This window comes from Rhizobium mayense, from assembly GCF_030272705.1.
Taxonomy (GTDB): domain Bacteria; phylum Pseudomonadota; class Alphaproteobacteria; order Rhizobiales; family Rhizobiaceae; genus Rhizobium; species Rhizobium mayense.
In genome coordinates this window covers 57,672-111,005 of sequence record NZ_JARFYM010000021.1, presented here as the reverse complement: position 1 = coordinate 111,005, position 53,334 = coordinate 57,672, and the positions used below count along the sequence as shown (strand labels likewise).

The following is a 53,334-nucleotide window of genomic DNA, read 5'->3' as shown; positions in this document are numbered from 1 at the left end:
CTGAACGTCAGAGCTGATGGCGATGACCTTTGTGCCGCGACGCTCATATTCAGGGATCAGCGATTCCAGCTCGCGCAGATATTTGAGGCAAACCGGGCAATGGAGTCCGCGATAAAAGCATACCAACGTAAATAGCTCCGGTGCGTCGGCAGCAAGATCAAAGTCGCCATGGGCAAGGGTCGGCACGCGCAGTTCGGGCACCGGTCGACGAGGTAGCAGCATTCTCTTCTCCGTGGTCATCTGAGGCGACACTACGTCGGTGCCCTTTCACTGGGAAATGTCCGACAGCTATGGTTTCCATTCCCGTGTGTTACGGTGTCAATGATGCCGCCGCGACGAGCCTTCTTTCGCAAGGGAACGCTGCATGATCTCGATATGCTCATGGGATGGCAATCGAACCCGCATGTCCATGAATGGTGGGATTCAAATGAGCCATACGATGAACCGGGCTTAGCTGATCCTCGGTTACCGAGTTGTGGGCGAACGTTCGCTGGCCTCCTCGTTTCCGGTAACGTCAACGGCCGATCCTTCAGCCCAACGATATTGCGCCAAGCATTGACGCACACCCAAATCGGCTTGCATCTGCGTTCGGCCACCATCGTGGCAGCCCTTGGGGCGTTATGAATCGGATGGATGCTTAGACGGCCCTCGCTGGTCTGGCCCGAGGGCCTCACCTCAGATTTGGGCCGGAAACTATCTTCATGCGTAGTCGTGCCGGCGAGTCGGCTGCGAGGCGCCCGTGAGCATATCCGCCGCCTTTTCGGCGATCATGATCGTTGCCGCGTTTGTATTCGAGGAAATCAGCCTGGGCATGATGGAACTGTCGCAGACGCGCAGGCGGTCGATGCCGCGGACGCGCAGCTCAGGATCGACGACGGCATCTTCCCCGCCACCCATCCGGCAGGTGCCAACCGGATGATAGGCGGAGCGGCCATATTGGCGGGCGAACTCGCGGTATTCTGCATCGGTGCGGACATTTCCATCCGGGAGATGAAGCCGCCTGACGAAGGGGCGGAAGGCAGATTGCGAGAGGATTTCCTGGCTGATCTTGATGCCGTCGACGGCGCGATCGAGATCGTAGGCTTCGGCAAAGGCATTGGGGTCGATCGCGGGGGGAACGGCCGGGTCCTTGGAGCGCAGTGTCACCGTTCCGCGCGAGCGCGGGCGCACGTGATAAGAATTGAGTGTACAGCCATTGCCGCCGGGCACGCTGCCAATCCCTTCCTCGACACCGGCGCCTGGCAGGAAGTGGAATTGGATGTCCGGCGTCTTTTCCGCTTTGTCTCCCCACCAGAAGCCGCCACCTTCGACGATGTTTGAAGCAACCGGTCCCTTGCCGAATAGGGCATATTCGATGCCAGCGGCGACTTGCCAGCGGCGCTTCTTGTAGCGATCGATTCCATATGGGCCGGTAAGCTCGGCCAGGACGTCGACATCCATGTGATCCTGTAGGTTCCGGCCGACTTCAGGCAAGTCCCTGACGACGTCGATATCGAGCGCTCGCAATTGGTCCGCGGGGCCGAGACCCGATAGCATGAGCATCTTCGGAGAACCAATGGCGCCTGCCGTCAGGATCACCTCGCGCTCAGCCCTCAACAGAACGGGGCGGCCATTCTCGACGATCTCAATACCGACGGCGCAGCCGTTTTCGACGATGATGCGATTGACGGCAGTATCCGTGCGCACCGTCAGGTTTTTGCGGCTCATGGCCGGCCTCAAATAGCCGACTGCCGTGCTGCTACGCCGGCCGTTCTTCGTCGTCGTCTGATAAAAACCGGCGCCAGCCTGCGATCCGGCGTTGAAGTCGGGATTAAATGGCAGCCCTGCCTCCTGCGCGGCACGCACGAAAACGCGCGTCAATGTGTGCGGGGTCTGCGAGCTGACGCCAAGCGGCCCCCCAGTGCCGTGATGGGCGCCGCCAAATGTATCGTTGCCCTCGGATTTTCGGAAATATTGGCGCACATCCTCATAGCCCCAGCCTGCACAGCCTTCGAGATCGCGCCAGCCGTCATAGTCTTCGGGGCAGCCGCGGGTGAAGACCTGCGCATTGATCGAGCTGCCGCCGCCGAGTACGCGCGCCTGCGGATAGACCATCTTGCGCCCGGCGATCTCTCGCCCGGCGACGGTCTCGTAGCCCCAGATCAGTGGACCGGCGGTCATCTTGAAAAAACCTACCGGCAGATGGATGTACATGTTGCTGTCGCGCGGGCCCGCCTCCAGCAAGGTCACGGAAACGTCAGGGTCTTCGCTCAGGCGCGCCGCAAGAACGCATCCAGCCGAGCCACCGCCGACGATGATGTAATCGGGCATTCTCTCCTCCGCATGATCTGCAAATATCGGGTTTCCTCATTGTCCCGACATGATTTCGCCATCACAATCTCAAGTCTCTTGCCCGTCGTCAAGAGAAAGGGTACGGTTATAGTCTTGAAGGGTTGTCGTACAAATGCTACGAACAAGCCGCTTGAGATCTGGGTGTCGCGGGAACAAGGACGGCATCCGATTTTGTCATTCAATGGGAGGTTTTCGAATGACCGTAAGGTTGAATTCCGCTTTCGGCGCCATGAATCGCCGTTCCTTTCTTGCGACCGTAGCCGCTGGCGCGACCGTGGCCGCACTGCCCAGGCAGTTGTTTGCGGCTGACAAGCCCACGCTCGTCACCTCGATCCGTTCGCTGTCCAACCCCTACCATGCGGTTTGGAAGACGGGCGCGGAAGCCTTCGCCCAATCTGTCGGCCTCGACCACGTGACGCTCGTCTCGGAAGGCAACAGCGAGAAGGGGATAGCCGACATCAAGGCAATGCTTGCCAAGACCGGCGGCAACATGGTGCTCAACTCCGATCCAAACGATACGCCGGATGCACGCCCGATCGTCGAGGCCTGTGCCAAAGCGGGCGCCTATGTCGTCACCCAGTGGAACAAGCCGGACGACCTGCACCCGAAGGATTTCAATCCCTATTACGTCTCGCATATCGAGTTCGACGGGATCTCCAGCGGCAAGCAGATCTCCGACATCCTGTTCAAGACGATGGGCGGCAAGGGCGGCATCATCGCGCTCGGCGGCCAGATTTCGAACACGGCGGCAATCGAACGCAAGAAAGGTCTCGAAGACGCGCTCGCCGCCAATTCCGACATCAAGCTTCTCGACTTCCAGGTTGCCAACTGGAAGTCCTCCGAAGCCTATGACCTTACCAGCAATCTTCTCACCCGCTTCGGCGATGACGTGAAGGGCATCTGGGCTGCCAATGATGACATGGGCACCGGCGCTCTTGAAGCGTTGCGCGCCGAAAACCTCGCCGGCCAGGTTCCGGTCGTCGGCGTCGATGGCATCAAGGCTGCCGTCGATGCCGTTCGCAAGGGCGAGTTCGCCTGCACCGTGACCTCCGATCCGTTCTGGCAGGGCGGCATGGGTCTCGCCATCGGGCTTGCAGCCCTTCAGAAGAAATTCGATCCCGCCAAGGAGCCGGGCGATCACCGCGAGTTCTACGGCAAGGCCGTCCTTATCGCCAAGGACAATGTCGAGGAGTACTACAAGAACAACATCGACTCGCATCCGACGCTCGACTGGAGCGATCTGTGGGGTCGCGTGACGGGCGCCATCCGGACCTGATTCATTCCCTCGAGCGGCCTCGGCTCCCCCCTTTTTTTGGCCGCATCGTCGCTGGCGGGCGTTGCAATCGTCCGCCAGCTCCTCTGATGACGCAGCGAGGTGTAGTCTGTTGACCGTCAATGCCGAAAACATCAAATCCACTCAGAACAGCGAGCGCGCTGACGCCATGCCGAAGATTGGAAACCGCCTGTTCAGCGGTGCGAACGCAAAACGTCTGCGCGCCTATGCCCCGGTCCTCGTACTGATCGCCCTTTGCATCCTCATCACCATCGCGAACCCCAATTTCATCGAGCTTCGCAATCTCGTGCGGATCGCGAATTCCGCCTCGGTGCCGCTGACGCTGGCGATGGGATTGACCTTCATCATCCTGCTCGGCAGCATCGATCTGTCGGTCGAAGGCTCGCTGTCCGTGGCGGCGATGGTCACCGTATTGCTGGCCGCCAACGACGCCAACGCAAATTCCTATGGCTGGTTTGCCGTCATCGCCGCGGTGGCCGCAAGCACGGCAATGGGTTTTGCCACTGGCATCATTCAGACATTTCTCAGGATCCCGTCCTTCATGGCGACGCTCGGCGTCTGGTTCATCGGGCTCGGCATCTCGGTCTATATGCTCGGCGGATCGGCTGTCCGTCTCATGGATCCTTCGATCCGTGACCTCGCTCTCGGCCGCCTGCTCGGCCTGCCGGTTGCGGTGTGGGTCGCGCTCGCCGCCTTCCTGCTCGCTTGCACCGTTCAATATTACACACGCCTCGGCCGACACATCATGGCGATCGGCGGCGGCGAGGATGTCGCCGAGCTCTCCGGCATCAATCTGCGGCGCGTGCGTATCACGGCGTTCGGCCTCGCGGGTTTCTTTTTTGGCGTTGCCGGCGTGCTGGCAGCCGCCCAGCTTGGTCGTTCGGACGCCGTCATCGCTGATGGTCGGCTGTTTGCGGCCGTTACCGCCGTCGTCGTCGGTGGGACGGCACTGACGGGCGGTGAAGGCGGCGTCGTCAACACGCTGGTCGGCGTGCTGATCGTCACCGTGCTCAGCAACGGCATGATCCTGCTCGGGGTTTCTCCCTACGTGCAGCAAACCGTGCAGGGGCTGATGATCATCGCTGCCGTTGCTCTTTCGCTCGACCGCCTGCGTCTCCAGATCGTGAAGTGACCGCCATGTTGTCAGCCAACCAGATCAGCAAATCCTTCGCCGGCGTTCCTGCATTGAAGAACGTTTCCCTGGAGGTCAGACCGAACGAGGTCGTCGGGCTCATCGGCGAGAACGGCGCCGGCAAATCGACCCTCATGCGCATCCTTGCCGGGACTCACCAGCCGGATAGCGGCACACTCATGCTCGACGGCCAACCGCTGAGACTGCGCAACGCACGCGATGGAGCAATTCATGGTATCGGCATGGTGTTTCAGGAGCAGTCGTTGCTGCTCAATCTCTCGGTTGCCGAGAACATCTATCTCGGCCAGGAGAATCAATTCGTCCGCTTCGGCATCATGAATTGGAATGCCATGCGCGCAGCGGCCAAGCGCCAGCTCGCCAAGATCGGCGTCGACATCGATGTGACCGCGCGCACTTCGGAATTGACATTCGCAGCCCGTCAAATGGTCGAACTTGCCAAAGCGCTCACGTTGGAAGAGACGGTCGCACGGCCGCTGGTCATCCTGCTCGACGAACCGACTTCAGTGCTCAGCGGCAGCGACATCGACGTATTGTTCAAACGTGTGCGGTCGCTGAAGTCGCGTGCAAGCTTCGTCTTCGTCTCGCATCGGCTGGATGAGGTCCTTCGCATTTCGGACCGCGTCTACACCATGAAGGATGGACAGGTCGTTGCCGAGCACCAGGCCGTAGACGTCACGGGTCCGGAGCTGCACGAGATCATGGTCGGGCGAGGATTGCAGGCGACCTATTACAAGGAAGACAGGCAGCTTCCGCCTCGCAGCGAAATCGTCGTCGATGCAAAGCGGCTCTCGGTCGACGGTGCGTTTCGGGACGTGGACCTGCAGATTCGTTCCGGCGAGATTGTCGGCATCGCTGGTGTTGTCGGCTCGGGCCGAGAAGAGGTCACCCGTGCCATCGGCGGCTTTCTTACCCATACCGGCGGCACGCTTAAAATCAACGACGAGCCCGTCCAGTTTCGTTCGCCCGAACAGGCCGTCCGCAAAAGCATAGGCTATGTTCCGCGCGAGCGACGGATCGAGGGTCTCGTCATGTTTCTTTCGATCGCGGAGAACATCACGCTCGCGGACCTCTCATCGGTCATGGCAAACGGCGCCATCAGCTATGGGCGTGAGCGTCGGCTTGCCAGCGACTGGATCAAGCGGCTCAAGATCAAGGCGCCCGGTCCCGATATAGCCTGCCGCAAGCTGTCCGGCGGCAACCAGCAAAAAGTGGTGCTGGCGCGCTGGATGACGGCCGGCTCGCGGATACTGATCCTGGACCACCCGACCCGCGGCCTCGACGTCGGCGCGAAGGAAGAAGTCTACGAGCTTGTCCGCGAACTCTCCTCCCAGGGTGTGGCGATCCTGTTGATCTCCGACACACTCGAAGAAACGATCGGCCTTTCGCATCGCGTTCTCGTCATGCGCGACGGCGCGGTGACCGCCCATTTCGACGCCGCCCCGGGCAGCAAGCCGGACCAGGTCGACCTCGTCCGGGCGATGGTTTGAGGAGGATGTCATGGAAAACCTCAAGAATATGAAATCTCTCCTTGCTTCAGGCTGGCTCCAGGGCGCTATCCCGCCCGCACTGCTGATCGTGCTGGTACTGATCATCGAAGTTGCGGCGCCGGGCTTCCTCACTGGCGATACGCTCGTCCTGCTATTATCCAACACGGCCGTCCTTTTCATCCTCGCCGCCGGCGTGACCTTCGTCATTCTCATTGGTGGCATCGATCTGTCGATCCAGTCGGTGGCGTCGCTGTCGAGCGTCATTCTCGCGCAGCTCTTGCCGCAGATCGGCTTTCTCGCTTTCCCCGCAGCCATCCTGTCCGGTCTCGTGTTCGGCATTCTGAGCGGCTATGTGCATGTCCGGCTCAAGGTGCCGTCCTTCGTTGCGACGCTCGCAACGGGCGGTGTCGTCGCCGGCATCGCGCTGTGGGCGGCGGCTGGGCGTGCGATCACCATCGAAGAAGGCGGTCGCGCCAATACGGCCTGGATCAACGGGACCGTCGCAGGGCTTCCAACCGTCATCTGGATTGCGGCGGTCATTGGCGTCATGGCGTATGTCGGGCTCAGATATACGCGTTTTGGCCGCCACAGCCTTGCGGTCGGGGCGGGTGAACCGGCCGCGATCGCAGCCGGCATCAATGTCGAGCGCACGAAGATCGTCGCCTTTGCCATCTCCGGCGTGCTCGCAGCCATCGCCGGGACCATCCTGGCTGCGCGCCTGTCGAGCGGCTCGCCCAACCTTGCCAATCAATTGCTGCTGCCTGCAATCGCGGCCGTCATCGTTGGTGGCACGGCGATTACGGGCGGTCTCGGCGGTGTCGCGCGAACCGCTGTCGGCGCACTGATCATCTCGATCGTGAGAATCGGCATGACCTTTGTCGGAATCAACATCTTCGCGGAAAACGTGGTGTTCGGAGCGGTGCTTATTCTCGCAGTCGCCATCACCATCGACCGCAGCAAGATCGCGATCATAAAATGAACGCGCGGCCGATGAGAGCAGCTCTAAAAGAAAAAGGCCGCATGCTTCGATGCGGCCTCCAGAGACGGGAAGGACAGTTACATCGTGTCGAGACCGATGAGCTCGATCTTGTAGCCATCCGGGTCTTCGATGAAGGCGATGTGCGTAGTGCCATGCAGCATCGGACCTGGCGGCCGCGGGATCTTGGCTCCCTGCTTTTCGAGGGCTGCGCAAACGGCGTAAATGTCATTGACGCCGAGCGCCAGGTGGCCGAAGCCGGTACCGAGCTCGTAGGGTTCTTCTCGGCCCCAGTTGTATGTCAGTTCGACGACCGTATCGGTCTCCTCCGGGCCGTAACCGACAAAGGCATTGGTGAACTTTCCGCCAGGATAGTCGTCCTTGCGCAGAAGCTTCATCCCGAGCAGTTCCGTGTAGAACTTGATCGACCGGTCGAGGTCGAACACGCGGATCATTGTGTGCATCATGCGAAATTGGCCGGACGCTGCGGTCATAATACGGATCCTCCTGCAAGTTATCGTTTTCACACTGGTTTTTAGGGAAAGAGAAGCAGCGGAACAGGTCCCTGCACTTGATGTTCAAAACCAGTGTTGTATGATAACCATGTAACCGACCTAATTGTCCAGAACGTTTTCAAGAGATCGAACCGGAGCAAGTGAATGAACGCCCAGCCGCCCTTCCAGGAAAGAGCGCTCGCAGCCCTTTCCGCCGCGATGCCGGCAGACATGCTCCTGTCTGATCCTGATAGTCTGGAACGCTATAGCCGCGACTGGTCCGGCGACCACTATGGCCGGCCGCTGCTGGTCGCCCGGCCCCGGTCAACTGAAGAGCTCAGCCTTCTCATGAAGACCTGTCATGAGCTGCGGATCCATGTCGTTCCGCAAGGCGGTTTGACAGGCCTGGTGGGTGCGGCTGTTCCGAGTTATCCGGGTGGCGAGGTGGTCATCTCGCTGGAACGAATGAACAGGGTCCGTTCCGTCAATCCGATCGATTTCGCGATGGTTGTCGAAGCCGGCTGCATCCTGGAGGATGCCAAACGTCATGCAGAGGACGCCGATTGCATCCTGCCCATTACCTTTGGCGCGCAAGGAAGCTGCCGGATCGGCGGTAACGTCTCGACCAATGCGGGTGGCTTTAATGTCTTGCGATACGGGATGACGCGCGATCTCGTGCTCGGCCTGGAGGTCGTTCTTGCCGACGGGCGCGTCTGGAATGGGCTGAAGACGCTTCGAAAGGACAATCGCGGCTACGATCTGAAGCAGCTGTTCATTGGAGCCGAGGGCACGCTCGGCATCGTGACGGCAGTTGCGTTGAAGATATTTCCCAAACCGGAGCAGGTCGAGACGGCGCTGGTCGGCGTCAGTTCGGTGGACGCAGCCATGCAGCTATACGCGCGCGCCCGCCGTCAATGCAGCGACCTGCTGACCGCCTTCGAGCTCATTCTGCGCGGCGGGATCGAGATTGCGATCAATGCCAGTGATCTCACGGACCCATTGGCGGCGTCCTATCCGGTCTATGTGCTGATCGAGGCCTCGGCAGCCGGCCGCGTCGACCTCAGGGCTCTGCTCGAGGGTTTTCTCGCCGATTCCTCGGACCTTGTTCTCGACGGCGTGCTTGCCGGCAGCAAAGCGCAGGCCGAGCGTCTCTGGCTGCTGCGCGAGATGATGGTTGAGGCGCAGGGCCGTGGCGGACGATATCTGAGGACCGACGTGTCTGTCTCGATATCGAGTCTTGCGGCTTTTGTCGCCGAAACGCTCGAGGCGCTTGCGCAAAAACACCCCGAAGCGCTGGCGGTGACCTATGGCCATGTCGGCGACGGGAACATTCACCTCAACATCGTGCCGCCTGAAGAGATGCCGGCCGAAAAATACGATGCGCTGTTCCATGCGACCGAGGAGGTGATCTTCGATGTCGTCGATCGGCATGGCGGCTCGATCAGCGCCGAGCACGGTATTGGCCGTGTGAAGCAGGCGGCCTTCCTGAAACGGGCCGATCCCTTGACGCTCACCTTGTCCCGCCGGATCAAAGACGCTTTTGATCCACAACATCTTCTGAGCGAAGGTCGTATATTGAATGGCGGAGAGCCTGGGCAGGGGGGCAGCGAATGATGCTGAAGCTCGACAAGGTCAATCGAGGACCTCATCTCTCGACGCTGGTCGCAAGTTCGATTTCGCGTGAGATCGCGCAAGGCCGTCTCAGGCCGGGCGATCAGTTGCCAACGGAGCAACAGCTGGCGCAGACATTCGGCGTCAGCCGCAACGTCGTTCGCGAGGCGATCGCCAGGCTACGCTCTGAAGGAAGGATCTGGTCCCAGCAGGGCCGTGGCGCGTTCGTTGCGGATCAGCCGAACACCACCGTTTTGACCATCGACATCGATGCACTTCAGACATCGAATGCGTTCGAGTCGCTGTTCGAACTGCGGGGCATCCTCGAAGTACAGGCAGCGGCCTTTGCCGCCAAACGGCGGACCGAGGATGACCTGAAGGCGATGAAGGACGCGCTTTCGACCATGCGGATGGCACCCTATGGCAGCGTGATGTGGTTGAAGACCGATCTCGAGTTTCACAAGACCGTCGCCGCGGCGACCGGCAACCCCTACATGATCCAATTTCTCACATTTGTCTCCGAGAAAGTGCGCGAAAGCATTCTCGCCTCCGGTAATCAGCAAGGATCGGAAGACCTCGCGGCTGTGACGCTCGGAGAACATCAGCGCATCCTCGATGCCGTCGAGGCCAGGGATGCGGAGCAGGCGCAAGAGGCGATGCGAGCTCACCTCCATGGTGCTGCAAGCCGTGTCGGCCTCGCCGAGCAGCAATCCGAATAATCTGTTGAGGATTTTCAAATGACAGGAAGACTTGAGGGAAAAACGGCTGTCGTCACGGCGGCCGGGCAGGGGATGGGGCGCGCCACGGTTTTGGCCTTCCTGCGCGAGGGCGCGCGTGTCTGGGCAACGGATATCGATGCCGCCAAACTCGACAGTTTGCACGATCACGCCGGCGTTACCTTGCGGAAGCTTGACGTACTGAATGCACAGGAGATCCAGAGCTTTTCGAGCGAAATCGATGCGCCTGATATTCTTTTCAACTGCGCCGGTTTCGTGCACAACGGTTCCATTCTTGAATGCGACGAGGATGCGTTCGATTTCTCGGTCAATCTGAACATCCGGGCGATGTACCGGATGATCCGCGCCTTCCTGCCCGGCATGATTGCCCGCGGCGGCGGTTCGATCGTCAATATGGCGTCGGTCGCCTCAACCGTGATCGCCGCGCCGAACCGCTTCATCTACGGCACCACGAAGGCGGCCGTTGTCGGCCTGACGAAGTCGGTGGCGCTCGATTACGTGACCAAGGGCATCCGCGCCAACGCCATTTGCCCTGGGACGGTGGAAAGTCCTTCCTTGCAGGATCGCATGCGGGCGCTTGGGGACTATGATGAGGCGCGCGCCAGCTTTGTTGCCCGCCAGCCCATGGGGCGGCTCGGGACCGCGGAAGAAGTGGCAGACCTCGTCGTTTACCTTGCCAGCAACGAATCTGCTTTCATGACCGGCAACGCTATCGTCATCGACGGCGGCTGGGCAAACGCCTGAAGAAAACCCGAAGATACGGACAAAGCTATGAAACTTCTGAGATACGGTCCACGCGGCGCCGAAAAGCCCGGCATTCTGGACAGCAATGGCAAGGTGAGGGATTTGAGCGGCCACATCGACGATATCGGCGGAGACACCCTGACCTCGGCCGGGCTCGCCAAGCTGTCGGCAATCGACATCGACAGCCTGCCTGTCGTCACCGAACCCGGCCGTCTTGGCCCCTGCGTGACGCGCACCGGCAAGTTCATCTGCGTTGGCCTCAACTATGCGGACCATGCGGCGGAAACGGGTGCGGCGATCCCGGAGGAGCCGATCCTGTTCATGAAGGCGACGAGCGCCATCACTGGGCCGAACGACAACGTCATCATTCCTCGGAAATCGAAGAAGACCGACTGGGAGGTCGAACTCGGTGTCGTGATCGGAGATGAGGCGCGCTATGTCAGCGAGGCAGATGCGATGAAGCATGTTGCCGGCTATTGCCTGATCAACGACGTCTCCGAGCGCGAATTCCAGGCCGAACGCGGCGGCCAGTGGACCAAGGGCAAGTCGGCCGACAGCTTCGGACCGATCGGGCCATGGATGGTCGCCCGCGACGAGATCGCAGATCCGCAGAACCTCAAGATGTGGCTGTCGGTCGACGGCACCATGCGCCAGAATGGTTCGACCAGGACGATGATCTTCGGCGTCGCCTTCCTCGTCCACTACATTTCCCAATTCATGAGCCTGCAGCCGGGAGATATCATTTCGACCGGCACGCCGCCCGGCGTCGGCCTCGGCATGAAGCCGCCGGTCTTCCTGACGGCGGGCCAGACGATCAAGCTCGGCATCGAAGGGCTTGGTGAGCAGACGCAGCTGACGGTCGACGCGGCTTGACAACAACAGAGGAGGTGCGATTTGCGCCTCCCCTGTCATGGCTTATCCATTGTTGCCAACACCCGGAGCTCGGCGCAAGCCGGGGATGCGCGCCCACCTTATTTCGCGCCGGTTGCGGCAGTCAGCGAAACGCCGTTCAAGGCGGCGACGACATCGGACAAGGCTGGTACGAAGGCATCACCTTTTCCGGAAGCGACTGCCGCAGCGAAGCTGTTGCGCACGACCGCACCAACCGGATTGGCCGCCTGCACCGATTGAGCGAAGGAGGCGAGATAGGACATGTCCTTCAGGGCGTTCACCATCGCAAATCTCTGGGCGTTCTCATTGCGGTTCAGCACAAATTCGAAGAAGGCCTGGTAGAAACCGCAATCCATGCGACTGCCGCGCAGCACGCTGTCGAACACCTGCGGCGTCAAGCCTGCCTTGGCGGCGAGCATCAAGGCCTCCGAATAGATCGCCGAATATCCCATCGAGATGAAATTATTGAGGAGTTTCATCGTATGGGCCGTCCCGACGTCACCGGTCGCGACTATGCGCGCCGAGAACGCTTCAAGGATCGGACGTGCGCGTGCAACCGCATCCGCGGCACCTCCGACCATGACATCGAGCTTGCCCTCGGCCGCCTCTTTCGGTGTCCGCGCCAAGGGGGCGTCGACAAGAGTGATTCCGGAAATCGCCAGCTCTTCCGCAAGCCTAACTGTCACGGCAGGATTGGATGTCGAGCAATCGATCAGCAGGAGCGGCTTTCCTGCCGATACAATGCCATTACGGCCGGACACAATCTCCTGCACTTGCTCTGAACCGGTCACGCAAAGCAGGATGACATCCGTCGCCTCGGCGAGTTCTCTTGCCGTCGCCACCTCGGCGGCACCAAGCGTCTTCAGCCTCTCCACAGCCTCCCGTTTCCTATGGGGGACGACCGTCACCGGCCATCCTTTCTCAAGCAGGTTGGTTACCATCCCAGAACCCATGGCTCCGAGCCCGATGAAACCGATTTTCTCTTTCATTTTTCCTCCTGGTTAAATAAATTTCTCAGTTCGTTCGGTCTTTTGCTTTTTTCAAGGGTATCGGGTAGCTACGGAAGCAGGAGCCTGTCGACGGACAGCGAAATCGGACTTCGAGAAAGCATGAAGGACAGGGACAGCGCCGTCTTCAATACCATCCAGCAGATGCCCAACCTGCGTAGCGGCCTTGCCGACAGCCTGATCGCGCAGATCGAGTCGGGCGACCTGAAGCCAGGTCAGAGGCTCCCGACCGAGCAGGCGATCATGGAGGCGACCGGCGTTAGCCGAACGATCGTCCGGGAAGCACTTGCCACGCTGCGCGCGAAGGGTCTGATCATCACGCGCCAGGGTCTCGGCGCCTTTGTCTCCAATGATCCCAAACCGCGATCCTTTCAGATCATTCCGAATGATCTGGAGTCCATCGACGAGGTTCTCCGCGTCCTCGAACTTCGCCTCGGCATCGAATACGAGGCCGCAGGCCTCGCTGCGCAACGTCGTACGCCGGAGGATATCGCCCGCATGCAAGACCGCCTCGATGCGCTCGACCGCGCGACAGAAGGGGGCGGCTATGGTGCCGAAGAGGACTTTGCCTTTCATCGTGCGATCCTTGTTGCGACGCAGAATTCCTACTACAGCCGGCTGTTTGACACGTTCGGCACCGCCATGGTGCCCCGTCAATGGGCGAGGCTCGACCGGATTACGGCATCTGAACGGGACCGTCACGTCGCACGCATGCGCAGAGAACATCACGCGATCTTCAATGCGATCCGTGACGGCAACGAAGCCGCCGCCCGCAAGGCCCTTCGCAACCATCTGTCGAAAAGCGCGGCCCGCTTCGAAGAACTTCGCGACGCCAGTTCGCCGCACTGATAGCTCAGGCGGCATAACGGGGAACGACATAGGGTCCCTCCTTCGGCTTGGCGTGCGCGGGCATCGTCAACTCAAGATGCCCGCGGCCGTAGGAAATCGAAATTGCATTCATTAGACCTGCTCCGCAACGCCACCGAGATATAGTTCGCGCATCAGCGACATGTCTTTCAGCTGTTCGATCGGTCCTGATGTCGCGATGCGACCGTTCTGCATCAGATAGCCGCGTGTGGCGACCGAGAGAGCCAGTCCGGCGTTCTGTTCGACAAGCAGAACCGATGCGCCGAAGGTCTTGCCGATATCGAGGATGATCGCTTGTATTTCCTTGACGAGAAGCGGCGAGAGACCGAGCGACGGTTCGTCAAGCAGCAGGACCCTCGGTCTCGCCATCAACCCACGGGCAATCGCCAGCATCTGCTGCTGACCGCCGCTCAAGGATCCACCTTTCTGCTGGCGCTTCGTCGCCAGGATCGGGAAGAAACTCTCCATCGTCTTCACGTCGGCGTCGACGGCATCGCTGTCACGCCTTGCATAAGCGCCAAGGCGCAGGTTTTCCTCAACCGTCATGTCGGCAAAGATACGCCGACCTTCCGGCACCAGCACGACGCCGCGCTTAGCCATGATATCGGGCGTGCGGCCGGTCAGTTCCTCGTCGGCGAAGCTGATGCGCCCGGCGCGCGGCCTGACGAGGCCGACGATGGTCCTTAGCAGCGTGGACTTGCCCGCGCCGTTTGGGCCCAAAATGGTGATCACTTCGCTCTCTTCGAGCGTTAGAGAAACGTCGCGGTTGACGACGGTCGCGCCATAGCCCGTCGTGACATTCGATAGGTTCAACAGGCTCACAGCGCGCCTCCCAGATAGACCTCGAGAACCTTCGGATCGGCAAGCACGGCCTGCGTCGGCCCGTCTGCGATCTTCGATCCGAAATCCAGTACGATGAGGCGTTTGCAGAGCATCTGCATGAGCTTCATATCGTGGTCGATGACGCAGACGCTGATGCCATGGGCCGGAAACTGCCGCACCAGACCGACAAGTGTTGCCGTCTCCTTGTCGTTGAGACCGGCGGCCGGTTCGTCCAGCAGGATCAGCGAGGGCCGCGTCGCAAGCGCCAGCGCGATGCCGAGCAGCCGCAGGCTACCGAAGGGCAGGACGCCGGCCCGTTCTTTGGCAAGGGCGGTGATTCCGACGAAATCGAGAAGTGCCGCAGGCGTCGTCCACGGATAGGAACGATCGCTCCGATGCGCATGTTCGCAGGCGATCTGGACATTTTCCCAGACCGAGAGGCCCGGGAAGGCCATGGCCTGCTGGAAGGTATAGCCGATGCCGGCTCCCGAGATCTCGTGGGCGGCAAGGCTGGTGATATCGCGGCCGCGCCAGCTGACACGGCCTTCCGTTGGCTTGTGAACGCCTGTGATGACGTTGAAGAGCGTGGTCTTGCCCGAGCCGTTGGGGCCGACGATCCCAAGGATCTCCCCTTCCTCGATCGACAGGTCGACGCCGGACAGAGCCGTCAGGCCGCCGAACTGCTTTTTGAGCCCGTTGATTTCCAAAATGGCGTTCATCGTCCGGCCTCCGCGGCGTGTTTGGCGTCAGCCGACGCATTGCCAGCACGCTTTTGCGCCGCGTTCCCAAAGAGCTTCTGCCAACCTTCGAGCAGACCGGCGATCAGGCCGTTTGGCAGCAGCAGGATGACTGCGATCAGGCAGACGCCGTAGAGGATGCGAGATTCCACCGGGTCCAGGTTCAGGACTTCCGGAAGGAATGAGACCAGGATTCCACCGGCAAGCGGGCCGAGCAGCAGCCTCGCGCCACCAATCATGACCATCAGCGCCAGATAGATACTGGGGAAGGAAGCGAACTGACTGGGCGAGATGTGTCGCAGGAAATAGGCGAGAAGCACGCCTGAAACGCCGGCAAATACGCCGCTGACCACGAAGGCGCCGATCTTGTGGCGGCCGATATTGATGCCGAGCGATGCCGCGAGCTTCTCGTTTTCGCGGATGGCCCGCAAGGTGCGGCCATAGGGCGAGTTGATGATCGCCCAGCTTGCGACCGCACTCAGCGCTACAAATGCCAGGACGATATAGTAATAAGGCATCAGGTCGTCGACGGGCGTGCCGAAGAAGCTGACCGGCAATTGAAGATCGAGGCCGGTCGCTGCACCCGTATAGTCGCCACCATTGGTCAGGACGATTGTCAGCAGCTGCCCGAAAGCGAAGGTCATGATGACGAAGTGATGGCCGGAGACGCGCAACGAGGGCACGCCGATGACTACGGCGGCTATTCCGGCGAAGACCCCGCCGAGCGGCAGAGCGAGCCAGAAGCCGAACCCGGTGTCCCGTGCGAGAAGCGCGGCGGCGTAGGCGCCGACGCCGACAAGCGCAGCATGCCCCATGGAGAGGATGCCGGTCTGTCCGAAGAGAACGGAAAGGCCATAGAGGGCAACGACATTGATGCCGGCGGAGATCGCCAGCGACAGCAGACGATTGCTGGGACCGAGCGCTGGAACAAGAGCGAGGAGTGCGATCACCACCAGAGCGGGGATGAGCGCGCGGAAAGGCGAGAACGTGTTGTTCATGGATCGTCCTTTCGCCGTCAGGCCATCTTCGGGCCGCTGGTGCCGCCGAAAAGCCCGTTCGGCTTAAAGAGCAGCACAAGGATCATCAGGGCGAAGGAGTAGGCGTCGGTCCAGGCCGAGAAGCCGTAGCCGGCGCTGAAGCCCTCAACGATGCCGAGGATCAGCCCGGCTACCACGGCGCCTGTCAGGTTGCCGAGGCCGCCGATCAGCGCCACCGCGAATCCCTTCATCACCATGGTCCCGCCAGTGAACGGCGTTATCGGAAAGAGGGCAATCAGCAGCGCTCCGCCAAGGCCGGCAAGTGCGCTGCCAAGAACGAAGACGCCTGTGATGTAGCGGCGGACCGGAATGCCCATCAGAGCGGCGGTGTCACGGTCGTCGACCGCGGCGCGAAGCGCGCGGCCGTAGCGGCTGCGGGTGACCATGGCGAAGGTCAGTGCCACGACGGCAATGGTCACGAGAATGACCATGACGCGGACCGAGGCGATGCGAACGCCAGCGACATCCCAGATGCCCGTCAGCGGGCGTGGAATACTCTTCTGGTTCGGATCATAAAAGAAGATGACGATGTGCTGCAGCACCACGATGAGCCCGAGTGAGACGATGAAGCCGTTGGTCGGTCGCGTCAGCGTAAATCGGAACAATCCGCGTTCGAGGACGAAGCCCATCAGGCCGACGGCGAGAACCGCGAGCACCAGAGCAAGGGGAAAGCCCAATCCGCCGCGGACGGCGAGCCAGGTGACGATGCTGCCGACCATCAGGAATTCGCCATGGGCGAAATTGATGATGCCGGTCAGGCCGAAGATCAAAGTGACCCCAACGGCGATCAGCGTGATGACGCTCGCGATCGACAGACCATTGAGGAGTTGCTGAATGAGAATGTCCACAGCCCTGTTCCGCTGTTGCGCAGGCCCTCGGTCATACGGCCTGTCTTTCCTGAGAGGAACCCGCCGGCTGTGGCCGGCGGGTCGGCGTCCTGACAGTTATTCGGCCGGGGCTTCCGCCGGTGGCTGCTGCATCGCGCAGGATATGTTGCCGCCGGGTGCCGCAGCGCAGACTTCGGTGGCGTGGGTCACCTGATGGCTCTTGTTGAAGGAAAGGTCATCGGAAACCACACCCTTGTGGTGAATCGATTCCATGGCCGCGACCGTCTTGTCCGGATCGAGCGAGCCTGCCTTCGTCCAGGCTTCAGCGAGCATGTGGACGTAGTCGTAGTAGAGCAACGACACCGACGAAGTCACGCCCTTCGGAGCGCCGGCGGCGAAGTAATTGTTGAAATAGATCTTCGCATTGGCGTTGGAGGATTCACCCCAACAAATCGGGACGCAGCTCATGGCGACGGGAACGTCGGCGGAAAGACCACGCTCCTTCCAGATGCCAGGATCGACGCCGAACAGGAAATAGCTCGGAGCGACGCCGAGTTCGAGCGCCTGCGGCAGAGCCGTCAGTGTCGAGTCGCCATTGTACCAGAAGTGCACGACATCCGGGTTCAGGCTCTTGGCACGTGTCAGGAACGGCGAGAAGTCGGTGGTATCCGGCGGATAGGAGATGACCTCGGGCACTTCCTGGCCCTCAGCCTTGAGGGCCTTGACGTAGTAGGACGTGAGGAACTGACCGGTCGCATCGTTGCCGACGATGACGACGGACTTCTTCAGCGGGTGGCCGACGAGCGGCGTCAGCAGGCTCAGCACGCCACGGGCGGTCGATCCGGAGCGCTGGAATTCCTGTGGCTCGGACTGGAACAGATAATGGTCCTCGCCGCCCGGAGCGACGGATTGCGGGTTCAGGATCTTCGCGAGCGTGCTGTTGCCAGCAATCTGGATGACCTTGGCCGGCTGCGTGATCTTGGTCATTGCCAGGGTAAAGTCATGCGTTTCGGAGCCGAAGATCGCGGCGACCTTCTGGTCGCGCACGAGCTCCTGTGTGGCGGCGATCGCAGTTGAAACGTCGGTGCGGTCGTCGCGCTTGAGCAGCTCGATCTTGTAGGTCTTGTCTCCGACCTTGACGCCACCGGCGTCATTGATTTCCTTGACCGCCAGGCCGACGCCTGCGGGCAACGTATGCCCGGCCGAAACGAATGCGCCGGATTCAGCGGCGACGACCCCGATCTTGATCGTGTCTTCCGCGGACGCTGAATAGGCAGACGCGCCGAGGCCGAGCGCAAGAGAAATGCCTCCCAATACCAGTGATCGCACGGTCTCATCCTCCCAGTGCAGATTTTGCATTCTTACCGGGTTGTCGTACAACCCTGTTCTCTGATAATAGCCGTGACGGAGAATGTCAAGCAAGCCTACCGCGAGAAGCCGGCCCCGCCGGGATCGCAAACCAGGGAGTGGAACATGCGCATGAAGGAGTTCGGCCGAACCGGCCGCAAGGTCAGCGAGATTGGATTTGGTGCTTGGGCGATCGGCGCCGCATGGGGCGAGGTGAACGACGACGAGGCGCTTGCCGCACTGCATGCAGCGCTCGATACCGGCGTCACCTTCATCGATACAGCCGATGTCTATGGCGACGGTCATTCCGAACGGCTCATCGCAAAAGTAATGAAGGAGCGCGGTGGCGAACGCCCGTTCATCGCCACCAAGGCCGGACGTCGCCTGCCTCAGCAGTTCGTCGAGGGCTATAGCGCCGAGAACCTGAGCGGTTGGATCGAACGAAGCCTGAAGAACCTCGAGACGGATCGCCTGGACCTGGTGCAGCTGCATTGCCCGCCGACGGATCTCTACTATCACCCCGAGATATTTGAACGCCTCGACCGGCTGGTCGAGCAAGGCAAGATCCGCAATTACGGTGTCAGCGTCGAGCGCGTCGAAGAAGCGCTGAAGGCTATCGAATATCCCGGTGTCGTCAGCGTCCAGATCATCTTCAACGCCTTCCGCCAACGTCCGATCGAGCATTTCTTCGCCGAGGCGCAAGACAAGAAGGTCGCCATCATCGCTCGCGTTCCGCTCGCAAGCGGCTTGTTATCCGGCAAGTTCCAGAAGGATACCAAGTTCGAAGCGAACGATCATCGCCTTTTCAATCGCAACGGTGAGGCCTTCGACGTCGGCGAAACCTTCTCGGGCGTTCCTTATGAGGTCGGGCTGGAGGCCGTTGAGCGCGTCAGGCCGCTGGTATCCGGCGATACAACCATGGCGAAATTCGCGCTGCGCTGGATCCTGATGTTCGACGCCGTCACCGTCGCCATCCCGGGAGCCCGCAATCCCGCACAAGCGCGCTCCAACGCGGAAGCCGCTGATCTCCCTCCCATCCCGCAGAGTGCTATGCAGGAAATCAAGGCGATCTATGACACCACCATCAAGCAATATGTCCATCAGCGCTGGTAAGGAGTGAAAGCCATGACGAACCCAATCATCGACTCCCACCATCACTTCTGGGACCCGGCAAGCGGCGGAGACTACGGTTGGCTGAGTGGTCCCTTCGAACCGATCAACCGGAAATTCGAGCCCTCGGATCTCAGGCCGAGCCTCAAAAAGAACAGTGTGACCGGTACCGTGCTCGTACAGACCTGGAACGATCTCGGCGAGACCTGGGATTTCATCCGCACGGCGCAAGCGACCGATTTCGTCGCCGGCGTCGTCGGTTGGGTAGACCTGACCGATCCGAAGGTCGGCGACACGCTGGCGGCATTGAAGGCGGCACCCGAAGGCAAGTGGCTGGTCGGCGTGCGGCACCTGATCCAGACGGAAACCGATCCCAATTGGCTGTCGCGCGATGATGCCAAGCGCGGCCTCAAGGCGGTCGAGGCTGCCGGCCTCGTCTACGACCTGGTGCCGAACCTGCCCCAGCTGCCCTCATGCATCCATACGGTCGGGGCTTTCCCGCAGGCCCGTTTCGTGCTCGACCATATTTCGAAGCCGGAAATCCGCAATCGCGGCTTCGACGAATGGGCCGTCCTGATCCGCCAGTTCCGCTCAGAGCGTGATCATGTCTGGTGCAAGCTCTCAGGCATGGTCACGGAGGCTGACTGGAAGACCTGGACACCCGAGGATCTCAAGCCCTACGTTCGCGAGGTGCTCGAGGTGTTTGGAACCGAACGTTGCATGTTCGGTACCGATTGGCCGGTGTGCCTTGTTGCCGCAAGTTATGACAGGGTCGTCGACGCGTTGCGCGAATGCTTGAAGGACCTCTCCGAAGGCGAGCTCGTACGGATATTCGGCCTCAATGCGATCGAAGCTTATCGGCTGCCGGAATTCCAGGAGCCGAACGTATGACCGGCGGCTCGTCCCAAAGCCGCATTGGCTTTAAATCGCGTCTTGGTTTCGGCGCGAGCGGCATTGGCACGCTCTATCGCAATGTCACCGAAGCGCAGGCGGCCGAGGTGCTTTTAAGGGCCTACGAGGGCGGCATGCGCTATTTCGATAGCGCACCGCTTTATGGGCACGGGCTCAGCGAGCTTCGTCTCGGCACTTTCCTGCGCAGCGTCGATAGGAACACGGTCACGATTTCCACCAAGGTCGGGCGTTATATGGTCCCGCCCTATGGCGAGACCGTGGACTACGGCCTCTGGGCCTCGCCGCTGCGGCTGAAGCCGGTATTCGACTACAGCTATGCCGGTACGATGCGCTCGCTAGAGCAATCGGCGAGCCGCCTCGGGATCGCCGACTTCGATCTGATCTACATTCATGATGTCGATCGCTTCACGCATGGTGATGCCTACGAACGTCATTTCAATGAGGCGATCGAGGGCTGCTACCGGGCGCTCGCCGATCTGCGCAAGGCTGGTCATATCAAGGCGATCGGTGTTGGCGTCAACGAGAGCGACGTGGCGACCCGTTTCATCAAGGCGTGTTCGCTCGATGCGGTGATGATGGCTGGCCGCTACACGCTGCTGGACCGCGCCGCCGAGGTGGATCTTCTTCCCGAGGCGGCTCGTCAGGGCGTCGAGATCGTCGTCGCCGGCGTCTTTAACTCCGGCATCCTCGCCACGGGACCCGGGAGCACGACCACTACGTTCGACTACGGCGCGCCGCCGGAAGATGTCGTCGCCCGCGCCAGGAAGATTGAGGCGATTTGTGTTCGGCATGGAATTCCGTTGCAGGCCGCGGCGATCCAGTTTCCATTCCGCAATGAGCAGGTTGCCGCGGCGGTTCTCGGCATGAGCCGACCCGAGCGCATCGCAGAGAATCTGGTCTGGTCTGAGCTGGCCATTCCCACGGGGCTCTGGGCTGAAATCGACGATCTTTTTTGATCGTCGAAAGCATGAAGTGCTCGTTCAGGGTTAAGAGTTGAGGCCCTGCGTCGCTATTGCGACGCGGAGCTTTTCTGCTCTACCGGATCAGCTTTGGCCGGGTTCACAAAGGCTTCAGGCACAACCGTTCAAGCTGGTAGCTACTGCGCGTCTTCCCGCCCTCGCGGATCTGCCAACCAGGATTAACAGCGTCGGCGAGCGTGCGCCTGGCAAAGTTGATCGGCACCTCGGCGAGAGCGGCAAACGCGCCTAGAAGCTTGTCCTCAAATGCCGAGGCGCCCAGACTAAATCGAGCTCCCGCCCCTTGAAGACGATACTCTCGGCCTGTGGAGCATCGTCGTTCCTGGAGATCAACAAGACTCGGGTCGAGACTATGTCAGGCGGCGCGGGAGGGAAGCGGCGCGGCTTCGTCGACAAGCTTCTCGGCTTTCAGCTCCGACCAGAGCGAGCTTGGTATCGGCCATTGCAGGTACTGGAGGTTCTGCTTCAACTCCTCAACGGAGCGCGCGCCCGGAATCACGCTGACCACGAGTTTATGCGCAAGCGGGAACTGAAGCGCGGCGGCAGCGAGCGGGACGTTGTGGCGCTCGCAGACGGCGCGCAACCGGCCGACGCGGTCAAGTACGTCCGGCGGCGCATTCCTGGTGTTGAATGTTGCGCCCTGGACCGGACCGGTCGCCAGAATGCCCGAATTGTAGGGACCGCCGATGACGATTTTGGTTCCTTTTCGCTCGCAAGCAGGAAACAATGTCGCAATCGGCTCCTGTTCGAGAAGCGTATATCGTCCAGCGAGGAGGAAATAGTCGAACTGTCCGGCCTCGACGAAATCCGAGAGCATCTGCCACTGGTTGATGCCGACGCCGATGGCCTTGATAACCCCCTGTGACCGGAGTTCGTCCAGCACCTGATAGGCTCCCTCCATCGCCTCTTTGAACCGGCTTCTTGCATAGGGATCCTCGCCTCGGGCGAAGTGGATGGCCTCGTCCGGATCATGAATAGCCAGCATGTCGATATAGCCGGTCCCGAGCCGTTTCAGCGAGTTCTCGATCGAACGCAGAACGGCGTCGCGCGAATAGTCGAATTCCGCCCGGAATGGCGGTGCTTCGTCCCACAAGACGGGCTTGACCTCGCTGTCAGGGATCGGCACCAGATCATAGCCGACCTTCGACGAGATGACGATATCCTGTCGTGGCAACGTCCTGATCGCTTCCCCAAGCCGCGTTTCGGCAAGGCCGAAACCATAGACCGGTGCAGTGTCGAAATAGCGCAGACCATTTTCGAATGCCGCATGGACCGTGTCGTGCGCGACTTTCGGATCGGTTGCGCGGTACATGTTGCCGAGACCGGTCCCGCCCAACCCCATGGTGGTGACGCTCAACCCACTCCTGGATACGCTTCTCTTTTCCAAAATCGGCATTGATTTTCCTAACGATTTTTAGATTTCGCCAATTGCGACATGGCCGGAGACAGCTCTCTCACCGCGGCGCGCCGATTGATATTGACATAAAAGTTGTCGTACAACAATGTAACCGTATGACTAAGGATGTGCGAGAGGTGTGGCGATGGTGCAATTTTGCCCGTCGACGGCGGTTGGCTGGCGCGCTAGATCTGTCGTCGGCACCGTCCGGATCCTATCCATCCGGACGGTGCGCACCCTTTGGCTTCCGATGTCCAGAAAATCGGCGCGCAACGAGAGACTCATCGGTGCGGCCTTGATGAGATCGCGGATTCGCTCAAGTGTGCCGGACGTGGGGGCGGAGATGGCACGAGGGACATCGGGCAGTGGATGATTGTTCTGCGCTGCTCGAAGTTCTCGCAGAAAATTGCGCTGGTCTCGGACTAACGCCGTTTGCCGAACTCTATCAGGCCAGCCAGCGCTCACGTATTCGCATCTTCGCGGAAAGCAGTCCGTTCGATATGAAAGACCACCTGAAGGCGCGCGGTTACCGCTGGTCTGACGGCAGCGACGGTCGCCCGAAATGCTGGTGGACCGAGATTGCAGAAGAGGGTCTCGACGACGAACTTCGCTACCTGCGTTCGGAAATCTATCGCTGGGAAGAAGCCTTCGGCTTTTGACCGCTTCAAGGCGTGACGGTGCCTTATGGAGCGTGTGTATTGTGGGGCTGCGATTCGGTCTGAGTTGGCAAATTAAACAACACGGAATCGCCGAATTCATGCGTGCGATAGCGGCCTGCGGCAAGCGCCGCGGAGGTCTTGGCGAGCAGGGCGTCATCAGCAAAGGCTCGCAAAAGCTCGAAATGACTTTCGCCGGGCTGGTGGACGCCTGTCAGGATCGCATCGATAATGCGGAGAGGCGTGTCCCGTGCAATGCGCCCCGTTGCGACACCATTTCCGGCGCGAATGCTGCCATCCGGATTGGCAGCCGCCTCGAGTGCGCGCACGACGCTGGTGCCAATCGCGATGATGCGGCTGCCGCGGCGCTTTGCCTTTGCGATCTGCTCTCGGGTGCCCTCGGGGATGCTATAGGGCTCGTCGAAGGGGAGGCGCTGGTCGAGCCCGGGATCGCCCGTGGAAGAAATGCCCGCGGCATGAGTGAGTGATGCGAATCCGATGTTGCGCCGGCGCCAGGCCTGAAGTGTGCGCCAGTCGAGCGCAAAGCCGGCCGATGGTGCCTCGAACGCGAACGGCCGGACTGCAATCTTCGTCCAGACATCCCACAGCGCCAATGGATTGGGAACATGCGCGTATTGGATCGGCCGACCATGCTGTGCCAGGCCAGCAAACACCGCCGCGGCGTTGCTGGGGAAACGCAATTCCAGAAGTCGAGGATGATCGAGAAGGCGCTCTATGACGGCCTCCAGCGGGCCGAACCGAAGGTGGTCGCCGGGTGACAGCTGAGGCGGTGCCGGCCGGTCTTCCGTGCGCGTGCGATGATCGCCGGAGCCGAAGGCAATCGCCACGAACTGGGTAGGATCGGGAGGCGATAGCCAGCCGGCGAGGCGGATCTCGATCGCCTTCCTGCTTGGCACATGGGTTCCCTGCAAGCTGGCGGGCAGCGTCGCAGCATCATTGGCAACAACCAGGTCGCCGGGATTGAACAGGGTCGCAAGCCTGGTGCGCGGCAGGTCGCACATCATGCCGTCCGCCTCGACAACGAACAGTCTTGCGAGGTGGCTGTCGGAACGGTCGCCAGCAATCATGCTTGTCTCCCAACCGTAAGACCAGCACGGGCTGGCAACGCGTCGAGCATCTTCTCTATGATTTCTGCAGCAGCGAGATCGGGGCTTTTCAAGGTCGACGGATCGGCATCCGGAAGCGCCAGCGCGTGAAGAGGAGTGTCCATGTCGCCGGGGTCGAGCGCGACGAACCTTATGCCGTCGGACTCGGCCTCCGCGTCCCAAATGGCCGTCAGATGGGCGAGAGCGGCCTTGCTCGCACCGTACGCTCCCCAGCCGGGATAGGCGCTAACCGCCGCGTCGCTGGAGATGTTAATCACCAACGCGCCGCAGTCCTCGCGTGCCGACGCGGCAAGCGCGCCAAACAGGGCTTTCGTCAGTCTGAACGCGCCAAGGAGGTTGACCACAAGCGCCGCTTCCAGGTCTTCGCACTCGGTGTCGGCAAGAACCGCCAGAGGGACAGGGCCGAGGCTCGACGCGTTGTTGATCAGGACGTCGAGCCCGCCAAGACTGGCGGTAACCTGCATCGCGATCGGATAGATGTCGTCCTTCTTGCCGACATCGCCGACGATGCCCTCTGTGCCCGTCTCGGCTGTGATGCGTTCGACATTCGCGGCCGTGCGAGCGACGAAGGCGACACGCGCCCCCTTCGCGGCGAGTTGGCGCACAAGCGCCAGGCCCAGCCCGGAAGTGCCGCCCGTGACCACCACGCGAAGTCCCTGAACATCGATATTCTTCTGCATTGCCGGTGCTCCTTCAATCGGTATAAGCAATTGCTACAAGTTCAAGTTAACTTGAAGTCAAGCGGGAATCGTGCTCTTGTTTATGCATGGACCCGATGCTGACCATCACCGACGTATCGCGGCGCAGCGGCGTCGCCTCATCTGCCCTACGCTTCTACGAAGAGCGAGGGCTGATCGTCTCCGAGCGCGCCGGCTCGGGACATAGGCGCTATCATCGGTCCATATTGCGTCGGATCGCCTTCATCATCTTCGCGCAGCGGATCGGGTTGACGCTTGAGGAAATCGGCGTCGAGCTCGCCAAGTTGCCGGCCGATCGTGTGCCATCGCGACGGGATTGGTCGCAGTTGTCGGGCGAGTGGGCAAAACGCATCGATGAGCGCATAGCCGAGTTGCAGCGGCTGCGGTCCGGGCTTACCGAGTGCATCGGTTGCGGCTGCCTCTCGATCGACCGATGTGGCCTGGCGAACCCTGCCGACGTGGCGGGACGCAAAGGGCCGGGGCCGAGATATTGGCTGGGATGAGTATGCCGCCGTCGAAGGCTGACGATCTTAGAACCTTCGACCTGTTTCTATATTCGACAAGCAACACCGGAGCGGCAGCCGTCGCCAAAACGGCTCCTGTCGATTATCGGTAGTCTGTGCCGCGATCAACGATCGGTCGACAAACTTGACGACGACGCTAGGCTTGACCATTCCGGCCAGCTCTTCGACATCCCAGTTCGTCAGCCGGACACATCCATGAGAACCGGCGTTGCCGATGAGTTCTGGATTGGGTGTTCCGTGGATGCCATAGGTGGGGTCGGTCAGATCGATCCAGACAGTGCCAACGGGGTTGTTCGGTCCGCTGGGCAGCTTCAGTATTTTCGTGTTGTTGCCCTGCTGGAAGTTGATTTTCGGATTGTAGGTGTAAGTCGGCATACGCGCGACGCCCTTGACCCTATGCATGCCGGTTGGCGAGGGCGATTCCTTGCTGCCGATCGTGGCCGGGTATACGGCCAGCAACGAACCGTCTTCCGCAAAGGCCATGACCTGGCCCAATTGCCTGTGCGCCTCGATCCTCTTCATCTCACCGGAGCACGGGGCGCCGGGCATGGCCACCGAAATCGTTTCTCCCGCTGCAAAGGCGGCGCCGGGATTGAGAGCCTTCAAGAGGTCGATACCCATGTGAAAACGCTCGGCCAGCTTTTCAGCGATGCTCGTAGTCAAGGTGGGGCATCATCGGCGAGCCTGTCGATGACGTCCGAATCCAGCTTTCCGTCGACCGGAAGACGCTGCATGGCCTCGAACCCGGCAATCGCCTTGCCGAGATTGTCACCGTAACGGCCGTCGATCACTCCGGGAGACGCGCCGCGATAAGCTCGCAGAGGATCGTCGGAAACAGCTTCTCCGCGCGAGCAGCGCCATGCCTCGCCTGCGGCGATCTGGACCTTCCGGCAAGGCCGCGTTGGTACCCAGCCGCTTAGCCTTACAGGTCTCCCCGCCGGATCACGAACTGGACGCGTTCGCCGGCATAACGCGTCTCGTGGTAGACGATAGGCTGGCCATCCGTATCGATATCGAGACTTTCGACGAAGAGAACCGGAGAGGCATCGGATTGCCGGAGATGTTTGACGTCCTCTGGAGACGGCATTCTTGCGCTGCAACGGGTGACATCGCGCTTGTAGTCGCGCACACCATAATCAGCGAGCGCCTTGGTCATCGAATGATATTCGCGATATTTCTCGCCGAAGCCCGGAAATCGCGCAGCGGAAAGATAGGTCTCGGCCACAGAGATCGGGATCTCGTCCGCTTCGCCGATCAGCGAAATGAAGACCACGAGATCGCCTTCCGCCATGTTTAGAGCATCGGCCGCTTTCTTGTGCGCCGGCCGCTCCTCGATGACGAGCAGCGTGTGAGCCGGTGCTCGCCCCTGCGCCGCGACGTTCGTGCTGAAGCGCGTCCGCTCGCCGATCGCATAATCCAGCATACCTGGAACGACATAGGAGCCGCCGCCCTTGCGCTTGAACAGCACGCCACGCTGAACCAGTGCGCCGATCGCCTGGCGGGCCGTGTGCCTGTTAACCCCGAACTCCGAAGCAAGATCGAATTCCGATGGCAGCCGCCCGTTTGACTGGAAACGACCGTCCCTGATCTGCTGCAGCAGGGCCGCCTCGATCTGTTTCCAGAGCGGGCCTTCCTGGCCGTCGTGCAGCATGCGTTCTTCCGCCATTTTCTCTTTCCGTCATCCTTTGATCGACTCGTTACTATACTATTGCGGCTGGCGCAGCCCGAAACCATTCACTTTGCAGCCAGCATTCAGCAGGCCCGTCACGAAGCTGAAATAAAATCTGTCTAGACAGATTTCTGTCGATACGGGTTTTAAATGCATTGGGCGATCGTGACATGGCGCAACTCAGCCTATCCAACTTAACGAAGAGCTACGGGCAGACACTCGTACTGCGCGATGTCTCGCTTGAGATCGCACATGGCGAGTTTCTCACTCTTCTCGGCCCGAGCGGCTGCGGGAAGTCGACGCTGCTGCGCATTATTGCCGGCCTTGAAGTGCAGGACGGAGGGAGCCTCGCGGTCGACGGCAGAAACGTCGATGGCGAACGTCCCCGGGCACGCGATGTGGCCATGGTGTTCCAGTCCTACGCGCTTTATCCACATATGACGGTCGCCGCGAACATGGCCCTGCCGCTGCGGATGCGTCGCTTGTCGGCCTGGCAGCGCCTGCCGATCGTCGGCCGGTTTCTTCCCGGTACGCGACGCGCGGCAGCTGAAGTCGAAGCGGCTGTGGGCGAAACCGCCAATGCCCTCGGCATCGGCCATCTGCTCGATCGCAAGCCGGGGCAACTCTCCGGCGGCCAACGGCAGCGTGTGGCAGTCGGACGCGCCATGGTGCGAAACCCTGCGGTCTTTTTGATGGACGAGCCGCTTTCAAACCTTGACGCAAAGCTGCGCGTCCAGATGCGCAGCGAGATCAAGGAATTGCATCGCCGGCTTGGCGTCACCTTCGTCTACGTCACGCATGACCAGTCGGAAGCCATGACGCTGTCGGACAGGGTCGCCGTCATGCTGGATGGGCAATTGCTGCAGGTGGCACGGCCGCAGGACATCTATGCCGACCCCTCCGATCGCCGCGTCGCCGAATTCGTCGGTTCGCCGAAGATCAACCTATTGAAGGCGACAGCGCGTGATCGCAGCCATGTCGAAATCGCCGGCATGAGGGTGCCGGTTGCCGTCGAACAGCCCCCGGGCACTGCACTGACCCTCGGCGTCCGTCCGGAGGCGTTCCAGCTCGCCGCCCGCGATCGCCCTTGCATCTTCCGCGGCCGTATCCGCCTGATCGAACATCTGGGCTCCGATCTTTTCGCACATCTCGATATCGCCGGCGAGGAGCAGCCGGTGGTTGCCCGTTTGCCGGTCGAGCATCTCGCTGACGCAAACCCCGGCGATCTCCTGGAACTGAGCGTTTCCACCGAGAGGCTCCTTGTGTTCGACGAAGCCGGCCGGCGTCTGAGGACGGGCAACAATGTCGTATCGGTCAGGGAGTTCGTGCGATGACATCCGTGATCGATACGAGGCTGAATGCGCGGCATTCGCCGAAGGACAAGCCGGGCGCTGCCGCTAGAGCCGCCGCATTCGGCGAAACAATGACGGCCCTCTGGTTGGTGGGACCCGCGACAATCGCACTTGTCGCCCTCTTCTTCCTCCCCGTTCTTATGGTGTTCGGCATTGCGCTGACGGACTGGCAGTTCGGTGCAATCAGCCCACAATTTGTCGGCCTCACCAATTTCCGCGAGGTCTTTGCCGATTCTGATTTCCGCAACTCGGTCATCAACACCTTCATCTATGTGCTGATCGTCGTGCCAGTCACCGTTGTGCTCGGCCTTCTGGTCGCGATCCTCATCGAGAGCCGAGAGAGCCTCAGGGCCTTCTATAGGGCAGTGCATTTCTTGCCCTACATGGCGATGCTGGCGGCGATGGCGATTTCCTGGGAGGGGCTTCTTCACCCGACCATCGGCTTCGTCAATCAGGTCTTCGCCTTGGTCAGTCTTCCGACGCCAAACTGGCTGCGCGACGACAATACGGTGCTCGCGACGCTCGCTGTCATCGGCATATGGCAGAATCTCGGCTTTGCCATGGTGCTGTTTCTGGCCGGCCTCAAAGCGATCCCGAAGGATCTCTACGATGCGGCAAGCATCGATGGCGCCGAACTGTGGCTTGACCGGCTGCGGACCGTGACGCTGCCGATGCTCGGCCCAACGACGATGTTCGTCGTCATTGTCGTGGCGCTCAATGCTATCCGGGTGTTCGATACGGTCGAAATCCTCACTCAGGGCGGACCGGGCCATGCTTCCGACGTGCTGCTCTATACGCTCTATCGCGAAAGCTTCGAATATTTGCGCCCGGGTTACGGCGCGGCCGTAACCATTGTCTTTCTGGCGGTGGTCGTCACGCTGACGCTCGTTCAGGCCCGCGTCATGGACAAAAGGGTGCATTACGCATGAGCCTCTCGCCTCTCCGCATCGGCTCCGCTCTTGCCCGTCACGCGGCCCTGTTGCCGACCACGCTCTTTGCGCTTATCCCCTTTATCTGGATGCTCAGTCTCTCGGTAAAGCCGCCGACGGAAATATTCGGCTCACCCTTCGCACTGATCCCGCAGCACTGGGGTGCCTACGAAAATTACAGCAAGGCGCTGCACGCAGCGCCACTTGCCCGCTTCCTGCTCAACGGAGCAGTCGTCTGCCTGGCGATCCTCGTGCTGCAGATCCTGTTCTGCGCGCCATGCGCCTATGCGCTCGCCAAACTAAAATTTCCCGGACGCGGCCTGCTGTTCGGCCTCGTGCTCGTCGGGCTGCTGCTGCCGCATCAGGTGCTTGCCCTGCCGCTGTTCATTCTCTGTTACAAGCTCGGCATTCTCGACAGCTATGCGGCGCTCATCCTGCCCTTCATCGTTTCGCCCTTCGGCATCTTCCTGTTGCGCCAGTCGTTCAAGTCGATCCCGGACGACATCGTCCAGGCGGCAAGGCTCGATGGGCTCTCCGAACTTGCGATCGTCTGGCGCATCATGGTGCCGATGGCGCTGCCGGCCGTCATCGCCTTTTCCATCTTCTCTGTTGTGGCTCACTGGAACGACCTTTTCTGGCCGTCGATCGTCATCAAGAGCCGGGATCTGATGCCGCCATCGCTCGGCGCGGCCGCATTCCGAAATGTCGAGGCTGGGTCCGATTTTGGCCCGCTCATGGCCGGTGCGGTGCTCATCGTCCTGCCGCTGCTTCTCGCTTTTATCCTTGCCCAGCGATGGTTCATCGAAGGGCTCGCATCCTCTTCACTCAAATAGATCAACATGGGGGTTATTTTCATGCAGTCCGTTGCCAGATCCATTGCGCTTGCAGGGCTTCTCGGGCTTTCGGCGGGCTTTGCCCAAGCTGCCGATTCCACCATCAACGTCCTTTATGCGAACGACCGCACAACGGCCGAGGCGCACGAGGAGATCAAGACCCGCTTCGAGGCGGAAAATCCTGGTATCAAGATTAGATTCCTCGCACCCGCCGACAGCTACGAGACGGCAACCCAGAACATACTGCGCGGCGCGCTGATCGGCGATCTGCCGGACGTTCTCTTCCAGGGTCAGAATCTCATCCGCAGCCTGGTCGACCGCAATTTGGCCGTGCCGCTCAACGGCTTCATCGAGGCTGACGGCGGCGCCGACAAGCTCGGATATGACGCCGGCATGTTGCGCATCGGCACGCTGAAGAACAGCTATTATGCCATTCCCTTCGCAGTCTCGACCCCAATCATCTGCGTCAATGTCGACCTGCTGAAAGCCGCCGGCGTCGATCCGGACAAGTTCCCGGACAATTGGAACGATATGGTCGCACTCGGCAAGAAGCTCAACGACCCCGCGAAGGGTGTGACCGGCTTCTATTTCCAATGGGACATCACCGGCAACTGGATGTACCAGAGCCTCGATTTTTCCAATGGCGGCCAGATGTTGAGCGCGGATGAGAAGACCGCCACACTGGATAGTCCGGCCGGCGTCAAGGCGCTGCAGACGTTGGAAAGCTTCGCAAAGGCCGGCATGCCGAACCTCCCGTCGGCGCAGGCGCGGCCTGCTTTTGCGGCGGGCAAGATCGCGATCTTCGCCGATTCCAGCTCCAATCTCGGCAAGGCGACGGCCGCAATCGGCAAGAGCTTCACCTTCCGCACCTATCCCTTCCCATTGCAATCAGTCGATGGCCGCCTGCCCGCCGGTGGCAATGCCGCCATGATGCTGACCAAGGATGCCGAAAAGCAGAAAGCGGTCTGGAAATACATCAAGTTCGCGACCGGTCCGATCGGCCAGACTATCATGGCCCGCCACACCGGCTATTTCCCGAGCAACAGCATCGCCGTCAACACGCCGGATCTGCTTGGCGACTTCTACAAGTCCCAGCCGAACTACCAGACAAGCCTGAAGCAGATCCCGAGCCTGACCGGCTGGTATGCCTTTCCCGGCCCGAACGGCCTGAAGATCATCGACGTGATCAAGGGCCACCTCGAAGCCGTCGTAACCGGTAAGAAGACCGCAGCCGAGACCGCCGGCGCCATCAATCACGACGTACAGGCCCTGCTGCAATGACCACGACAGACACCGTACTCGCCAGCCCCTATGAGGGGCTGGCCTTCCACTACAACGATACCCGCCCAAGCTATCCGGTTGAGGCCATTGCGGATCTCTCCGGCACACGCGGCATCGTCGTCGATGTCGGTGCCGGGACCGGTATCTTCACCCGCCAGCTTGCAGGCCTCCTTCCCGAGGCAGACGTAGTCGGCATCGAGCCGAGCGCCGACATGCGCGGCATGGCGGAGGCGGCGTCCGGTCAGCTCGGCAATATCGCCTTCATGGCAGGTTCGGCCGAAAAGCTACCCTTCGCGGATGCAAGCGTTGCCGTCGTAACGGCCGCCACCGCGGTCCATTGGTTCAAACGGTCGGCCTTCTACGCGGAGGCCTTCCGCTGCCTCGGGGACAGCGGCCGCCTCGTCATTGTCCAAAACATCCGCCGATGGTGGGACAGCGAATGGCTCGGCGCCTATGAGGAACTGCACGAATCCATCGTTAACGGCTACAGGCGCGGCACCTTTCCGGCCTTCGACGGCCAATATCGCGCCCTTGATGTCGCGGCTGAACTTTCGACACATCAGTTGGCCTCCTCGATCGTGTTGCGCGATTTTGAATGGCGCACATTGCTTTCGAAGAAGGATTTCGTCAGCTTCAGCCTGTCTTCCACCATCACCCAGCGCGCGGTCGCGGCGATTGGCAAGGCTGCCTATCTCGATCAACTGGAACGCCTGCTGCAGGCCCACTCCCGAAACGGAACCGTCGAGATCGATTATGTGACCCGAGTGGTCATCGCCATGCGGGCCGAGCGCCCGGACCCCAGACGCTAATCTCTTTCGCTAGCAAAGGCATTCCCAATGCAAGACTCTCCCGATCAGCTTTGCATCATCCAGATTTCAGACCCGCATCTCGGCCGCCGCCGGCCCTTCTTCCAGCACAATTGGGAAGTGCTGGTCGAGCTGCTAAATGCGGCAACCTACGATCTCATCGTCTGCACCGGCGACATGTCGATCGAGGGTGCGGAATTCGAGGAAGAGCTCGCCTTTGCCGCCAAACAGTTCCAGCGGCTGCGCGGTCCGGTCGTCTTCGTGCCCGGCAACCATGATGTCGGCAACAGCAGGCCGGACGTGCGCGGCGGCGAGAGGCTGATCACCGCGGCCCGGCGGCAGGCCTATCTCAAGCATTTCGGGCCGGATTTCTGGTGCCGGGATATCGGCGAGAGCTGGAGGCTGCTCGGCCTCAATTCGATGCTGCCAGGAAGTGCTATCGAAGGCGAAGCCGAGCAGCTGGCCATGATCGAGGAAGCCGCAGCCACCGCCGCCGGGCGCCGCCTGATGGTCTTCAAGCACAAGCCGATCTATCTGGACAAACCGGACGAAGCGGTTGCCACCCAGAGCGCTCTATATCCAGAGCATCGCCAGCGGCTGAAAGGAGCCCTGTCGCCCGCCTGCGGCACAGTGATCTGCAGCGGCCATATCCACGACTACAAGACGGCGATCTGGGACGGACTGGAGCAGATCTGGGCACCTTCGACGGCCTTCGTCATAGATCGCGACGGCCTGCGCCACCCTGTTCGCGGGATAAAACGCACCGGCTATGTCGTTCACACGCTGATCGCAGCCGACCATACCCATGAATTTGTTGAGCCGCCCCATTTTCTGAACATCGATCTCGGAAACTGGATGCGTGCGCCCGAAACCTTTCATCACCTTTATCACACGGAACCGCTGCGCGGCCTCGAACTCGCCGAGAAATGAACCCGCAGCTCGGCGGGCGCAACTGCCCGCTTCACCCGTTTCGCGCTCTCTGAAGCTCAGCGCATCCAACTTGGGACCCGAACCTTCCGATAGCACATAGGAATGGATTCTCGTCCTTCCGCAGTCGCAGAGCCAGCTGATCTGCCCTCGCCACGTGGGGCTTCATTTCGCTAGGCCGGTAGCGGTCGACTGGGCTCCAGTTGGAGGCGATTGCATAGCGCGTCTTGTTTGAGCCGTCCGCCCGGCGAGAGCAAGGACGAGGATCACCACGACTCCCTGCACCATATCCTGAGCGCCGGGGGGCAATCCGAGAATCTGCATGGTCGTCACGATGAGAATGAGGAGCACCGAAGCCGACGCGGTACCAAGCGCCGTCGCCGAGCCACCAAAGATGAGGGTTCCGCCAAGCACGACGGCGGCGATGGACTGAAGCAGGTAGGGTTGTCCCATCTCGAGAAACGAGCCGCCAACATAGGCTCCAAGCAGAAGGCCGGTAAACGACGCGAGTACCGAGGAAATGAGAAATGTGGACGTGATGATCCAGCCGACCCGAATACCGGCAAGATGAGCCGCCGCCCGGCTTTGTCCAACGGCCGAGAGCTTGCGGCCGTAGGCGGCGTAACGAAGGACATAGGCCGCCACGCCCGCGCAAATTATCGCTATGATCGTCATGACGGGCATTCCAGCAATGCGCGCGCTGGCAATGTATTTCAGGGTTGGGCTGACGAGGAAGCCCGGAATTGCCTTGTTGGCGAGCAAGGTGCCCGTCGCCAGAACATAGCCCGTCGCCAGCGTTGCAATGATGGCCGGAATTCGCAGCACCACGACCAGGATCGCATTCACCAATCCGATCGCGAGCCCAAGGATCGCCGCGACCGCCAATCCCCAGACAAGATTTTGGTCCTCGCCGCGGATGACGATGAGGGCGAGATAGGCGTTGAGCGTAATGACCGATGCGACTGACAGGTCGATATTGCCCCTGCCGGTCGTAACGATGAACATCTGACCAAGACCGATTAGGGTCAGGAAGGACGCAGACAACACGATGCCGGACAGGTTGGAAACACTGAATCGACCCGTGGCAGTGGACAGAACGATCCACAGAATAAGAACTGCCAAGGCCGACCAGACCCACCGGTTTTTTTGTATGAACGTGTTCAGCCGGTTCATCTTTCACTCCTGCGATCAGCGACCATGCTTCGAAATGCAAGAAGCAGTATGAGGACGATGCCTTGGGTTGCCGCATTGTAGTCACTCGACACGTTGAGAACGCCGAGCAACGCGCCGATCAGGGATAAGGTCACCGCTCCCGCCACCACTCCGGCCGGCGATATGATACCGCCTATGAGGCTGGATCCCCCCATGACGACGGCGGCGACGCTGAGAAGCGTGTAGGAATTTCCGGAATTGATGTCGCTCGCGGTGTTGATCGCCGTCAGCGAAAGCCCGGCCGCCGCGGCAAACAGCCCGGAAATGAGATAGCGCACCAGTGCATAGTTGACCGATCTCCAACCGGATTTCGCCATCGCGTTGGCATTGGCGCCGAAGCCACGCAGCACGACACCCAGTGGCGTCCGGTCAATCAGGACGGCAATCAGGCCGACGCCGACAATCAATATCACCGATGTCGGCAGGCCCGCGAGCGACCATCCGAAGAGGGAACTCAGCCAATCCGGGCTCGATCCGCCGGGCGTAGGCTGAACGGAATAGCCGATGCCGAGCCAAATGAAAGATGCCCCCAGCGTGACGACGATTGCCGGGATTTTTCGTGCTGTGATGAGAACGCCAAGCGCCGCATAGGCCGCCAGGGCGGCAATGATTGCAAGCGCTCCATAGGCCGGTTGGTCATAGAGTAGTGTTGCGCTCAAGACGCTGATCAAGCCGGCGAAGGTTCCGACCCCAAGGTCGATCTCGCTGCCGCCGACGACGAACATCTGGGCGATCGCGACCAGAACCAGGGAAAGCGCCGGCATCAAGAGAAGATCCAGACCGAAAACCGAGAAAACTGCGGGGTTCATCGCAACCATTACGGAAAGTACCACTGCCAAGCTCACGAAGGATGCGCTCTGAACGGCCCATCGTGCGTAACGGGCGTGCTTGGCTTTTTCCTCGTTTGCTTCGGTTCCCGAAGCGGCCTGATGAACGAATGACGCGGCGACCATTGCTTCCTCGGTGATTTCTTCACCGACAAGCTCCTGGACAATACGGCCTCCAGAGAAGACGAGTACCCTGTCGGCGGTCTGAAGCTCGGCCTCCTCGGTCGAAAGCCAGACAAGAGTTCTGCCTTCGGCAGCGATCTCGCTGCAAATGCGATAGAAGTCTTGCTTGGTTGCGATGTCGACGCCACGCGTTGGATCGTCAAGAAGGATGACGGGCGCATCGTCGACAAGCGCGCGCGCCACAAGTGCCTTTTGCTGATTGCCGCCGCTGAGTTCCAATATGTTGGAATCGAACCGGTTGCGTGCGAGCCGCAGGTCGTCGGCCGGACCTTCCGCGGCCGAGCGTTCCGCGCTTTCGGAAATGAAAGCGAACGAACCGAGTGCGGCAATCCTGCTTATGCTGATGTTAGACAGCACGCTCCATTGGGAGAAGATGCCTTCCCTGGGACGGTCGCCGGCGATGTAGCCGATCTTCTGCTGATGCTCGACACCGGATTTTGCAAAGCGTCGGCTTAAAAAGATCGCTTCCAGCAGTTCCTTTTGACCGCTCCCTTCCAGGCCGGCCAGCCCGACGATCTCTCCGCGACATATGGCAATCTCGTTCTCCCGTCCCGCGGTAAATTTCCCGCCGATCCTTATGATTTCCTCTGCAGTAGAGGCGGTGGCAGACGTGCCATGCGCCGCGAGCGCGTTCACGTTGCCACCCATGAGCTGAACGAGCTTTTCTATCGACGCTTCCGATGCCGCGCCGTTCCAGACCATCTGGCCATTGCGCAGGACCGCGACCTTTGTCGCTATATCAATGACCTCCTGGAGCTTGTGGCTGATGAAGATGAAAGCGACGCCTTCAGCCGACCGTCGACGAATATAGGCCCGCAATTGCCGCGAACGATCCTGATCGAGCGATGAAGTCGGCTCGTCGAGAACCACCAAGCGCACCCCTGGCACTGCTGCGGCCCGAGCGATTTCGACAATCTGCCTTTCGCCGATCGTCAGATTGGCAACGCCGGAATCGACATCGATCGCCGATCCCGGAAAAACCGCATCAAGGGCAGCACGCGCCTGATCGCGATAGCGCGACCGCCATCCCGGAAGGAACTTTGCGCCCTGAGGAAGCTCGAGGAAGAAATTCTCTGCCACGGACAGGTTGCCGCAAAGCGAAAGTTCCTGATGCACCATGCGGATGCCGAGCGCCTGCGCTTCGGCAGGACCGTATTCGGTGGTTCGAATTTCCGCCCCGGAAAAAGCGATCACTCCACTGTCCTGCGATGTCCCTCCGCAGAGAATCTTCATCAGTGTCGACTTGCCCGCGCCATTTCCGCCGACGAGCCCGATAACCTCGCCGGGATCGATGGACAGGCTGATGCCGGAGTTCGCAATGGTCGAACCGTAGGACTTTACGATGTCTTTCAGCGATACAAGGCATGCGACTCCGTCTTCCTTTGTCGCCGCTTCAAATGCATGAGGGTTGAATTTCATGGGAGTGTTTCGCACCCTTCAACTACGATCCGGCGTCTAGGCAATGACCGGGATGGCAAGGCAAAAGGCTTGCCATCCCGGTCGGGGTCTCACTTGCTCAGGAGGTTCGCCTTCACCCATTCCGGCGAATATGTCGGGCTGATGATCTGTCCGCCCGGCAGTTTTGCATATTCTGCGAGGTTTTTTTCATCCACCGTCGCGACCGGCATGATCATCATCTTCGGCGCCTTGGCGCCTTCAGCAAGCGCAAGACCAAGCCAGAATGCCGCGCCGCCAATGCCTGGCGTGGTGTTCATCGAGATTGTTTTGTAACCGTTCTTCTGGCTCTGATTGGCCCACCATTTGACGAAATCGGTACCGCCGCCGCCTTCGATGATCGGCATGTGGTTCGCATATTGACCGCCGAACTGTTCGAAGGCTTGCGCGATGCCGACATCGTCCGAGCCACCCTGACCAAGGACAGCATCAACACGCGGCAAACTGGGAAGAACGTTTGTGATAGCGGCCTGTGCAACAGACGCCGTCGCCTGCCCATAGACGGTCGCAACAACCTTGATGTCCGGATATTTCTTGAGCACCGACATCTGGGAATTGTACATGTCATTGTCGGGAGCGGAGCCCTTTACACCCCGAACCTGGATGATGTTGCCCTTCCCGCCGAGCATCTTGATAACGGCTTCCGCCTGCTGGGCCTTGTAGCCCTTGAAGTCGAAATTCAGCTGATAATTGCACGGAGCCGAAGCGACGGAATCGAACGAGATCACGATGATCCCGGCCTTGCACGCTTTCTCGATGACGCCATTGACCGCCGTTTCCGAGGCAGCATCGACAGCAAGTACCTTCACGCCCTTCAAAATGAGTTCGCCGATCTGACTGCTTTGCTGTGCAACCGAGCCATCGCCGTTGACGACAATATAGTCGGCGATCTTGCCGTCCGCTTTTGCCTGTTTGGCAGCGGCCTCGAAAGCGTCCACCATCTGATGACGCCAGGTATTGCCGTAATAGGCGTTAGAAAGAGCAATAACAGGCTTGTCGGCGGCCTGGGCGGGCGTCGCAAGCCACGAACCCATGACGCTCCCGGCCAGGATCAATGCAATCGATTTCTTCATGATTTCTCTCCTCCAGAGACACGGCGAGCTTCTCCATAGCTAGACACCGTGTGGTTATCACATTATACCAGTATACCAATATAGCAAGTGGAGGCCCTGGACCGGATACGGCTCCTGTGGAAAGTGAGGAGGCCAGTTGGGAGGTCAGCAAGACGACATTGGGTTCGAGGCTCTCGATGAACGCTTCGAGGCTCTCTTTGCCCCGCATATCAAGGTCGAAAGACTGTGGACGGGCGCTCGCTGGTGCGAGGGGCCGGCGTGGTTTGCGGCAGGGCGGTATCTGATCTGGTCGGATATCCCCAACGACCGGATGATGCGCTGGGATGAGACCGACGGCTCCGTGTCGGTTTTCCGCGCCCCGTCCAACAACGCCAACGGTAACACGGTGGATTGGCAGGGCCGTCTCGTCACCTGCGAACACCTGACCCGACGGGTGACACGGACCGAACATGACGGGTCGATCACGGTGCTGGCGGACATGTTCGAGGGCAAGCGTCTGAATTCTCCAAACGATGTGATCGTTCGGTCGGATGGATCGATTTGGTTCAGCGATCCATCCTACGGCATCATCACCGACTATGAGGGGCTCGTCCAGAGCCGCGAACTCGACGGATGCCACGTTTATCGGATTGATCCGCTGACGGGGCGCCTGCAGCAAATGACCGACGACTTTGTCCAGCCGAATGGACTTGCATTTTCTTCTGACGAGAAAACCCTGTTCATCGCCGATACAGGGGCGACGCACCTGCGCAATGGTCCCAGACATATTCGCCGGTTCGCTCTCGGCGACGACGGACGTCTTCATGGGGGAGACGTCTTTGCAACGTCGACGTCCGGAATCCACGACGGGTTCCGGCTCGATCGCGAGGGCAGGGTATGGGCAAGCGCATTTGATGGTGTGCATTGCTACGATCCCGATGGCACGCTGATCGGTAAAATTCGGATCCCCGAAATCGTCGGGAATCTGACTTTCGGTGGGCGCCACAGGAACAGGCTGTTCATCTGCGGAACCAGCTCAATCTATTCCGTCTTCGTCTTCACCTCTGGTCTGGCGATGGGCTAGCGGCACCGTCAGCGTCCGCCACTGTGCTGCCAGCTGCTCGTGACATTTCCGACCGCGCCGGCAGCGGGTTTGCCAGGAACAACAGAGACTGCGAGAGCGCCACGCGCAGTTCCCCCAAATCCTTGGCGCGGGAGCGCCGTTCTGGATCGGCGCGCCCCGGGCGCTCGAGCCGCAGCGGCAGCTCGATGCTGAGCGGCAGCGTTTCGGGGATCGCAGCGAGGTACGAGCAAAGATCGACATTGCCTGAGCCGAGCGGGCAGAAGCTCCATCCCTCCCGGCTCGCGCGAACGTCCTTGAGATGCCCATGAGCGATGACGGACGCGGCAACCCGCCAGTCGGGCTCGGGCTGACGAGCTTCGCGGCTATAGGTGAAGACATTCGCGGTATCGTGGTTGAGCCGCACCATCTCCGTCCCGACCTCGCCGATCAGCGTCTGTCCCTCGGCAGCACTTCCAATCAGGTCATTGCTCCCATGCCCGGGATTTTCAAGCGCGAGCAGACCGCCCCAGCGCTCCAGGCGCGGCAAGAGCGCTCGGATCGTTGCCAGGATCCTGTGGCGGGCGACGATCGACCCGGCGTTTGTGATGAGAACCCGCGCGCCCACATCCTGCGCAAAGCCGATCCGCCGGTCGAGCATGGAGCCGGCGTCATCAGAAGCCAGGTCCATATGAGCGGAGACTGTGTGAACAGCGAGCCCGGACGCCTCGACCGCCGCCCGAAATCTTCGGGCTGAACCGCCGGTGAACGTCGTTTCGTCGAATTCGACATAACCCTTGATGAAGGCAGGCTCGACATAAGCTGCGCCGGAGCGCGCGATCTCCTCGATAGACGTCCCCATCGGATAGCCATCGAAGAGCACCGTCGAAATCGAGACGATCCGCTTGTCTTTTCCCGGTTCAGCTGCCTTTGCCATAGACAATCAGTTCCGAGGCTTCCCTGACCTTTGCCGGAGTAAGCGCTTCGCGCCAGTCGTCTTTGACAACGACCCCCTTGGCGAAGCGCATCAGCCTCAGGGCTGCATCCGACGGCACTTTCGGCGAATAACCGAACCACATGGCAATCTCGACATTCAGGTGGCCGATGAGAAAATCGAGCGCCGCCTTGCGGGGAATGCCGTATTTTCGTTCGCACTCTTCGACGGCCTCCACCATGGTGTCGACGAAGGGCATCGCCACCATCTCCGACAGGCCGGGCTCGAGGATGGCCAATTGCTCCACGGTTACGCGATGGCAGTCGATGATGGGCGACCACATGGCGCGGCAGATTGCCTCGCCACGCGCATAATCTTGTTCCGGCCCCTGCATGAGCGCGCAGACGATTGATTGCTTGGCGATGCCGCCGTGATAATCGCGGCGGGCCGTCCATTCCGTCTCATCACCGAACAGTGGCGGGTGGCAGGGGTGACCGACGAAGTAGGTGAGGTCGGGGCGATCGCCGGGCAGGTCCCCGGCATAAGGTGCTGCTGCATCGAGTATGATCAGCATGCTGCCGGCGCTCAAGCTCGGCGTGATCTGTCGGGCAACCTTGCCGATGATATTGTCGGGAAGCGCCATGACGACGACATTAGCACCCGGTACACCCTTATCCATCCCAACGGGATCTATGCCTGCTTCAGCGAGCCTTTCGCGGCCGAGATCGCCGATTTCGACAGCGCGGACGTCGTAGCCGGCCTCGACCAGCTTCTTCGTCACGCGAAGGCCCATTTTTCCCCCGGCGCCCAGCACCGCAACTGACATTGCCATTCTATTCCTCCCATTTTACGCCGCGCCAGCGGGCGCATCGAAGCGTTACGTCAGCCCCCGAACGATGCGAGGGCTATCTCGAATTCGGGATGCGACCCTGCATATTCGGCAGTCGAATTGCCGGCCGCTGCAGCGTCAAAGGCTTGGCGCAGGCTCTCGAAGCGGCGTTCGACGCCGGCAGGAGGCATGCCGCTCCGGTATTTCGAGATTCGACGACAAATGCACCTGAGCACAGCGGGAGCGCGCTCGGCGCGATGATTTCGGCGGGGATGAGAGCGGCAGAGCTTCCCCATCGACCTCTCCATGGGGTCCGATGCTTTCAACGCGAGCGCCAAATTGAGCGATCAGCGCCGGCGTTTTCATATCGAGCGCTCGGAACGTGCCGCTCGATTGCTCGCGAGCAATAGCCGCCGCAGCGTCCGGAAGCGGACAGCACGTCTCGATCAGATAGGTTGCATGAATGCGGCTCGGCATGACCTGGCCCTACGCTCATTTCGTATAGGGTTAGCATCAAACAGAGATGATGTCATCATATGAGTTTTGGAGACGGCGTAACTATTCCGGCGGATTAGCGATATATTGCGTGTAAAGCTCGCTGGCCCGGCCGATGTGGTCCTCCATGGCCTTGCCCGCCGCCTCAGCGTCGCCGTTTACAATAGCCTTGAAGATCCGCTCGTGTTCTTCGATCGTCAGGCGCTCCGCGCCTTTCACCGACACGAGGTCCCGCTTGAAGCGTGACAGCCAGTCAAGCATTCCCTTGGAGACAGCGGCGATCATCGAGTTGCCGCTCATCTCGGCGATGAGGGCATGAAACTGCATGTCGGCGGCCACGAAGCGGAGATTGTTGCCGCGTGCCTCTCTCAGTTCGCGCAAGGCCTCGGCCAGCCTGTCGAGGTCGCGCGCCGTTGCCCGCCGTGTTGCCACTCTGACAAGGCCAGTTTCCAGCAGAAGCCGGATTTCCTTGAGTTCTTCCAGACCACGCGGGTTGGTCGACAGCATCATGATCATTGCGGCTGAGATCTGGGCCACGATCACGTCCGGCGTCGGATTGATGACACGGGCGCGCTCGCCATGCGAAATCCGGATCAGCCCCATCTGCTGCAGCGCCTGCATCGCCTCGCGAATGGCCGGTCGACCAACACCAATCATCCCCATCAGTTCTTTTTCGGAGGGCAACTGCGAACCAGGCGGAAACTCCGAAGTCGATATCGCGGACATGATGCGTTCCAAGACGTCGATATAAAGCTTCTTCTTTTGTACGGGCTCCATCACACTTCTCCGCCGCGGTCTTACAGTCAACTATCTTATATGATGATGTAATGTGAATATCGAGATCACTCTGATGTGTCGAGAGCTGACCGCCGGTTCCAGTCGCGGACCGGGGCCAGAAGAAGAGGTCGCTACGTCCGATCATGTGATGATTTGCATGCTCCGGCTGGAGGCCCTTCGGCCTCGATTGCTGACCCCAGATGAAAGACGAGGAACAGTTTAGTTGCGAATACTGCTGGATCGGATCAGCAGTTCATGCTCAAGGATCGTGATATCGTTCGGCGTATCTTCCTCGATCAGCGCGCGCAGTTTCCACACTGATTTTTCCGCCATTTCTCGGCGCGGGAGGCGGACGGTTGTGAGCGGTGGGTCGAGAACGGCGGAGAAGCTCAAATCGTCGAAGCCTGCGACCGCTATGTCGTTCGGTACACGCAGACCTCGTTCCTTGAGGCCGGCGATCAAGCCATACGCAGATTCATCGTTGGAGCAGAAGATGGCATCGGGCAACGCGGTGCTTCGACCGAGTTCCGCACCGGCCCGCCGCCCGTCGTTGATCAAAAAGCCAGCCGAAACGTAGAGATCGGACCCTGCGTCCAATCCATGATCTGAAAGCGCCTTTTCCCAGCCACGCTTACGGGCGATCGCAACGATCTCCTTTGGTGGGCCGCCGAGGTGAGCAATCCGCCGGTAGCCTTGTCTGGCAAGATGATCGACCACATCGTAGGCGGCCTTCTCTTCGTCGATCTGCACCCCCGAGATTCCGTCGGGACGCGGCGTCGGGCTCAGTGTCCGCACGATCGGCAATCGCGCACCGGCTGAAATGCGTTCCAGAAGCTTGGGAGGGCAGTAATTTGCCGTAAGCAGGACGCCGTCGAGACCACCTGCCAGAAGCTCGTCGACATAACGGTCGGAGCGATGTGGATCGATGGCGGTGTGGGCGATCATGATATCGTAGCCGCAATCATAGGCGGCGCGATCGATATGCATGAGCAGATCAGGAAAATTTGGGTTTGCAAGGTTGGGTATGAGCACCAGCATCACCTTACTGCGTTTCAGCCGCAGCGATCTCGCATGGCGGTTGACGGCATAACCCGCTTCCTTCGCAGCCTGCGCGACGCGTAGGCGCGTTTCCTCCGTTATGGGCGGCAAGCCAGCCAGCGCACGGCTGACCGTCGCGGCAGAGACGCCGGCGATGCGCGCGATATCCGCCATCGTCGGGCTTCGAGCCAGCCTGTTATCTTCCGCCTTGCGCTTGGGCATAGTTTTTCCACGATCGGGTCTTTCTGATCACATGAATATGCGATGACGGGCTTGCACGCAATCGATTGCGCTGTTAGGTTCGCGCAATCGATTGCGTGAATTGCCAGCCATGCGGGAGTCGTGGTTGGCATAGGGAGGAGCCTCATGCCGCCGATACTTTCGATTCAGCTTTATTCGCTCCGCAATCTCGGTGGGCTTGACGCGCAGCTTGATGCCGCCACCCAGGCTGGTTTCACCGCGGTCGAGACCATTGGCAGCCATCTCAATGATCCCAAGGCTTTGAAGGCAGCGCTGGAGCGCCGTCAGCTCCGCGCACCGAGCGGCCATGTCGGCATGACGATGCTTCGCAGCGAGCTGCAGCGCACAGCCGATGCCGCCATTGAGGCGGGAATCAGCCAGCTTTTCATGCCCGCGCTGCCGCCAGAAGAACGCGGCGGGGATGCGGATGCGTGGCGCCGCGTCGGCGCCGAGCTCGGTGAGATGGCGGTACGGCTGAAGGAGAGAGGTATCGAGCTCGGCTACCACAACCATAATTGGGAGATGACGCCGTTCGAGAATGGCGAGTATCCCCTTGATTGTCTTTTCAAAGGTGCCGACGGCAGTCCGCTCACCTGGCAAGCGGACATCGCCTGGATCGCGCGCGGCGGTGAAGAGCCTAAGACATGGCTTGCAAAATATGCCCCCTTGCTCGTCTCGGCACATGTGAAGGATCAGGCGCCGGCGGGTCAAAATGAAGATGAGGACGGCTGGTGCGATGTCGGCGCTGGCATATTGCCTTGGCGCGAGCTGTGGGAGACGGCTCATTCACATGGCGCCAGGCTGATGGTCGTCGAGCACGACAATCCCAAGGATCCGGCTGGTTTCGCTGCCCGGAGTTTCGCCTATCTCAAGGAGCTTCGATAGCCGCGGCATGGGACAGCCAAGGCAGATCGATTTCGTTCAACAGGGGAGGAGCCGCAAATGAACGAGACATCGGGTAGCATGACAATGAACCGCCGGTCATTCCTTGCGGCCTCTGCCGCGGCCTTCGCGGCCTCTGCCGCAGGCAAGGCTTTTGCCGCTGACGATACGCTGACCTTCTGGGACATGGTCTGGGGAACGGGAGCCGGTTATACGGCGGCCGCCAAAGAACTCACCGGAAAATACACACCTGCCGGCGGCGCGCTCGGCGTTCGCTACCAGTCGATTCCCTGGGCCAACTGGTACCAGACTTTCACCTCGGCTGCTGCCTCCCGCACGACGCCCGCCGTCAGCTCCGGCGCAGCTTTCCTGCCCTTCTATTTCCTCGATCAGGGTGTTGCCGCGCCGGCGGATAATCTGGTGGGCAAGCTGCAGAAGGACGGCAAGAATGATTTCCTGCCCGGACTTCTGGCCGCGATGAAAACCGACGGCGGCTACGCCGCTGTGCCATGGTCCATGGACCTGCGTGTCATCTGGTATCGCAAGTCCCTGCTTGAAAAGGCAGGCGCCGAGCCGCCGACCGATTGGGACAGCTACATCAAGGCTGGCGAAGCGCTGAAAAAGATCGGCCTCGTCGGACTTGGCCTTGCAGCCGGCAGCACGACGACCGATGCCCAGCATACTGTCTCGGCATTGATGATCAACAATGGTGGCGGCTTCTTCGCACCAGACGGCTCGCTGAACTGTGTGACCGACCGCAATATGGAGACGCTCGATTTCATCAACGAGCTGGTCCAGAAGGGAATTATCGACCCCTATGCGGCGAGCTATACCTCCGACAATCTACTGAGCGACTGGAAATCCGGACGCGTCGCCATGGGCTTCGGCCAGACGGGTCTCGACAAGACTGTTCCGAAGGAAATCCAATCCGATGTGGTCGTGGCGCATCCGATCAAGGCGCGACACGGCGATCTGGGCACGGTCTATTACATCAATTCGCTCTGGATGTTCACGACGACGCCCTCGCAGGAATCGTCCGAGGCATTCCTCGAATGGTACCTCGACAATATGCATACTTATTGGACGAGCGGCGTTGCGATCGACTTGCCGGTCAAGAAAAGCATTGCCGACCTGCCGGTTATCCAGAGCAATCCAAACCTTGTCATCTCGATCAACGAATGGCAGCCGGTCGGCAAGACGATCGGTGCGCAGGCGCCACATGCTTTCGCGGCGCTGAACGCCGTGGACGGCGGTGCCGCCAGCGCGGCCTTCGTCCAGCAGATCATCCAGGGCAAGACCAAATCGAAGGATATGCTGGAAACCCTCGAAACCGCGCTGAAGAAAGTCGTGCAATAGCCATGTCGCAGGTTCAGGCATTGTCGGCAGGTAGGCGGGCGGCGACCGCGCCCAAAGGGCGCCGCTCGACCGCCGATAAAGGGCGCAGACTGACAATGACCAGTCTCGCCATGCCTTCGATCCTGCTAATGGCGCTGATCAATGCCTATCCGCTCGGCTTTGCCTTCGCGCAGTCGCTGCACAATGGCGGCTTGCTGCGCTTCGGCAGGTTCATCGGGCTGCAGAACTATATCAATGTGCTGACGGACCCGGCTTTCTGGCAGGCAGCGTCGTTCACGCTGCTCTTCACTGTCTGCGGCGTATTCGGTAGCTGGCTGGTTGGCTTCGGGCTAGCGATCCTGTTGAAGCCGCAGTTTCCCGGGCGAAATCTGTTCAAGGTGTTGCTGCTTCTCCCATGGATCGTGCCGATCGTCGTCACCTCGATGAGCTGGAACTGGCTGGTGGCGACGCCGCGCAGCCTTCTGCCGCAGCTCGCCGAGACCCTGGGCATGGGCCAAGTGCTGTTCCTGGCTGATCCGACGATGGCGATAGTCACCGTCTGCCTCTTCAAGATCTGGATCAGCTATCCCTTCATGATGATGATGGGAGCCGCAGCCCTGGAGAGCATCGACAACAGCGTCTACGAGGCTGCTACGCTGGATGGGGCAATCGCGCGCCAGCAGATCCGCTATATCGTCCTGCCGATGACGGCGCGGTCGACCTATATCAGCTGGATCCTGATGACGATGTTCTCGGTCAACGACTTCGCCACCATCTACCTGATGACCGGTGGCGGCCCCGTGAATGCGACGACGTCGCTGATCGTCCTCGCATATCGATCCGTATTTCAGGATTTCCTTCCCGGCTATGGTGTTGCGATTTCCTTCCTGATGACAATCGTCTTGGTGGCGCTTTCGCTTCTGCTGTTCCGGCAGGTGCGCAAGGCCAATATCTAGGGGGACCGTGATGCCATCGGAGCCCGCGCATAGCCGACCGATAAATCCAAGCCGCGAGCGTGCGGTCTGGACGCGCACCGTCATCCTCGGACTGATTACACTCGTCGTCCTCAGTCCGATCCTCGTCATTTTCGGCCTGGCGCTGAGGCCGCGCCTCTATTCCGATGCGGCCGGTCCGACACTGGATACCTTCGCCTATGTCATCGAACACACCGATATTCTTGTCTGGCTCAAGAACAGCCTGATCGTCTCGGTGAGTGCCTCATGCCTGTCGCTGCTGGTTGCGGCGCCTGCTGGCTATGTCCTGTCGCGCGCTCGTGGCAGCACGGTGTCGCTTTACTCCATGCTGATTTTCGTCATTCAGAGCTTTCCGATCGTCGTCTTCATCATCCCGCTCTTCATTCTCTTGTCGAAGATCGGTCTCGTCGATGCGCTGGCGGGCGTTTCCATCATCTATGTTGCCTCCAGCGTTTCGGTGGCGTGCTGGATGATGGCCGCCTATTTCGACACGATCCCGGCCGATCTCGAAGAGGCTGCCTGGATCGATGGCTGCAGCGTTTTCGGATCATTCCTGCGCATCGTTATCCCGAATTCGCTCCCCGGAATTCTCTCCACGGCAATCTACGGATTCCTGGTCGCCTGGAACGACTATCTCGTTGCCCTGGTCTTTCTGCGCACCGACAGTCGTTTCACGCTCGCGGTCGGTCTTCAGACCTTCTTCCAGCAGAACCAGACCGATTGGGGGCCCGTCATGGCTTGCGCCGTGATCATGCTGGCTCCGCCCGTCCTGATCTTTGCCTTCCTCAATCGATTTTTCAGCATTGGCGGCATCGGCGGCTCGCTGGCCGGCCGGTGACGCAGGACCAAGAGGCGTCAAATGCAGGATCCCAACATCTGTCCCTTCAGGCTCGAGACCTTTCGCGCCATCCTTGATCGCATCATTCCCGCCGACGACTTTCCATCGGCGACGGAAAACGGTGTCGATCGGTTCATCCTGGACCTTTGCAACGTCGGGCTTGTCGCTTACCAGGACGACATCAGTCGGGGTCTCGCGGCGCTGGACGAAAGAACCAACGACCGCTTCGAGCATCTCAGCGCGTCGCAACAGGATGAAATCCTGTCTGGGTTGGATCATGAGGTTTGGTTTCAGGCGCTCTGTGAGCTTGCCGCCGAAGGCTATTATGCCGACCCGGCAAACGGCGCCAATCCGGCCGCCATATCCTGGGAGATGATCGGCTATCAGCCCGGGCTTCCCGAAGGACCGAGCGGGCCTGAGGAAAATCCGCAGGACGCCGTTCGCGGGAGGTTATGGGCATGAAGACCGATTATGACGTTATCATCGTCGGGGCAGGGGCCGCGGGAAATATTGCTGCCTGTGTGCTCGCAGAGGCCGGCAAGCGCGTGCTGCTCGTCGAGCGGGGCAAGTATCGCAACTACGGTGAGGACGGTCATCGCGACCATCTCCGCAATCATCGACTGCAAACCTATGGCTTCAACACCGGCCCAGAAATCGAGGGAAACCCGCGCGTCTTTGTCGGACAGGACGGTGTGCGCCATGTCGTCAGGCCATATCAGGACAGCTATCACGTCAATGCAGCCGGCGTCGGTGGTGGCACATTCGTTTATGGCGGTCTCGCTTGGCGCTTCCACCCGAAAGACTTTCGCATGGCCTCGATCTACGGTCGTCCCGACGGATCTTCGCTAACGGATTGGCCATTTTCTTATGAGGAGCTGGAACCGTGGTACACCCGGGCCGAACAGGAGATCGGCGTTTCCGGCGACGGAGGCGGTGACCGCAATTCCGGGCCGCGCAGCAGCAACTATCCGATGCCTCCCGTGCCGGATAACCCCACCACCAGCCGTTTGCGGGCAGGCGCGCATGCGCTTGGCCTATCGACGTTCACGCCGCCGCTTCTCGTCAACACCATTGCGCGCGCCGGGCGAGGCGCCTGCATCCGTTGCGGCTCCTGCGTCGGCTTTCCCTGTCCGAGCAACGGCAAGAACGGGACGCAGAACACGGCACTGCCGCGGGCGCTGGCGACCGGACGCTGTGACCTGCTCACCGAAACCGTCGTCGACGCAGTTGCGACCGACGATCGCGGCAAGGTGATCGGGGTCGATATCCTGCAGACCGACGTCGATGGACAGACCAACCGCCGCCCGGTTCTATCAGATGTGGTCATTCTCTCGGCCGGAGCCATCGAAACCGCGCGGCTGATGCTGATGACGCGGACAGAGCGGGAGCCCAATGGCCTCGGAAACAACAGCGACCAGGTCGGCCGCCATCTGCAGGGTCACTATTATCCGACCATCTTCGGACTTTTCGACCAAGAGGTGCAGGACAGCAAGGGGCCGGGCGTGTCGATAGCGACGACCGACTATAATCACGGCAATGACGGCGTGATCGGGGGGGCTATGCTGGCCGACGATTTCGTCATGCTGCCGATCATCCTCTGGAAATCCGGCCTGCCTGACGACCTTCCGCGCTACGGACTGAAGGCCAAGCATTTCATGCGGGATAATTTCAGCCGCATCGCCCAGATCAAGGGCCCTGTCCACGAGATACCCAGCCCCGATTGCCGCGTCAGCCTTGCCGACGACGTGCGCGACAAATATGGCCGGCCGGTCGCGCAATTGTCGGGCACTACACATCCAGAAACGGTACGCACCGCCAACCATATACTGGAAAAGGCCGATGCCTGGATGCAGGCAGCGGGTGCTGTCCGCACCTGGAGCAGGAAGCAGACCTTACGCCTGTCGGCTGGTCAGCATCAGGCGGGAACCTGCCGAATGGGTGAAGACGAAAGAAATTCTGTCACAGATCCCTTCGGCAAGGTCTGGGGGCATGACAATCTCTTTGTGTGCGATGCCTCTTTGCACCCCACGAACGGCGGCTACAATCCGGTCCTGACGATCATGGCGATAGCTTTTCGAAACGCGCATCATATTGCCGAAACTCTCTAGTCTAGCTACGCCGGCGGTGCGAAGAGTTGCCGAACCTGCTTTCAAAGTCGGCGGCTAGGGCCCGCTCTCGTAATCTAATATTATTTAGAGCTTTGCAACTTACGTTTGATCGGCTGCAGCGCGAGCTTGGAGGCAATGATGATCGACGTGTTGTTCAAATTTCGCGGTCGGTTGACCAGACTAAACTATTTCCTGACTTTAATGGCTTTCGGCGCCACCGCGTCTGTTCATACAGCAAAGATGACGGCGCCGCCCGCCATGCCTGCACCGGCCGCGGTCATGAGAAGGTGTTCTCCCCGCTTGAACGGTTTCAGGCGATTTTCGACGGAAAGGGACAACGGAATGGTCGCGGCTGAAGAGTTGCCGAATTCCGCAATCGTGCTGACAAGCTTGCTTTCCTCCAGTTCGAGATTGTGGCGAACGGCGTCGCAAAGACGCAGGTTGGCCTGGTGCGGAACGAAACGATCAATGGCGGAGATCGTCAGAAGCGCCTCATCTATCGCCTGGCGCGAGGTGCGTGTCATCAGATCGACAGCGCGCGAGAAGACCTCGCGCCCATCAGGCATCGTCATCAGCACCTGATCCGCCGGCGTCTCTGGAGAAAACGGCTGGTTACTGCCACCGGACGGGATGGTAATCAGATCGTAGCCGCTTCCATCCGAAGCCAGGACGGCTGCCCTGAGGCCACTTTGCTCGCTTCGGCAAGGGGCAAGCACGACCGCGCCGGCGCCGTCGGCAAACAGAACGGCGCTGGCACGTTCTCTAGGGTTGATGCGGCGGCTCAGAATATTGGCCGCGACGACAAGCACCGCCCGTCCATGCGCGCGCACGAAACCGTCCGCCAGCGTCAGCGCATAGAGGAAGCCGGAGCAAGCGCCGGCAAGATCGATAGCTCCGGAATTTTGCAGTCCTAACTTGTGCGCCAGAAGCGGCGCCGAGGGCGGCAAGAGATGATCCGGCGTGGAGGTGGCAAGCAAGGTCATGGCGATCTCGCCCGGCGCAATCCCGGCATCCTCAAGAGCCATTTCTCCGGCCTTGGCTGCAAGACCGCTCAATGTATCCCCTCCGGTTGCCCAGTGACGGGATCGGATGCCGGTGCGCCTTTCGATCCAGCCAGCCTCGACACCGAGCCGGCTTTCGATTTCCAGGTTGTGGACGATGCGGGATGGAACGGCATGACCGAATCCCGCGAGGCGAGACGACAGGGGCATCAAGATGCAGTCTCCTCCAGAACGAGCGAGGCGACTTCGTCGATCGCGTCATAGGCGGCCGCGATATCCCCGGCGCTCGTGCAATAGGGCGGCATCAAGTAGATGACGTTTCCGAGTGGGCGCAGAAGCAGCCCGCGTTCGCGAAACAGCCGGCGCATGCGCGGTCCAGCTTCGGCGAGGTAGCCGCCGGAGGGGACCGCGAGATCGAGGGCGGCGATCGTCCCGCATTGCCTGACGTTTAGAAATCTGGTGTCTTCTTCGAAGCGCCGTAGATGCAGGGCGTGCTGTGCCGTTAGCTCGCCAATCCGGGCCTCGACCGGCTCATCGTGCCAGATCTGCAGGTTGGCAACAGCCGCTGCACAGGCGATTGCGTTGGCGGTGTAGGAACTCGAATGGAAAAAGGTCTTGCGCCGGTCGCGAGACAGATGGGCTTCATAAATCTCGCTTGTGCAAAGGGTTGCCGCCAGTGGCAGGGCACCCGCGGTCAGGCCCTTCGAGCTGCAGAGGATATCGGGCGCCACGCCTGCCTGTTCGCAAGCAAAGCGCGTCCCGGTGCGGCCCCAGCCGGTCATGACCTCATCGGCAATGAACAGGCAGCCGTGTCGGCCGGCGATTTCCTTCAAAGCGGAGAGGACGGTGCTTGCGTAAAATTTCATGCCGCCCGCGCCGAGCACCAGTGGTTCAATCAGGATGGCGGCGACCTTTCCTTTGCGACAAATGTGTTCGAACGCATCGAGCGTTTCTTGCTCCCGACCGGGTTCGGGAAAGGGAAGGCGGTCGACGCCGAAGAGCAGCGGCTCGAAGGGCGCGTTGAACACGCCGCGCTCCCCCGCCGACATCGTGCCGATCGTGTCGCCATGATAGCCGTGTTCCATCACGACGATGCGATCACGCGCGATGCCGCGATTGTGGAAAGTGCCGAGCGCCATCTTGATGGCCACCTCTACGGCCGTCGATCCGCTGTCCGAATAGAAGACGTGTTTCAATCCTGAGGATGCGAAGGCGAGCAGCCGTTCGGCGAGGACTTCTGCCGGTTCATGGGTAAATTCGGCGAAGATGATCTGGTCGTAAGCCTCCGTCGCTTCGCGGATTGCTGCCATGATGCCGGGATGACGATGGCCATGGGTGATCACCCACCATGACGAGATTGCATCGAGGAAGCGATTGCCGTCCTCATCGAACAGATATGCCCCTTCGGTCGCGACGATGCGCTTCATCGGCGCTTCGAGGGCATGTTGTGTGAAGGGGTGCCAGACGGGAGAGGGGGTCACGCGCGTGTCTCCATCAGGGATGCCGTGTCGAAGTTCTCGCGGAAGGCGCGACGCAAGATTTCACACGTCAGGTTTTCCAAAAGAGGCAGCCGTCCCAACACTGTCACTTGCCCGATGGCCTCGATGGTCGCTTGGGTGTCGGCATTTTCCGGCCCGATGAAAGCGACACCGCAAATGGGAATGTCGCGGCTGCGTAATGCTTCGATGGACAGCAGCGTGTGATTGATGGTGCCGAGCGAAGTTCGGGCACAGAGAATGACGGGAATACGCCACCGGGCGAACACATCGGCAAAGACCATGTTTTTCGTGAGAGGGACCATCAGGCCGCCAGCCCCCTCGATGACCAGCGGACCAGCGCAGGTCGGCGGCGCAAGCCGGGCCGGGTCGATTTCCACGCCATCGAGCCGCGCCGAAAGATGCGGCGAGACCGGGGCGGAAAGGCGATAGGCTTCCGGCAGGATATGCTCAGCCGGCAGCTTGCTCAGGCGAGCGACTATGTCGCTGTCCGTCTCATCTTCCAGTCCGGATTGCACCGGCTTCCAGTATCGTGCGTTGAGTGCGCCCGTCAGCGCCGCGGCAAACACGGTTTTGCCGATGCCGGTATCGGTGCCGGTTACCACGAAACGGACAGTCATTTCCTGTGTTCCTCCATGGCAGCGGCCAGACAATCCAGCATGTGCGCAATCTGCTCCGAATCGACGTTGAGCGTGATCGACAGCCGCAAGCGCGCGGTGCCCTCCGGCACGGTTGGTGGGCGGATCGCACGGATATCGAAACCTTGCGCCTGAAGAGTTTCGGCAATTCGTACCGCGCGCGCGTTGTCGCCGATGACAACCGGCTGGATCTGCGACCCGCTCGGCTCCATGCCGAATCGGCTTTTCAATCCGCCGCCGACAAAGGCGACCAGACCTTCCAGGGCCTCGCGGCGCTCAGGTTCGTCATCCACCATGCGCAGGGCCTCGCGCACGCCTGCCGCCATAAGAGGCGACGGCGCAGTGGAATAGATGAAGGCGCGGGCGCGGTTGACGAGATAATCGGCGAGTACGCCCGGTAC

At 60.5% G+C, this 53,334-nt stretch carries 50 protein-coding genes and 2 pseudogenes (1 of these 52 cut by a window edge); 27 read left to right on the top strand and 25 right to left on the bottom strand.

The window, feature by feature from the left end:
* A partial coding sequence (locus PY649_RS22610) for a redoxin domain-containing protein (RefSeq protein WP_285870953.1) occupies window positions 1-240 on the bottom strand: 240 nt, incomplete at its 3' end.
* Between the two features lie 459 nt (window positions 241-699).
* Window positions 700-2,310, bottom strand: coding sequence for a GMC family oxidoreductase (locus tag PY649_RS22605; protein WP_285870952.1), 1,611 nt, complete (start codon window positions 2,308-2,310; stop codon window positions 700-702).
* A 217-nt stretch (window positions 2,311-2,527) separates the two neighbouring features.
* On the opposite strand from PY649_RS22605, the gene PY649_RS22600 reads away from it, so the two are divergent.
* The 4 genes from PY649_RS22600 to PY649_RS22585 all read left to right on the top strand — a co-directional run bounded on the left by PY649_RS22600 (window position 2,528) and on the right by PY649_RS22585 (window position 7,244).
* Entirely contained in the window at window positions 2,528-3,607 is a 1,080-nt protein-coding gene (locus PY649_RS22600; protein WP_285870951.1) for a sugar ABC transporter substrate-binding protein, read from the top strand.
* Between the two features lie 109 nt (window positions 3,608-3,716).
* Complete coding sequence (locus PY649_RS22595) at window positions 3,717-4,757, top strand: ABC transporter permease (RefSeq protein WP_285870950.1); 1,041 nt, start codon at window positions 3,717-3,719, stop codon at window positions 4,755-4,757.
* Window positions 4,758-4,762: 5 nt separating this feature from the next.
* Window positions 4,763-6,265, top strand: a complete 1,503-nt coding sequence (locus PY649_RS22590; RefSeq protein WP_285870948.1) for a sugar ABC transporter ATP-binding protein — start codon at window positions 4,763-4,765, stop codon at window positions 6,263-6,265.
* 10 nt (window positions 6,266-6,275) lie between these two features.
* Window positions 6,276-7,244, top strand: a complete 969-nt coding sequence (locus tag PY649_RS22585) for an ABC transporter permease (protein WP_285870947.1) — start codon at window positions 6,276-6,278, stop codon at window positions 7,242-7,244.
* A gap of 77 nt (window positions 7,245-7,321) precedes the next feature.
* On the opposite strand, the gene gloA is transcribed toward PY649_RS22585, so the two are convergent.
* Complete coding sequence (gloA, locus tag PY649_RS22580) at window positions 7,322-7,735, bottom strand: lactoylglutathione lyase (protein ID WP_285870946.1); 414 nt, start codon at window positions 7,733-7,735, stop codon at window positions 7,322-7,324.
* Window positions 7,736-7,900: 165 nt separating this feature from the next.
* Between gloA and PY649_RS22575 the strand changes: the two genes are divergently transcribed.
* The 4 genes from PY649_RS22575 to PY649_RS22560 are packed head-to-tail and all read left to right on the top strand — an operon-like array spanning window position 7,901 to window position 11,700.
* Window positions 7,901-9,349: an FAD-binding oxidoreductase gene (locus PY649_RS22575; RefSeq protein ID WP_285870944.1), complete on the top strand. Its 1,449-nt coding sequence runs from the start codon at window positions 7,901-7,903 to the stop codon at window positions 9,347-9,349.
* On the top strand, window positions 9,346-10,065 hold the full coding sequence (locus tag PY649_RS22570; RefSeq protein WP_285870943.1) for a FadR/GntR family transcriptional regulator: 720 nt from the start codon (window positions 9,346-9,348) through the stop codon (window positions 10,063-10,065). Before PY649_RS22575 ends, PY649_RS22570 begins: the two co-directional genes overlap by 4 nt.
* An 18-nt stretch (window positions 10,066-10,083) precedes the next feature.
* Entirely contained in the window at window positions 10,084-10,827 is a 744-nt protein-coding gene (locus PY649_RS22565; RefSeq protein WP_285870942.1) for an SDR family oxidoreductase, read from the top strand.
* Window positions 10,828-10,854: 27 nt separating this feature from the next.
* On the top strand, window positions 10,855-11,700 hold the full coding sequence (locus PY649_RS22560; protein WP_285870941.1) for a fumarylacetoacetate hydrolase family protein: 846 nt from the start codon (window positions 10,855-10,857) through the stop codon (window positions 11,698-11,700).
* A gap of 98 nt (window positions 11,701-11,798) precedes the next feature.
* Here PY649_RS22560 and PY649_RS22555 read toward each other — a convergent pair whose 3' ends face one another.
* Complete coding sequence (locus PY649_RS22555) at window positions 11,799-12,707, bottom strand: NAD(P)-dependent oxidoreductase (RefSeq protein WP_285870940.1); 909 nt, start codon at window positions 12,705-12,707, stop codon at window positions 11,799-11,801.
* 120 nt (window positions 12,708-12,827) lie between these two features.
* Here PY649_RS22555 and PY649_RS22550 point away from each other — a divergent pair, with 120 nt between their 5' ends.
* Entirely contained in the window at window positions 12,828-13,574 is a 747-nt protein-coding gene (locus PY649_RS22550; RefSeq protein WP_285870939.1) for a FadR/GntR family transcriptional regulator, read from the top strand.
* Window positions 13,575-13,685: 111 nt separating this feature from the next.
* On the opposite strand, the gene PY649_RS22545 is transcribed toward PY649_RS22550, so the two are convergent.
* The 5 genes from PY649_RS22545 to PY649_RS22525 all read right to left on the bottom strand — a co-directional run bounded on the left by PY649_RS22545 (window position 13,686) and on the right by PY649_RS22525 (window position 18,344).
* Window positions 13,686-14,414 carry an ABC transporter ATP-binding protein gene (locus PY649_RS22545; protein ID WP_285870938.1) on the bottom strand — a complete coding sequence of 243 codons (729 nt, stop codon included), beginning with the start codon at window positions 14,412-14,414 and terminating at the stop codon, window positions 13,686-13,688.
* Complete coding sequence (locus tag PY649_RS22540) at window positions 14,411-15,133, bottom strand: ABC transporter ATP-binding protein (protein ID WP_285870937.1); 723 nt, start codon at window positions 15,131-15,133, stop codon at window positions 14,411-14,413. Before PY649_RS22540 ends, PY649_RS22545 begins: the two co-directional genes overlap by 4 nt.
* Window positions 15,130-16,149, bottom strand: coding sequence for a branched-chain amino acid ABC transporter permease (locus PY649_RS22535; protein ID WP_285870936.1), 1,020 nt, complete (start codon window positions 16,147-16,149; stop codon window positions 15,130-15,132). The genes PY649_RS22540 and PY649_RS22535 overlap by 4 nt, the downstream gene beginning before the upstream one ends.
* A gap of 17 nt (window positions 16,150-16,166) precedes the next feature.
* Window positions 16,167-17,036, bottom strand: coding sequence for a branched-chain amino acid ABC transporter permease (locus PY649_RS22530; protein WP_285870935.1), 870 nt, complete (start codon window positions 17,034-17,036; stop codon window positions 16,167-16,169).
* A gap of 96 nt (window positions 17,037-17,132) precedes the next feature.
* Entirely contained in the window at window positions 17,133-18,344 is a 1,212-nt protein-coding gene (locus PY649_RS22525; RefSeq protein ID WP_285870934.1) for an ABC transporter substrate-binding protein, read from the bottom strand.
* A gap of 144 nt (window positions 18,345-18,488) precedes the next feature.
* On the opposite strand from PY649_RS22525, the gene PY649_RS22520 reads away from it, so the two are divergent.
* Genes PY649_RS22520 through PY649_RS22510 form a run of 3 tightly spaced genes read left to right on the top strand, consistent with a single transcriptional unit; the run spans window position 18,489 to window position 21,340 of the window.
* On the top strand, window positions 18,489-19,475 hold the full coding sequence (locus tag PY649_RS22520) for an aldo/keto reductase (protein WP_285870932.1): 987 nt from the start codon (window positions 18,489-18,491) through the stop codon (window positions 19,473-19,475).
* Window positions 19,476-19,487: 12 nt separating this feature from the next.
* Window positions 19,488-20,363 carry an amidohydrolase family protein gene (locus tag PY649_RS22515; RefSeq protein ID WP_285870931.1) on the top strand — a complete coding sequence of 292 codons (876 nt, stop codon included), beginning with the start codon at window positions 19,488-19,490 and terminating at the stop codon, window positions 20,361-20,363.
* Window positions 20,360-21,340: an aldo/keto reductase gene (locus PY649_RS22510; protein WP_285870930.1), complete on the top strand. Its 981-nt coding sequence runs from the start codon at window positions 20,360-20,362 to the stop codon at window positions 21,338-21,340. The genes PY649_RS22515 and PY649_RS22510 overlap by 4 nt, the downstream gene beginning before the upstream one ends.
* A 376-nt stretch (window positions 21,341-21,716) precedes the next feature.
* Here the strand turns inward: PY649_RS22510 and PY649_RS22505 are convergent, their stop codons facing one another.
* Window positions 21,717-22,757 carry an aldo/keto reductase gene (locus PY649_RS22505; RefSeq protein WP_285870929.1) on the bottom strand — a complete coding sequence of 347 codons (1,041 nt, stop codon included), beginning with the start codon at window positions 22,755-22,757 and terminating at the stop codon, window positions 21,717-21,719.
* 344 nt (window positions 22,758-23,101) lie between these two features.
* On the opposite strand from PY649_RS22505, the pseudogene PY649_RS22500 reads away from it, so the two are divergent.
* Window positions 23,102-23,432, top strand: a pseudogene (locus PY649_RS22500) (3'-5' exonuclease); the annotation flags it as partial.
* 7 nt (window positions 23,433-23,439) lie between these two features.
* Here the strand turns inward: PY649_RS22500 and PY649_RS22495 are convergent.
* Both PY649_RS22495 and PY649_RS22490 read right to left on the bottom strand, forming a co-directional pair.
* Window positions 23,440-24,501: an S-adenosylmethionine:tRNA ribosyltransferase-isomerase gene (locus PY649_RS22495; RefSeq protein WP_285870928.1), complete on the bottom strand. Its 1,062-nt coding sequence runs from the start codon at window positions 24,499-24,501 to the stop codon at window positions 23,440-23,442.
* On the bottom strand, window positions 24,498-25,220 hold the full coding sequence (locus tag PY649_RS22490) for an SDR family NAD(P)-dependent oxidoreductase (protein WP_285870927.1): 723 nt from the start codon (window positions 25,218-25,220) through the stop codon (window positions 24,498-24,500). Before PY649_RS22490 ends, PY649_RS22495 begins: the two co-directional genes overlap by 4 nt.
* A gap of 86 nt (window positions 25,221-25,306) precedes the next feature.
* On the opposite strand from PY649_RS22490, the gene soxR reads away from it, so the two are divergent.
* Window positions 25,307-25,741, top strand: coding sequence for a redox-sensitive transcriptional activator SoxR (gene soxR, locus PY649_RS22485; protein WP_285870925.1), 435 nt, complete (start codon window positions 25,307-25,309; stop codon window positions 25,739-25,741).
* A 135-nt stretch (window positions 25,742-25,876) separates the two neighbouring features.
* Here soxR and PY649_RS22480 read toward each other — a convergent pair.
* Window positions 25,877-26,568, bottom strand: a pseudogene (locus PY649_RS22480) (L,D-transpeptidase family protein); the annotation flags it as partial.
* Between the two features lie 116 nt (window positions 26,569-26,684).
* On the bottom strand, window positions 26,685-27,428 hold the full coding sequence (phnF, locus tag PY649_RS22475) for a phosphonate metabolism transcriptional regulator PhnF (RefSeq protein ID WP_285870924.1): 744 nt from the start codon (window positions 27,426-27,428) through the stop codon (window positions 26,685-26,687).
* A gap of 173 nt (window positions 27,429-27,601) precedes the next feature.
* On the opposite strand from phnF, the gene PY649_RS22470 reads away from it, so the two are divergent.
* The 6 genes from PY649_RS22470 (at window position 27,602) to PY649_RS22445 (ending at window position 33,562) form a co-directional block, all read left to right on the top strand.
* Window positions 27,602-28,765 (top strand): ABC transporter ATP-binding protein, encoded by a 1,164-nt coding sequence (locus PY649_RS22470; protein WP_285870923.1) that lies wholly within the window; start codon window positions 27,602-27,604, stop codon window positions 28,763-28,765.
* Between the two features lie 89 nt (window positions 28,766-28,854).
* A complete protein-coding gene (locus PY649_RS22465) occupies window positions 28,855-29,712 on the top strand; it encodes a carbohydrate ABC transporter permease (RefSeq protein WP_285870958.1) in 858 nt (285 codons plus the stop codon).
* Window positions 29,709-30,545, top strand: coding sequence for a carbohydrate ABC transporter permease (locus PY649_RS22460; RefSeq protein WP_285870922.1), 837 nt, complete (start codon window positions 29,709-29,711; stop codon window positions 30,543-30,545). Before PY649_RS22465 ends, PY649_RS22460 begins: the two co-directional genes overlap by 4 nt.
* Before the next feature lie 21 nt (window positions 30,546-30,566).
* On the top strand, window positions 30,567-31,826 hold the full coding sequence (locus PY649_RS22455) for an ABC transporter substrate-binding protein (protein ID WP_285870921.1): 1,260 nt from the start codon (window positions 30,567-30,569) through the stop codon (window positions 31,824-31,826).
* The gene (locus PY649_RS22450) at window positions 31,823-32,635 is read left to right on the top strand and encodes a class I SAM-dependent methyltransferase (RefSeq protein WP_285870919.1); all 813 of its coding nucleotides are present in this window, start codon (window positions 31,823-31,825) and stop codon (window positions 32,633-32,635) included. The genes PY649_RS22455 and PY649_RS22450 overlap by 4 nt, the downstream gene beginning before the upstream one ends.
* A 27-nt stretch (window positions 32,636-32,662) precedes the next feature.
* Window positions 32,663-33,562, top strand: coding sequence for a metallophosphoesterase family protein (locus PY649_RS22445; RefSeq protein WP_285870917.1), 900 nt, complete (start codon window positions 32,663-32,665; stop codon window positions 33,560-33,562).
* A 162-nt stretch (window positions 33,563-33,724) separates the two neighbouring features.
* On the opposite strand, the gene PY649_RS22440 is transcribed toward PY649_RS22445, so the two are convergent.
* The 3 genes from PY649_RS22440 to PY649_RS22430 all read right to left on the bottom strand — a co-directional run bounded on the left by PY649_RS22440 (window position 33,725) and on the right by PY649_RS22430 (window position 38,309).
* On the bottom strand, window positions 33,725-34,732 hold the full coding sequence (locus PY649_RS22440; protein ID WP_285870914.1) for an ABC transporter permease: 1,008 nt from the start codon (window positions 34,730-34,732) through the stop codon (window positions 33,725-33,727).
* Window positions 34,729-37,200: an ATP-binding cassette domain-containing protein gene (locus tag PY649_RS22435; RefSeq protein WP_285870913.1), complete on the bottom strand. Its 2,472-nt coding sequence runs from the start codon at window positions 37,198-37,200 to the stop codon at window positions 34,729-34,731. The genes PY649_RS22440 and PY649_RS22435 overlap by 4 nt, the downstream gene beginning before the upstream one ends.
* Before the next feature lie 89 nt (window positions 37,201-37,289).
* Window positions 37,290-38,309 (bottom strand): ABC transporter substrate-binding protein, encoded by a 1,020-nt coding sequence (locus PY649_RS22430; protein ID WP_285870912.1) that lies wholly within the window; start codon window positions 38,307-38,309, stop codon window positions 37,290-37,292.
* A 136-nt stretch (window positions 38,310-38,445) separates the two neighbouring features.
* Between PY649_RS22430 and PY649_RS22425 the strand changes: the two genes are divergently transcribed.
* Entirely contained in the window at window positions 38,446-39,372 is a 927-nt protein-coding gene (locus tag PY649_RS22425; protein ID WP_285870911.1) for an SMP-30/gluconolactonase/LRE family protein, read from the top strand.
* On the opposite strand, the gene PY649_RS22420 is transcribed toward PY649_RS22425, so the two are convergent.
* The 4 genes from PY649_RS22420 to PY649_RS22405 all read right to left on the bottom strand — a co-directional run bounded on the left by PY649_RS22420 (window position 39,347) and on the right by PY649_RS22405 (window position 43,643).
* Window positions 39,347-40,285: a sugar phosphate isomerase/epimerase family protein gene (locus PY649_RS22420; RefSeq protein ID WP_285870910.1), complete on the bottom strand. Its 939-nt coding sequence runs from the start codon at window positions 40,283-40,285 to the stop codon at window positions 39,347-39,349. The genes PY649_RS22425 and PY649_RS22420 overlap by 26 nt on opposite strands.
* A complete protein-coding gene (locus PY649_RS22415; RefSeq protein WP_285870909.1) occupies window positions 40,269-41,114 on the bottom strand; it encodes a phosphogluconate dehydrogenase C-terminal domain-containing protein in 846 nt (281 codons plus the stop codon). Before PY649_RS22415 ends, PY649_RS22420 begins: the two co-directional genes overlap by 17 nt.
* A 555-nt stretch (window positions 41,115-41,669) precedes the next feature.
* Entirely contained in the window at window positions 41,670-42,383 is a 714-nt protein-coding gene (gene nanR, locus PY649_RS22410; RefSeq protein WP_285870908.1) for a transcriptional regulator NanR, read from the bottom strand.
* 219 nt (window positions 42,384-42,602) lie between these two features.
* The gene (locus PY649_RS22405; protein ID WP_285870907.1) at window positions 42,603-43,643 is read right to left on the bottom strand and encodes a LacI family DNA-binding transcriptional regulator; all 1,041 of its coding nucleotides are present in this window, start codon (window positions 43,641-43,643) and stop codon (window positions 42,603-42,605) included.
* A gap of 144 nt (window positions 43,644-43,787) precedes the next feature.
* Between PY649_RS22405 and PY649_RS22400 the strand changes: the two genes are divergently transcribed.
* The 6 genes from PY649_RS22400 (at window position 43,788) to PY649_RS22375 (ending at window position 49,798) form a co-directional block, all read left to right on the top strand.
* Window positions 43,788-44,546: a sugar phosphate isomerase/epimerase family protein gene (locus PY649_RS22400; protein WP_285870905.1), complete on the top strand. Its 759-nt coding sequence runs from the start codon at window positions 43,788-43,790 to the stop codon at window positions 44,544-44,546.
* Window positions 44,547-44,603: 57 nt separating this feature from the next.
* Complete coding sequence (locus tag PY649_RS22395) at window positions 44,604-45,899, top strand: ABC transporter substrate-binding protein (RefSeq protein ID WP_285870904.1); 1,296 nt, start codon at window positions 44,604-44,606, stop codon at window positions 45,897-45,899.
* A gap of 95 nt (window positions 45,900-45,994) precedes the next feature.
* Window positions 45,995-46,834, top strand: coding sequence for a carbohydrate ABC transporter permease (locus tag PY649_RS22390; RefSeq protein WP_285870903.1), 840 nt, complete (start codon window positions 45,995-45,997; stop codon window positions 46,832-46,834).
* A gap of 10 nt (window positions 46,835-46,844) precedes the next feature.
* Window positions 46,845-47,690 (top strand): carbohydrate ABC transporter permease, encoded by an 846-nt coding sequence (locus PY649_RS22385; RefSeq protein WP_285870902.1) that lies wholly within the window; start codon window positions 46,845-46,847, stop codon window positions 47,688-47,690.
* Between the two features lie 21 nt (window positions 47,691-47,711).
* A complete protein-coding gene (locus PY649_RS22380) occupies window positions 47,712-48,152 on the top strand; it encodes a gluconate 2-dehydrogenase subunit 3 family protein (protein ID WP_285870901.1) in 441 nt (146 codons plus the stop codon).
* Entirely contained in the window at window positions 48,149-49,798 is a 1,650-nt protein-coding gene (locus tag PY649_RS22375; protein WP_285870899.1) for a GMC family oxidoreductase, read from the top strand. The genes PY649_RS22380 and PY649_RS22375 overlap by 4 nt, the downstream gene beginning before the upstream one ends.
* A gap of 227 nt (window positions 49,799-50,025) precedes the next feature.
* Here the strand turns inward: PY649_RS22375 and PY649_RS22370 are convergent, their stop codons facing one another.
* The 4 genes in view from PY649_RS22370 to PY649_RS22355 are tightly spaced (each overlapping or abutting the next) and all read right to left on the bottom strand, a layout consistent with a single transcriptional unit that may run on beyond the window.
* Entirely contained in the window at window positions 50,026-51,009 is a 984-nt protein-coding gene (locus PY649_RS22370) for a beta-ketoacyl-ACP synthase III (RefSeq protein WP_432761389.1), read from the bottom strand.
* Window positions 51,009-52,280 (bottom strand): adenosylmethionine--8-amino-7-oxononanoate transaminase, encoded by a 1,272-nt coding sequence (locus PY649_RS22365; protein WP_285870897.1) that lies wholly within the window; start codon window positions 52,278-52,280, stop codon window positions 51,009-51,011. The genes PY649_RS22370 and PY649_RS22365 overlap by 1 nt, the downstream gene beginning before the upstream one ends.
* A complete protein-coding gene (gene bioD, locus PY649_RS22360; protein ID WP_285870895.1) occupies window positions 52,277-52,915 on the bottom strand; it encodes a dethiobiotin synthase in 639 nt (212 codons plus the stop codon). Before bioD ends, PY649_RS22365 begins: the two co-directional genes overlap by 4 nt.
* Window positions 52,912-53,334: the end of an 8-amino-7-oxononanoate synthase gene (locus tag PY649_RS22355; protein WP_285870956.1), read on the bottom strand. Its footprint extends 711 nt past the window's final position; only the last 423 of its 1,134 coding nucleotides appear in the window; the start codon falls outside the window, past its right edge; it ends in the stop codon at window positions 52,912-52,914. The genes bioD and PY649_RS22355 overlap by 4 nt, the downstream gene beginning before the upstream one ends.

Coding starts and splice junctions, on each gene's coding strand:
- gloA (WP_285870946.1), bottom strand. CDS start 7,735: ATGACCGCAGCGTCCGGCCAATTTCGCATGATGCACACAATGATCCGC.
- PY649_RS22515 (WP_285870931.1), top strand. CDS start 19,488: ATGACGAACCCAATCATCGACTCCCACCATCACTTCTGGGACCCGGCA.
- PY649_RS22510 (WP_285870930.1), top strand. CDS start 20,360: ATGACCGGCGGCTCGTCCCAAAGCCGCATTGGCTTTAAATCGCGTCTT.
- PY649_RS22440 (WP_285870914.1), bottom strand. CDS start 34,732: ATGAACCGGCTGAACACGTTCATACAAAAAAACCGGTGGGTCTGGTCG.
- PY649_RS22540 (WP_285870937.1), bottom strand. CDS start 15,133: ATGAACGCCATTTTGGAAATCAACGGGCTCAAAAAGCAGTTCGGCGGC.
- PY649_RS22395 (WP_285870904.1), top strand. CDS start 44,604: ATGAACGAGACATCGGGTAGCATGACAATGAACCGCCGGTCATTCCTT.
- PY649_RS22390 (WP_285870903.1), top strand. CDS start 45,995: ATGACCAGTCTCGCCATGCCTTCGATCCTGCTAATGGCGCTGATCAAT.
- PY649_RS22435 (WP_285870913.1), bottom strand. CDS start 37,200: ATGAAATTCAACCCTCATGCATTTGAAGCGGCGACAAAGGAAGACGGA.
- PY649_RS22380 (WP_285870901.1), top strand. CDS start 47,712: ATGCAGGATCCCAACATCTGTCCCTTCAGGCTCGAGACCTTTCGCGCC.
- PY649_RS22585 (WP_285870947.1), top strand. CDS start 6,276: ATGGAAAACCTCAAGAATATGAAATCTCTCCTTGCTTCAGGCTGGCTC.
- PY649_RS22520 (WP_285870932.1), top strand. CDS start 18,489: ATGCGCATGAAGGAGTTCGGCCGAACCGGCCGCAAGGTCAGCGAGATT.
- PY649_RS22415 (WP_285870909.1), bottom strand. CDS start 41,114: ATGGCAATGTCAGTTGCGGTGCTGGGCGCCGGGGGAAAAATGGGCCTT.
- PY649_RS22470 (WP_285870923.1), top strand. CDS start 27,602: ATGGCGCAACTCAGCCTATCCAACTTAACGAAGAGCTACGGGCAGACA.
- PY649_RS22565 (WP_285870942.1), top strand. CDS start 10,084: ATGACAGGAAGACTTGAGGGAAAAACGGCTGTCGTCACGGCGGCCGGG.
- PY649_RS22560 (WP_285870941.1), top strand. CDS start 10,855: ATGAAACTTCTGAGATACGGTCCACGCGGCGCCGAAAAGCCCGGCATT.
- PY649_RS22505 (WP_285870929.1), bottom strand. CDS start 22,757: ATGCCGATTTTGGAAAAGAGAAGCGTATCCAGGAGTGGGTTGAGCGTC.
- PY649_RS22375 (WP_285870899.1), top strand. CDS start 48,149: ATGAAGACCGATTATGACGTTATCATCGTCGGGGCAGGGGCCGCGGGA.
- PY649_RS22370 (WP_432761389.1), bottom strand. CDS start 51,009: ATGCCCCTGTCGTCTCGCCTCGCGGGATTCGGTCATGCCGTTCCATCC.
- PY649_RS22535 (WP_285870936.1), bottom strand. CDS start 16,149: ATGAACAACACGTTCTCGCCTTTCCGCGCGCTCATCCCCGCTCTGGTG.
- PY649_RS22550 (WP_285870939.1), top strand. CDS start 12,828: ATGAAGGACAGGGACAGCGCCGTCTTCAATACCATCCAGCAGATGCCC.
- PY649_RS22445 (WP_285870917.1), top strand. CDS start 32,663: ATGCAAGACTCTCCCGATCAGCTTTGCATCATCCAGATTTCAGACCCG.
- PY649_RS22455 (WP_285870921.1), top strand. CDS start 30,567: ATGCAGTCCGTTGCCAGATCCATTGCGCTTGCAGGGCTTCTCGGGCTT.
- PY649_RS22575 (WP_285870944.1), top strand. CDS start 7,901: ATGAACGCCCAGCCGCCCTTCCAGGAAAGAGCGCTCGCAGCCCTTTCC.
- soxR (WP_285870925.1), top strand. CDS start 25,307: ATGGACCCGATGCTGACCATCACCGACGTATCGCGGCGCAGCGGCGTC.
- PY649_RS22570 (WP_285870943.1), top strand. CDS start 9,346: ATGATGCTGAAGCTCGACAAGGTCAATCGAGGACCTCATCTCTCGACG.
- PY649_RS22430 (WP_285870912.1), bottom strand. CDS start 38,309: ATGAAGAAATCGATTGCATTGATCCTGGCCGGGAGCGTCATGGGTTCG.
- PY649_RS22605 (WP_285870952.1), bottom strand. CDS start 2,310: ATGCCCGATTACATCATCGTCGGCGGTGGCTCGGCTGGATGCGTTCTT.
- PY649_RS22405 (WP_285870907.1), bottom strand. CDS start 43,643: ATGCCCAAGCGCAAGGCGGAAGATAACAGGCTGGCTCGAAGCCCGACG.
- PY649_RS22465 (WP_285870958.1), top strand. CDS start 28,855: ATGACGGCCCTCTGGTTGGTGGGACCCGCGACAATCGCACTTGTCGCC.
- PY649_RS22385 (WP_285870902.1), top strand. CDS start 46,845: ATGCCATCGGAGCCCGCGCATAGCCGACCGATAAATCCAAGCCGCGAG.
- PY649_RS22490 (WP_285870927.1), bottom strand. CDS start 25,220: ATGCAGAAGAATATCGATGTTCAGGGACTTCGCGTGGTGGTCACGGGC.
- nanR (WP_285870908.1), bottom strand. CDS start 42,383: ATGGAGCCCGTACAAAAGAAGAAGCTTTATATCGACGTCTTGGAACGC.
- PY649_RS22495 (WP_285870928.1), bottom strand. CDS start 24,501: ATGATTGCTGGCGACCGTTCCGACAGCCACCTCGCAAGACTGTTCGTT.
- PY649_RS22600 (WP_285870951.1), top strand. CDS start 2,528: ATGACCGTAAGGTTGAATTCCGCTTTCGGCGCCATGAATCGCCGTTCC.
- phnF (WP_285870924.1), bottom strand. CDS start 27,428: ATGGCGGAAGAACGCATGCTGCACGACGGCCAGGAAGGCCCGCTCTGG.
- PY649_RS22450 (WP_285870919.1), top strand. CDS start 31,823: ATGACCACGACAGACACCGTACTCGCCAGCCCCTATGAGGGGCTGGCC.
- PY649_RS22420 (WP_285870910.1), bottom strand. CDS start 40,285: ATGGCAAAGGCAGCTGAACCGGGAAAAGACAAGCGGATCGTCTCGATT.
- PY649_RS22460 (WP_285870922.1), top strand. CDS start 29,709: ATGAGCCTCTCGCCTCTCCGCATCGGCTCCGCTCTTGCCCGTCACGCG.
- PY649_RS22400 (WP_285870905.1), top strand. CDS start 43,788: ATGCCGCCGATACTTTCGATTCAGCTTTATTCGCTCCGCAATCTCGGT.
- PY649_RS22590 (WP_285870948.1), top strand. CDS start 4,763: ATGTTGTCAGCCAACCAGATCAGCAAATCCTTCGCCGGCGTTCCTGCA.
- PY649_RS22555 (WP_285870940.1), bottom strand. CDS start 12,707: ATGAAAGAGAAAATCGGTTTCATCGGGCTCGGAGCCATGGGTTCTGGG.
- bioD (WP_285870895.1), bottom strand. CDS start 52,915: ATGACTGTCCGTTTCGTGGTAACCGGCACCGATACCGGCATCGGCAAA.